The organism is Arthrobacter sp. 2MCAF15 (assembly GCF_052115605.1).
Classification (GTDB): Bacteria; Actinomycetota; Actinomycetes; order Actinomycetales; family Micrococcaceae; genus Arthrobacter.
In genome coordinates, this window is record NZ_JBFRGZ010000009.1 from 1 (window position 1) to 57671 (window position 57671).

Sequence of the window (57671 nt, forward strand, 5' to 3'; positions counted from 1 at the left end):
GAAACAACCCGGTGAAACAACCCGGTGAAACAACCCGGTGAAACAACCCGGTGAAACAACCCGGTGAAACAACCCGGTGAAACAACCCGGTGAACAACGAGATTTACATTACCCCAGTCTGGCACGCTCGTTAAACACGGGGCCGCGGGCGCTGTGTGCCGTGTCCGCCTCCGGCCGCACGGACTTTTGCCGACAGACGGTGCCGGGGACCAAATCCGCGGTCTAACAGGTAGTCACGTCTCAGATCCGCGTACTTCGTGCCGCCGGTGATAGTGGTCAGGAAATCAAGGAGGGGTAGCGCACACTCGTGTGCGGCCTACAGTCATCGATTTTACTTGGGAGATCACAGCCGGCTCAGCCGGTGGAAGGTCTCGGCAAGTTCCCGCACGGTCTCGCGGTCTCGGTCTCAGCGTGGTCTCGCGGTCTCGATCAACAGCATGGTCTCAGCACGGTCTCGATCATCGAAGCAGGTAGCTCGTGGGGGTAAAAGTGAAGAAGGCAGCTCCTGGGTGTGCAGCAGTGTGCATTGTCTTGGCCGGCGCACGGGGCCAGATCCCGGGCGAAAGTGGATCAACCTCGTGAGCGGCGGGCGCGGGCAGCAAACACGGAAGAAGCTGTTTGCCATCGGACTTGTCCTGGTGGCGATTGTGATCGGCGGAGGTGTCTGGGGGTCCGGTCTGGCCGCCTCCGGAACTCCAGCAAGCGTGGTGGACACGACGCGCGGCGGCGTCCCGGCGCCCCCGCCGTCGACTGCGCGTCCGCCGGCGGATGCGACACCCCCGGCCACAGACCCAGCGCCAGCCATTGCCGGGCCGGCACCCGGAGAACCTGCGGTTCCCGGGCCGGCCACATCAGACCTGACGGGCAGGTCCGAGGCGGAGCTTGCCGCCAGCCCGCAGCTCGTTTCCGCACCCGTTGCCCTTGGCGGCGCAGCAGCGCTGCAGCCGGGCGTGACCGCCACAGTCGCCGGCATTGAAGCGGTGACCGGGGAGGCCACAGGACCCGGCGAGATTGCCGGCCCCGCCATTCGCTTTACAGTTTCAGTCCGCAACCAGTCTGGTCAGACCGTGCCGCTCGCGGACGCATTTGTCAACGTCGAGGCCGGAGCGGACAAACTCCCGGCCCTTCAGCTGAGCGGACCTGGCGCAACAAAGTTTCCCGCGTCCGCAGCGGCCGGGGCCACCGTCTCGGCCGTTTACGTCTTCCTGGTGCCGCCGGATCAGCGCGACCAGGTTCACATCTATCTGAACTACCAGGCGACGTCACCCATCTTGGCCTTCGTCGGTGCCGCCACAACGTCGGAGGGGAAGTCATGAGCATCGAGCAGAGGTCCGACAGTTTTCCCGCGCAGCCGCGGCAGGAAGGAAACTGTCCACCCACCAAGCGGGCAAAGGCTCGGACAAGGCCGTCCTTGCTGCGGGCCGCCAAGGGATTGTTTGTGATGATCGTGTCGTCCGCAATGATGGTGGCGATCGCAATACTGCCAGTTCCCGCGGCTACCGCGGATACGGCTCCCGTGGATCCCGCCAGCCCGGCAACCCCGGTGACCGTGTCAGCTGATGCGCTGCCCACCGCCCAGATTGATGGCGTGGCGTGGCAGCAGCTCGTGGTGGGCAACACGGTCTATGTGGTCGGAAAGTTCAGCACCGCGCGACCCGCCGGTTCTGCCCCAGGCACCAACACCGTGCCACGAAACAACATTCTTGCCTACGACATCCGCACGGGCGCACTGATCACTTCTTTCGCTCCCAGCCTGAATGCGCAGGCCCTGTCCGTCGCTGCGTCCCCAGATGGGTCCCGCATCTATGTGGGCGGGGACTTCACCGCGGTCAACGGCACCACCGTGTGGCGTGTGGCCGCCCTCAATGCGGCCACCGGCCAACTCATTACCAGCTTCCTGCCGAAGGTTGCTTCCTCTGTTCGAGCTATCGTCGCCACCTCAAGCGCGGTGTACATGGGCGGGTTGTTCGGTGCGGTCGGGCAGGCGTCGCGGCAGAACCTGGCGGCGGCCAGCCCCACTGACGGCGCGCTGCTCCCGTGGCATCCGGTCGCCGGCGGAAAAGTCAACGCCCTGGTCCTGTCTCCGGACAAGACGCAGGTGGTCATCGGGGGCGCGTTCACAACCCTGAACGGATCATCCAATCCTGGGTATGGGCTCGGATCGGTGGATTCAACAATCGGCGCACTGCTCCCGTTTGGAGCGAACAACCTCATCCGGGACGGAGGCTCGCAGGCGGCAATCCTTAGCCTTTCCTCGGACAGCACCAACGTCTACGGCTCCGGCTATGTCTTCGGCACCGGAGGAAATCTGGAAGGCGTGTTTTCCGCGAACTGGAGCGACGGCGCCATCAAATGGGTGGATGACTGCCATGGGGACACTTATGGGGTCTACGCGGCCGCGTCGGCGGTCTATGCCGTCGGCCACTCGCACTACTGCGGCAACATCGGCGGCTTCCCCCAGACAACCCCCTGGGGGTTCCATCGCGGACTGGCATTTGGCAAGGACGCGACGGGGACCATCACGGATGATCCCTATGGGTACTACAACTTCGCCGGGAACCCGTCACCGTCGCTCCTTAATTGGTTTCCCGACATCGACACGGGAACGGTAACGGGCCAGAACCAGGGTCCGTGGGCCGTGAGCGGAAACTCCCAGTACGTGGTGATGGGAGGCGAGTTCAAGAACGTCAACAGTTCGGCACAGCAGGGGCTGGTGCGGTTCGCCGTGAAGGAAATAGCCCCGAACAAGGAGGGGCCCCGGGTCACGGGAGCCAAGCTCAACCCTTCGGTGATCTCGACAGCAGCAGGGACCGCCCGGCTCTCCTGGCAGGCCGACTGGGACCGGGACAATGAGCACCTGACCTATCAGGTGATTCGCGACAACAAGACCGCAGCCCCGATCTATACGACAACGCAGGAGTCAACCTTCTGGAGCCGTCCGGGCATGGGATACATAGACTCCGGACTGGTGCCCGGATCCACCCACACGTACCGCGTATTCGCCAGCGACCCGTTCGGAAACATCGCCAAGTCTGACAGCGTGACCATCACGGTGGCCGCATCGGGCGCCGTCAGTAACTACGCCACCAAGGTTCTCAACGACGGCTCGCTGGACTTTTGGCGGCTGGACCAGGCCAGCGGCAGCAGCGTGGTCGATTGGGCAGGCTGGAACGACCTCGCCCCGGGAACCGGCATCAGCGGCGGGGCCGGCGGAGCAATCCTTGGTGATTCGGACAAGGCCTCCACCTTCGATGGAACCAGCGCCGGCTTCGCCTCAACCCAGACTCCTGTCCCCGGGCCGGACACGTTCACGGTCGAGTCGTGGATCAACACAACCTCCACAAGTGGCGGCAAGATCGTTGGCTTCGGGTCAAGTGCCACGGGGGATTCGGGCAGCTATGACCGCCACGTCTACATGGACAATGCAGGGCATATCTGGTTTGGCGTCTACCCCGGAGGCGTGCAGACGCTCAACAGCAGCGGCACCTACAACGACGGCCAGTGGCACCAAATCGTGGCAAGCCTCGGAACGACGGGGATGGCCCTCTACGTGGACGGGAAGCGGGTCGGCCACCGGTCCGATGTCACATCGGGACAGGCCTACTCGGGGTACTGGCGTGTTGGTGGGGACAACCTGGGCGGTTGGCCCAATGGTCCGGCCAGCAATTACTTCCAGGGAAGCATCGACGATGTCTCGCTTTACCCCTCGGTCCTCACCCTTCAGCAAGTCCAGGGCCATTTCACCGCCTCGGGGCGGACGTTGGACGTCCCGGTGGCACCCGCGGACGCCTACGGCAAAGCGGTCTTCGACGCAGGTCCCGATCTTTACTGGAGGCTCGGGGAAACCAACGGCTCTATCGCGGCCGACAGCGGCGTCAATGGAAACTCGGGATCCTACGTCAGCGGAGTGACGCTCGGCGCCCCCGGGGCTGTAGCAGGAACCGCCAATACCGCGGCCAGCTTCGACGGGAACTCCGGCCTTCTCTCCAGCAATGCGCAGTTCAGCAATCCCACAACATATTCGGAGGAGCTCTGGTTCAACACCACGACGACCAATGGCGGCAAGCTGATCGGATTCGGGAACGCGGCGACCGGCCTGTCCAGCGGCTACGACCGGCACGTCTACATGGAGAACGACGGCCGGCTCACTTTCGGAGTCTGGACCGGAAACCCAAACACGGTCACTTCGCCGAACGGCTACAACGATGGCCGGTGGCACCACTTGGTGGCGACACAAGCCACGGACGGCATGAAGCTGTACGTTGATGGTGCCCTAGTCGGCACCAACCCCCAGACCCAGGCGCAGGCCTATGACGGCTACTGGAGGGTCGGAAGCGATAATACGTGGGGTCCCCAGCCTTACTTCTCCGGCCTGATCGACGAAGTCGCCATTTACCCGACTGAATTGTCCGCAGACGTTGTGGCAAGCCACCACGCGATCGGCGGCGGCGGGATTGCTCCCAACCAGCCACCGGCGGCTGCGTTCACGACGTCGTCCGCTGACCTGGTGGCGTCGTTCGACGGCTCGGGGTCCTCGGATCCGGACGGCTCAGTTGCTTCGTATAGCTGGGATTTCGGTGACGGGTCAGCGGCGAGTGCCGGGGTGAAGCCGGCCCACAACTACGCGGCGGCCGGGACCTATCAGGTGAAACTGACGGTCACGGACGACAAGGGGGCCACGGCCTCGGTGACGAATCCGGTAATCGTCGTACAAAATCAGCCACCGGCGGCTGCGTTCACGACGTCGTCCGCTGACCTGGTGGCGTCGTTCGACGGCTCGGGGTCCTCGGATCCGGACGGCTCAGTTGCTTCGTATAGCTGGGACTTCGGTGACGGGTCAGCGGCGAGTGCCGGGGTGAAGCCGGCCCACAACTACGCGGCGGCCGGGACCTATCAGGTGAAACTGACGGTCACGGACGACAAGGGGGCCACGGCCTCGGTGACGAACCCCGCCGCGATAGCCGCGGCGGGAACTGTTCCCCGACCCGACCACGTGGTGGTTGTGGTCATGGAGAATGAATCCGCGGCGTCAATAATCGGAAACCCCGACGCCCCGTACATCAATTCGCTGGCTTCGAACGGAGCCTTGATGACACAGTCATTTGGCGTGACGCATCCGAGTGAGCCGAACTATCTCGCGCTTTTCTCGGGTGCCACTCAAGGTCTGACAGACGACAGCTGCCCTAATACATATTCGGCGACCAACCTGGCCGGCCAGCTAAATGCCAAGCAGCTGAGCTTTGTCGGGTATTCCGAGTCCCTGCCAAGCGTCGGTTTCATGGGTTGTACCAGCGGTGCGTATGCCCGCAAGCACAGCCCTTGGACGAACTTCCCGTCGCTGCCAGCGGCAGTCAATCAGCCACTGACGGCCATCCCGACCGACTACACAACTCTGCCCACCGTGTCGTTTGTCATTCCCAACCTGCAGAACGATATGCATGACGGAACGATCGCCCAGGCGGACACCTGGCTGCAGGGCAATTTGGGTGCCTACGCAACGTGGGCCGGGCAGCACAACAGCCTGTTGATCCTGACGTGGGATGAGGGCGATGCCACGAACCAAATTGCGACCATCTTTAGCGGACAGCGCGTTCGGCAGGGACAGTATCCGGACCGGACCGACCACTACAACGTATTGCGTACCCTGCAGGAAGCTTACGGGCTGGGGTCGAACGGAAACACTGTGTCTGCCACTCCCATAACCAGCATCTGGGCATCCTTGAATCAGCCGCCCGCACCGGCTTTTACCTCCTCGGCGGTGAACCTGGCGGCGTCGTTCGACGGCTCGGGGTCCTCGGATCCGGATGGCACGGTGGCTTCGTACGGCTGGGATTTCGGTGACGGGTCGACGGCGGGCACCGGCGTTAAGCCGGCGCACAACTACGCGGCGGCCGGGACCTACCAGGTGAAACTGACCGTCACGGACAACAGAGGCGCAAGTGCCTCGGCAACCCATCCCGTCACAGTCACCGCTGCCGGAAACCAAATTCTGGCCCAGGATGGTTTTGGGCGGTCCGTTGCCGCAGGTTGGGGCAGCGCCGATCGGGGCGGCCCATGGACCTTGAACGGTTCGGCCTCCTACTTCTCGGTGGGCAATGGGCTAGGCAGCGTGACGCTGACAAAGCCGGCCGCTGGTCCGGCTGCCTACCTGAATGGTGTGTCGTCAAGCTCCGCCGAAACTTCCGTCAAGCTATCCCTCACTAAGGTGGCGAACGGCGGAGGAACGTCAATCAGCGTCGTCGGGCGCCACGTAGGAACTGTTGGCGAATATGCCGCCAAGGTCAAGGTCTCGGCAACCGGTAGTGTGACCCTCGAGGCCACCAAACTGATCAACGGGGCAACCTCGTCACTGGTGTCGAAGGCAATAGCGGGCCTGACCTATACGGTGGCCGATCAGTTGCAGGTGAGAGTGCAGGTCACGGGAACCACTCCGACGCAGTTCAGGGCCAAAGTCTGGAAAGTGGGCGCAACCGAGCCGGCCGCATGGCAGATTTCGACCACCGATGCGGAACTGGCGCTGCAGGCAGCTGGCACCACGGGCCTCGTAACGTACGTTTCGAGCACAGCCTTGAACACTCCCGTCATCGTGCGCTTTGACGAGTACGCCGTCACCAAACTCGGTTAGCCGGCATCTGAGGGGGATTCTTCGGCCCCGTAACTCTTCGGTAAAGGCCCTGGGTCGCTGCGGAACTGGCAGGCCGTGCTGTCTATCCTGAAATGGTTAGCCGCAGTTCGGGGGAAGCGGGCTACGCCCATTTTGCCCTCCGCCGAGCAAGGAATTTCGTGGCATTCGCAGAGTACGACGTCATCATCCACCGTGACGCCCTGAGTGTGTACAACTTCCTCCTGGACCCGGGCCATCTGCCCCTGTGGCGCGAAGGCGTGCGGAGCGTGCAGCTGCTCTCCGGCGCCGCCGGTGCCAAAGGTGCCGTGTACCGGCAGACGATTGCCGGGCCCGGCGGGCGCCCCGTGGCGGCGGACTTCGAAATCATCGAGGCCCGGACGGGGGCCGAGATCCAGTACCAGGTCATCGTCGGACCGGCCCGGCCGCACGGAGGCTACTACCTGAGCACCGAGGGTCCCAACACGCGGGTCCGGTTCGCCCTGAACTACGAACCCAAGGGATTCATGGTCCGGGTGACCAACCCGTTCCGCCGGCGGATGAAGGCCGAGGTGGGCCAGCTCGAGCGGCTCAAAACCGTCCTCGAAGATATGCCCGTTGCGGAATAAAAGGGTCGGCGCCGAGTGGCAGGCGCCGGCGCCGGGAAAGTAACACTGGGCGGCCGCGCCCGTCCGTGCAGCGCCCGTGAAGCCGTGCCGGGCGCCGTGCGGTATTTTTGAACTTGTGCTGATCTCCGACCGCGACATTCGAACCGAAATTGACTCCCAGCGGATTGTCCTCGAACCGTTCGAGCCCGCCATGGTCCAGCCGTCCTCGGTGGACGTAAGGATCGACAAATTCTTCCGGCTGTTCGACAACCACAAATACGCCCACATTGACCCCGCCGAGGAGCAGCCCGAGCTGACCCGCCTGGTGGAAGTGGAGTCCGGCGAGCCGTTCATCCTGCACCCGGGGGAGTTCGTTCTTGGCTCCACTTACGAGACCGTGACGCTGCCGGACGACATTGCGGCCCGCCTCGAGGGCAAGTCCTCGCTCGGCCGGCTCGGTCTCCTGACCCACTCCACGGCGGGTTTCATCGACCCCGGATTTTCCGGCCACGTGACGCTGGAGCTGTCCAACATGGCCACCCTGCCCATCAAGCTGTGGCCGGGCATGAAGATCGGCCAGCTGTGCTTCTTCCGGCTTTCCTCTGCGGCGGAGTTCCCCTACGGTTCGGGTGAGTACGGCAACCGCTACCAGGGCCAGCGCGGCCCCACTGCGAGCCGCAGCCACCAGAATTTCCACCTCACGAAAATCTAGGGCGCGGGGCCGCTGATTCGGCGGGCTCGGACCCTCTGAATCAGCCCTATGCCTGCCCGGTGGTCCGGACTTCCGGCCGTCTCACGGGACGGCGCACGAGCCGGACGAGCGGCTCCACGAAGCGGGCGGCCAGCGGCCCCACAATCGCCATGATCAGGACATAGGCGGTGGCGAGGGCTGCCAGCTCCGAGGCCACCACGCCGGAGGCCACGGCCAGGCCGGCGATCACAATCGAGAACTCGCCGCGGGCGATCAGGGCGGCCCCCGCGCGGAAACGGCCCGGAATGCCAATCCCTGCCTTTTTCGCCGCCCAGAACCCGGTGAGCACCTTGGTGGCCGCCGTCACCACGGCCAGCAGCAGTGCCCAGCCCAGGACCGGCGGGATGGACCGGGGGTCCGTGTTGAGGCCAAAGACAACAAAGAAGATCGCGGCGAAGAGGTCCCGGAGCGGCTCCAGGACGCGGGTGGCGCTGTGGGCCGTGGCGCCGGAAATCGCGATGCCGAGCATGAACGCGCCCACTGCGGCGGAGACCTGCATGGCGGCGGCGAGCCCTGCCACGAGCAGCGCCGCTCCCAGCAGGTTGAGCAGGAAGACCTCGGAATTCTCACTGTGCACGGCCTTGGATACGTGGTGGCCGTGCCGCAGGGCCACCACCAGCACCAGGGTGACGACGGCCAGCGAGATGCCGACGGTCTGCAGGCCCATCAGGAAGCTGACGCCGGCCAGCGTGGCGGTCAGAACCGGCAGGTACACGGCCATGGCCAGGTCCTCGAAGACCAGGATGGCCAGAACCACCGGGGTTTCCCGGTTGCCGATCCGGCCGAGATCGGTGATCACCTTGGCCGCGATCCCGGAGGATGAAATGTAGGTCACGCCGCCCATCACCATGGCTCCCACGACGCCCCAGCCCAGCATCACCGCGAGCCCTGCGCCGGGCAGGAAATTGAGCAGCAGGTCCAGGACCCCGGCCTGCCAGGACCTCCGCAGGCCGGTGACAAGCTCGGCTGCCGTATATTCCAGGCCAAGCATAAGCAGGAGGAGGATCACGCCGATCTCGCCGGACAGATGGGCGAACTCGTGCATGCCTTCAAGTTTGACCAGGCCGCCGGCCCCGAAGAAGAGGCCGCCCACCAGATAAAGCGGGATGGGGGACATCCCGATCCGCCCGGCCAGTCTGGCCAGCAGGCCGAGACAGAAGACGACAGCCCCCAGCTCGATCAGGGTCAGGGCGAGCGGATCCATGCCGCTTATCCGTTACGAAGGATGCCGGCCGCCGTGTCCAGGCCTTCTTGCGTTCCCACCGCAACGAGGAGGTCACCGGGGTGAAGGACGACGTCGGGTCCCGGCGAGGGCAGGACCTCCCCTTCGCGCATGATGGCCACGATCGAGACCCCGCTGCGGGTCCGGATGCATGCCTTGCCCATCGGCTGGTTCTGGAAGGGTGACTCGGCGCTGATCGAAAACTGCCGGGTCACGATGCCCGGGATTTCCCGGTGGGCCTCTGAAAGTTGCATGGCAATGCGCTGGCCGCCCAGGAGGTTGCCCAAGGTGGCGGCCTCGTCCGCGGTAAGCGGGATGGAGGCCTGGCATGTGTCCGGATCGTCCCAGGTCGAGACGATGAGTTCGCTCTGGCCCTCCCGGTACTCGACCACGCCGATCCGGCGTCCGGAGGCAGTCATGAAGTCCTTGCGCCGGCCGAGGCCGGGGAGGTCCGTCTCATCCACGTTCATAACATCAGCCTAGTGTGCGAACAGGATTTTCGGCCGCCTCAGGCCGCCGGGACGACGGCGATTTCGGTCTTGTCCGGGGCCTTGACCGGCAGGAGCACCAGCAGGCCCGCGAGCAGCACCACCATGATGCCCATGATGCCCCAGCGCTGGGCCTCCCCGGTGGCCACGAACGGCGTGGCCACGGCGATGCACAGGGTGAACAGGGCCGGGGCCAGGAAGCTCACGGCCCGGCCCGTCGTGGCGTAGAGGCCGAAGAGTTCGCCGGATTCGCCGTGCGGGGCGAGCCGGGCGAGGTAGGCGCGGGAGGAGGACTGGGCCGGCCCCACAAAGAGGCACAGCAACAGGCCGAAAATCCAGAACGTGGTGGTCCCGGTCCAGGTCATGCCCAGGAACTCGTGGGTGTCGTTGCCGAGCACCAGGATTGCGGTGCCCGCGACCAGCAGGCCGGCGAGGGACACGATGATCACGGCCTTGGGCCCGACCCTGTCGTCCAGGAAGCCGCCGAAGATGGCGCCGACGGCGGCCACCACGTTTCCGAAGATCGCGAAGAAGATGACGTCCTTGAGCTCGAAGCCGAAGGTGCCGGCCGCGATCACCCCGCCAAAGGTGAAGACGGCGGCCAGCCCGTCCCGGAAGATCGCGCTGGCGAGAAGGAAGTAGATGGTGTGCGGGCTGGTCCGGTAGATGGCCTTGATCCGCCGGAAAAGCAGGCCATAGGAGGCGAGGAATCCCAGGCCGGCGCCCCGTTCGGCGCGTGGCACTTCCGGCACCGCGAACAGCACGGGCAAGGCAAAGATGAAGAACCACAGGGCCGAGAACACCGCCACGAGCCTGATGTTCAGGCTGTCCGCGGTTGAGGCGCCAAACCAGTCGAAGCTGGGCTGGACAAAGAGCTGGAGCACGATCAGCAGTGCCACGATGCCGCCGAGATATCCCATGCCCCAGCCGAAGCCGCTCACCTTTCCGATGTTCCGCGGTGTGGAGATCTGGGCGAGCATGGCGTTGTAGTTGACGCCCGCGAATTCGAAGAAGACGTTGCCCAGCGCGATCAGGGTGACGCCGAGGATCAGGAAGTCCGGCCGGGGGAAGACGAAGAAGCACAGCCCGGTCAGGAGCGCGACGGCGGCCGTGTTGACTCCCAGCCACAGCTTGCGCCGGCCGCCGGTGTCCGAGCGCTGCCCGGTGACCGGGGCCAGCAGGGCGACGGCTGCGCCGGCGACGGCCAGCGCCGCGCCCAGGACCGCCGAGGCCTGGTCTTCCCCGCCGAAGGCTTTGGAGGTCAGGTAGACGGTGAAAACGAACGTCGTCATGACGGCGTTGAAGGCGGCAGAACCCCAGTCCCAGGCCGCCCACGCCAGGATCCGGCCCTTGCGCGAGACAGGACTTCCCGATTCCAGTTCCGACTCTCGCGTGGCCTCTGGGGCGGCGGCAGTGTTCATAGCCTGAATGGTAGCCGCCCGGGGTGTCCTTCGAGGGGCGGCAGGGCGGGCCAACGGCGGGACTTGCGACGCATTGTTTGGCTGCGGTCTCGTTTTTGCTACGAATTGTCCGGTGAACGGCGTCCGGGCCAAAAGAATTTGTACACGCTTGGTAAACTGTCGGCACCGAACCTAACAAATGAACCGCCTGCTCCAACTTGCTGACAATCGAAATTCTGACGTTGCGGAGACACCAGTGATCACAGTCCTTGCCGTGCTGTTTGCGGTGGCTGCTGTGGCCCCGCTGCTGTTCCGAAAGTTTGGCAGGAACGCGTTCTTCGCCCTCGCCGCGGTCCCCGCGGGCTCCTTTATCTGGCTGGTCCTGCAGCACGACGCAATTTATTCAGACGCGGGCGATTCCACCGGGGCGATCACCGAAGTGGTGCCCTGGATTCCCGGGCTGCAGCTGGATCTCGCCTTCCGGATGGATGCCCTGGCCTGGGTCATGTCCCTGCTGATTCTGGGCGTGGGCGCGCTGGTGCTGGTGTACTGCGCCCGGTATTTCAGTGACAAGGACGACTCCCTCGGCGGGTTCGGCGCCCAGCTCCTGGCCTTCGCCGGTGCCATGTTCGGCCTGGTCACCGCCGATGACCTCCTCCTGATGTTCATCTTCTGGGAACTCACCACGGTGCTGTCCTACCTGCTGATCGGCTATGCCCGCACCCGGCTCTCGGCCCGGCGCTCCGCGCTGCAGGCCCTCGTGGTGACCACCGCCGGCGGGCTGGCCATGCTCGTGGGGCTCATCATTCTCGGTTCAACCGCCGGCACCTACCGGATCCAGGCCATCCTGGACGAGGCCCCCGCCCTGCTCGCCGGCCCGGCCGGGGGAGCCGTGAGCGCCGCCGTCGTCCTTATCCTGATCGGTGCGATCACCAAATCCGCCCTGGTGCCCTTCCACTTCTGGCTCCCCGGCGCGATGGCCGCGCCCACACCCGTAAGCGCCTACCTGCACGCCGCCGCCATGGTGAAGGCCGGGATCTATCTTGTGGCCCGCCTGGCACCCGGATTCGCCGACGCCCCGCCGTGGCTGCCGATCGTGCTCGGCCTGGGCCTGACCACCATGCTGGTGGGCGGCTACCGGGCCCTCCGGCAAACCGACATCAAGCTCATCCTCGCCTACGGCACCGTGAGCCAGCTGGGCTTCCTGACCATGGTGATGGGCCTCGGCACCCCCGAGGCCGCGCTGGCCGGGCTCGCCCTGCTCGTGGCCCACGCACTCTTCAAGGCCACCCTCTTCCTGGTGGTGGGCATCATCGACCACCAGTCCGGGACCCGCGACATCCGCGAGCTCTCCGGCGTTTACGGCTCGGCCCGGGCGCTGGCGATCGTGGCGGCGATCGGCACGGCCTCGATGGCGGGCATCCCCCCGCTGGCCGGCTTCGTTGCCAAGGAGTCCGTGTTCGAGGCCTTTGTGCACTACAGCTCCGAATCCGGAACCGGGCCCTGGCTGCTGGCAGGCCTGGTGGTGGGTTCCGTCCTGACCTTCGCCTACAGCGCCCGGTTCATGTGGGGCGCCTTCGCCCTCAAGCCCGGCGTGGAGCCGACACCCTTCAAGCCGATCACCCCGGCTTTCCTGGCCGCGCCGGCGATCCTGAGCTTCCTGACGATCCTCTACGGACTATGGCCCGTCCCGGTCGACGGCTGGGTCCAGCCCTATGCGGCGCTCTTTGTGGACGGCTCCGCTGCCGGCGGCGCCACGTCCTCGCCCGGGCACCTGGCGCTGTGGCACGGCATTACCCCGGCCCTGGGCCTGACCGCGCTGACGTTCGCCCTGGGCCTGGCCATGTTCTACGGACGCAACGCCGTGTCCAGGGTGCAGTCGAGGGTGCCGGGCTGGATCGACGCCGACCGTGCTTACCAGCAAACGATCGGCGCCCTCGACGACACCGCCGTCTGGATCACCGGACGGACCCAGCGTGGTTCGCTGTTCTTCTACCTCTCCGTGATCCTGACCGTGGCGTTCGTCCTGCCGCTGACTGCGCTGCTGCTGGCCAACAAGCCGCTGCCGCCGAATATGTACTTCATTGATCCCGGCTCGCCGCTGCAGCTGGTGGCCGGAGCCGGTATCGTGATCGGGGCGCTCGCCGCGGTGCGCGCCAACAAACGCTTCCTGGCTGTCCTGATGGTCTCGGTCACCGGCTACGGCATTGCCCTGATGTTCGCGCTGCAGGGCGCACCGGACCTTGCACTGACCCAGATGCTGGTCGAAACCATCATCCTGGTGGCGTTCGTGCTGGCCATGCGGAGCCTTCCCGCGGGCTTGCGCGACCGCACCGGCGGGAAATACCGGGTCATCCGGGTGGTGATCGGCCTGGCCTTCGGCGTCACCATGATTTTCGTGGCCATCCACGCCCTCGGCGCCCGGGTGGTGCCGCCGGTTTCCCTGCAGTTCCCGCAGCTGGCCTACGAGGGCGGCGGCGGCCTCAACGTCGTCAACGTGACCCTGGTGGACATCCGGGCCTGGGACACCTTTGGCGAGATCTCGGTCCTGGCCCTGGCCGCCACCGGCGTGGCCAGCCTCATCTTCGTCCGCGGCCGCGGCGACCGCATCCGGGCGTCCGCGTCCGTCGCGGAAGGCACTGTCGGCCGGCGTGCCGGGGCCAGGGGCAGCACCCGCGATGACGCCGCCCTGGCGATGAACCGGCGGTTCGCCGCCGCCACCCGGGACGCCTGGCTGGTGGCCGGCCGGACCCTCGCGCCGGAACGCCGCTCGATCATCTTCGAGGTGGTCACCCGCCTCATCTTCCACTCGATGATCGTGTTCTCCATCTATCTGCTCCTGGCCGGCCACAACCTGCCCGGTGGCGGCTTCGCCGGTGGCCTCACCGCCGGCCTCGCCCTGACCATCCGCTACCTCGCCGGCGGCCGCTTCGAACTTCGCGAAGCCACTCCCGTCGGCGCCGGCACGCTGCTGGGGATCGGCCTGGCCACGGCCGCGGCCGCCGGGATGACGCCGCTGCTGCTGGGCGGCCAGGTGTTCCAGAGCGCGATCGTGGAGCTGTGGCTGCCCGTCTTTGGCGACATCAAGTTCGTCACCTCCACCATCTTCGACATCGGCGTCTACATCGTGGTGGTGGGTCTTGCCCTGGACGTGCTGCGCAGCCTGGGCGCCGAGATCGATGAACACTTCGAGGAACAGCCCGAACCGTCCGAAGACCGGGAGGCCGCCGGCGGCCTCGCGGATGCGGCACCCGAAGCGGAAAATGCCGAAGCGGAAGATGCTGTCGCGGAAAATACCGACACCGAAACTGCTGCCAAGGGGAGATCATGAGCGTCAATCTGACCTTGCTGACGGTCATGGGGGCGCTCTACGCCTGCGGCATCTACCTGATCCTTGAACGCAGCCTCACAAGGGTGCTGCTGGGCCTGATGCTGCTGGCCAACGCCACCAACCTGCTGATCCTCGCCACCGGCGGCTACTCCGGGCTGGCGCCGATGTTCGAGAAGGGCATCCCGGCCGGGGATTACAACGATCCCCTGCCGCAGGCCCTGATCCTTACCTCGATCGTCATTTCCTTCGCCGTTACCTCGTTCATGCTGGGCATCATCTACCGGACCTGGGTCCTGGCCCGCCAGGACGAAATCCAGGACGACGCCGAGGACCGCCGCGTCGCGGAAACGCCGAGCTTCGATGCCGAGGACGACTCCGTGATCCCGGTCGAGACCTCGGAGTTCCCGCTGGCCATGGTCGGCTCCGACGGCACAGGCACAGGCGCAGGCACGGGCACGGGCCCCGCGGCCACGGCCGCCGGTACACCTGCCGGTGCCGGGGCAGGGAGCAGCGCCGCGGTCATGTCCGGCGACCGCCCCGTGCGGGCCGACAAGGCCGCCTCCGAAGAACAGCCCGGCTCCCTCAACGTTGACCCCAGACCGGGCCACAGACCGGACCCCAGACAGGAAGGAGGCGGAGAGTGAACATCGCCAGCTTTGCCCCGCTCGCCGTCGTACTCCCCATCCTGGGCGCCGCCCTGACGTTCCTGCTGATCCGCTACCCCCGTGCCCAGCGTGCGGTCAGCATCGCCCTCCTGTCGCTGACCCTGCTGCTGGAATGCTGGCTGCTGGCCTCCGTCTGGGACGGCGGGACAACCGCCGTGAACATCGGCGGATGGCTGCCGCCCTGGGGCATCGTGCTCGTGGTGGACCAGTTCTCCTCGCTCATGCTTGTGGTGTCCTCGGCCGTGAGCCTTGCGGTGCTGATCTACGCCACGGGACAGGGCATGGCCGACGGCGACCGTGACGCGCCCGTCTCGATCTTCCACCCGACGTACCTGATCCTGGTGGCCGGGGTGTCCAACGCCTTCCTCTCCGGGGACCTCTTCAACCTCTACGTCGGCTTTGAGATCCTGCTGACGGCCAGCTACGTGCTCATCACCCTCGGCGGAACGGGCCCGCGCATCCGGGCCGGCGTGACCTACGTGGTGGTCTCGGTCGTGTCCTCGGTCCTGTTCCTGATCGCGATCGCCATGGTCTACGGCGCCACCGGAACCATCAACATGGCGGACCTCGCCATCAAGCTCGGGGACCTGGACCAGGGCACCCGGACGCTGCTGCACGTCATGCTGCTGGTGGCCTTCGGCATCAAGGCCGCCGTGTTCCCGCTGTCCTTCTGGCTCCCTGACTCCTACCCCACGGCCCCGGCCCCGGTCACCGCCGTGTTTGCCGGGCTGCTGACCAAGGTGGGCGTCTATGCGATGGTCCGCACGGAGACGCTGCTCTTCCCGGGCGACGCGCTCAACGCCCCGCTCATGGTCGCTGCGCTGCTGACGATGGTGGTGGGCATCCTTGGCGCCCTGGCCCAAAGTGACATCAAGAGGCTCCTGTCCTTCACCCTGGTCAGCCACATTGGCTACATGGTCTTTGGCCTGGCCATGTCCACGGTGGCCGGCCTGGGCGCCGCGGTCTTCTACGTGGCCCACCACATCACCATCCAGACCAGCCTGTTCCTGGTGACCGGCCTGATTGAACGCCGCGGCGGCAGCTCGTCCATGGACCGCGTGGCCGGACTGGCCAAACTCTCCCCGGTTTTGGGAGTCCTGTTCTTCATCCCCGCCATGAACCTGGCCGGCATCCCGCCGTTCTCGGGCTTCCTGGGCAAGCTGGGGCTCCTTCAGGCGGGCGTCGAGCTGGGCACTCCGCTGGCCTACGCCCTGGTGATCGGCGGCGTGCTGACCAGCCTGCTGACCCTGCTGGCGATCGCGAGGGTCTGGAACCGGGCGTTCTGGCGCAAGCCCGAGGACGCCGAACACCCCGATCCGGTGCTCCTGGCGGCCCCGGCGGACTCCGCCACCGGGGACCGGGCCGGCCGGGCGAATGTGACCCTGCTGCCGCGCACCATGGTGGGCTCCACCCTGGGCCTGGTGGTCTTTGGCGTGGCCCTGACGGTCTTTGCCGGACCGCTGTTCAGGGTGGCAGACCAGTCCGCCGCGGAGATGCTGGACAGGTCCCCCTACATCCATGCCGTGCTGGGCCAGGACGCACCGGTGCCGCCGGTGCCGGGCCCGGTCCAGCCGGGGCAGGCCCAGCCCGGCCAGGTCCAGGAGCAGGGCGGCGGGAAATGAGCCGGAAAAGGATCTCGCTGCGCCAGGAACTGCCGCTGCTGGTGTGGCTGGTTTTCGTCTGGGGCGCACTATGGCAGAACTTCAGCCCCGGCAATCTCCTCTTCGGGGCCCTCATCGCCGTGCTCGTGGCACGCATCTTCTACCTGCCCCCGGTGGAGCTCGGCGGCCGCTTCAACGTGCTCCGCGCCGTCCCCTTCGTCCTCATCTTCCTGGCAAAAGTCGTCGCGGCCAGTTTCCAGGTCCTGTACCTCGCCGTGGTCCGTGGCCCCAAAGTCGTCAGCGCAATCGTCGCCGTGCCGCTGCGGAGCCATTCCGACCTCCTGGTCACGGCCACCGGGCACGTGATCTCCCTGATTCCGGGATCCCTTGTGGTGGAGGTGGACAGGTCCACGTCCACGCTCTACATCCACGGCATCAACGTCCGCAACGCCCAGGACGCGGCCAAGCTGCGCAAGGAGGTCCGGGACACCGAGGCCGGGCTGATCAGGATCATGGGCTCCAAAGACGAACTCTCCGCCCTTACCCAGGAGGTCACCGCATGATGCAGATCGTCCTGACGGTGACCGCCGTCGTACTTTCCCTCGCCGCACTGGGGGCGATCATCCGGATCGCGCGGGGCCCCTCACTGCTGGACCGTGTCCTCGCCGCCGACGTGCTGCTGGCCATCTTCGGCGCGGCCCTGTGCATCGACATGGCCGCCAACCGGCACCTGAACAACCTGATGCTGCTCGTGGCGATCTCCCTGATCGGCTTCGTCGGCTCGGTCACCTTCGCCCGGTTCGTGGCCGACCGGAGGGAGAGCGTCCGTGAATCCTGACACAGTGATCGACTCCGTCTCGGCCGTGTTCATGGTGACCGGCGCCCTCATGTCCCTCGGCGCCGCAGTCGGGCTGTTGCGCTTCCCGGACCTCATGAGCAGGATGCATGCCGCCACCAAACCGCAGGTCCTGGGACTGTTCCTGCTGCTGGCGGCCCTTGGCCTGCAGATGCGCACCTGGTGGGTGTGGCCCGTGCTGGTGGTGGCGTGGCTCTTCCAGCTGCTGACCGTCCCCGTATCGGCCCACATGGTGGGCCGGGCCGGTTACCGGACCAAGCACCTGCACCCGGAGCTGCTGACCTCCGACGAGCTCGAGGCAGTGGTTCAGCAGGCGGCCGCCAAGCACGGAGCGGACGACGTCGACGCCGGCTAACCGAAACGGCTAACCGAAGCGCCTAATCCGTAGCGTCCAATCCGGAGGCGGGCCAGCCAGGTCCGTCGCGACGATGTCCGCCCAGCCAGGTCCGTCCAGCCAGGGCCGGCTAGACGATGTCCTGGGTTTTGGAGAAGCGGGTGATCGCCCGCTGCGTGCCGCGGTTGGCGAGCACCTGGATGATGGCGCTGACCGATGCGGAGATCAGGGCGAACGTCAATGCCGTGCGCAGCGTGGTGGGGACGTCGTCGTCGTGGCCCTTGGGCGGCTTGTTGCCCGTGGACTTTTCCCAGATGGTGTCCACCAGCTTGGTGCCGGCAAAGCCGGCCGCGAGGCTGACGCCGGTGCCGAGCAGCTTGATGAGGATGGTCATTCTTCGGTCTCCTTGGGGCGGGAACAGGGGCTACCCCCAGCCTAGCGTTCCGGTGTGAGGACGTTCCGCAGGGCCTCGACAACAAGATCGTGGTCCGCCTTCTGGGGCAGGCCGGAGACGGTGACGACCGCGACGGCGCCCGTGCCGCGGACGTAAATGGGAAACGCTCCGCCGTGCGCGGCGAACTCCATCTGGTCGAACCAGGCGTTGTCCTCGATCCTGCCGCCGGCAGCGCGGGCGCGGAGGCCCACCAGCAGGGACGGGACCTCGTACCGCATGGCCGTGCGCTTCTTGGCGTTGATCCAGCGTTCGTTATCCGGCGTGGCGCCGTCCAGCGCGGCGTGGAAGAGCACCTGCTCGCCTTTGGTGATGTCGACGGCGATGGGCAGCGAGCGTTGCCTGCCCAGCTCGACGAGGAGGAGTCCTAGGTCCAGGGCATCGTCCTTGCTGAACGAGGCGAACTGGAGGGCCTCCATCTCGGCCAGCACGCGGCCGATGAGCGCCGCGAGGGATCCCTGCGGCTGCGGCTCGCTCGAATCGGGGTCGTATTCCCCGGAGGGATCTGGTGTGAGCGTCAAAATAGTCCAGCTTTCCGGTGCGTGACTAGGCCGCCCGCAGGCGGGTCCGGGTGTCCGACACGTCGACTCTACCAAGCGGCAATTCCCGGCCGCGGTGACCGGCTTTGCCCGGCCCCGGATTGTGACGGCACGCCACTGAAAACCCGGCCGTCCGGGTGTAAACTGAGCCAGCCCACAAGGGCAGAATAATTTACGACAGGGGAGCGCCGCCGTCGGGCATCGCCGGAAAAATCCGGGGAAAACCGCTGGTGGGCGCTGAGAGTGCGGACAGCCGCAGACCCTCGAACCTGATCCGGTTAGTACCGGCGCAAGGGAGTCGAGATCTCAGGATGCGCGGAGGGCGGCGGAAGCCGAACCCGGCCGGAGCATCCTCCCCTCCTGTTCCTCAGGAGGACGACATGACAGATATTTCAGCACAGCATGGTTCCACCAGCCGCCCAGCCGCCCGCCGCAACTACACCTGGCGTGTGGTGGACATTGTGGTGGCCGCCTTGATCGCCGTTGCCGGCGGCGTCATCTTCTGGGCCTGGTCCCAGGGTGCGAACCTGATTTCAACCCCGGTCAACGCCATCTACCCGCCGCTCAGCGGACTCTACGCCGGCGGCTGGATGATTCCGGCCGTATTGGGCATGCTCATCATCCGCAAGCCGGGTGCGGCGCTCTTCTGCGAGAGCGTGGCGGCCACGGGCGAGCTCATCATGGGTTCCCAGTACGGCACCACGGTGCTGATCTCCGGTGTGCTGCAGGGCCTTGGCGCGGAGCTGGTCTTCGCGGCCTTCCTCTACACGAAGTTCAACCTGCCTGTATCGCTGCTGGCCGGGGCGGGTGCGGGCCTCTTCTGCGGCCTGAACGATTCCTTCCTGCCGTGGGGCTGGAACATCGCCTACGAAGCCGGCGACAAGCTCGCCTACATCGTCTTCACCACCATCTCCGGTGCTGTGATTGCCGGCGGACTGTCCTGGCTCGCCACCCGAGGCCTGGCCAAGACAGGCGTGCTGGGCTCCTTTGCCTCCCGCAAGGCCGCCACGGAGCCCGTTTTCTCCTGAGCCGACTGCTGAACCTACATCTGAAACCTGCAGACGACTCATGAGACCTTCACCGGAAGTCAGGCCGGCCGCCGTCACGGCCCGCGGCTGGGGCTGGCGGCACGCCGGAAGGCCCCGGCCCGCGGTCAGCGGCCTTGACCTGGACATCCGGCCGGGGGAGCGCGTGCTCCTGCTGGGCCCCTCCGGCGCCGGCAAATCGACGCTGCTCCACGCCCTGGCCGGCGTGCTGGGGGACGGCGCAGCCGGGCCTTCCGGCGACTCCGGCGACGCCGAAGATTCCGACGAGACGGGAAGCCTGCTGATCGACGGGGCCCCGCCGCGGGCGCAGCGCGGCCGCGCCGGGCTGGTGCAGCAGGACCCGGAAACGCAGGTGGTGCTGTCCCGCCTCGGCGACGACGTCGCCTTCGGGGCTGAGAACCTCGCCGTCCCGGCGGAGGAGATCTGGCCGCGGGTGGGCGAGGCGCTCGAGGACGTCGGCCTGGGCAGGCTGCCGCTGGACCATCCCACGTCGGCGCTCTCCGGCGGACAAAAGCAGYGGTTGGCGCTAGCCGGGATCCTCGCGATGCGGCCAGGGCTGCTGCTGCTTGACGAGCCGACGGCCAACCTGGACCCCGCGGGCGTCCTGGAGGTCCGCGACGCCGTGGGCCGCTGCCTGGACAAGACCGGCGCCACCCTGGTGGTCGTGGAGCACCGGGTGGCAGTCTGGAAGGACCTGGTTGACCGGATCGTGGTGCTCCAGCCCGGCTCCGCCACGGACTCCGCGGTCCTGATCGACGGGCCGCCGGACCGGGTCCTGGCCCAGGCGCGGGACATGCTCATCGGTGCCGGCGTGTGGGTCCCGGGCCACGTGCCGGCAACGCGGGCGCGACGGCAGGCGCCCGGCACAGGTCAGCTCCTGCTGGAGGCGGAAGGCCTCGCGGTGTCCCGCGAGCGGCCGCGGCGGGCCGGGCTGCGCGAGCGCTTCCGCACGATTGCGCCGCGTCCGGTCCAGTCCGGGGTATGTGCCCAGGTCCGTGCCGGGGAGGCCCTGACCATCACGGGGCCGAACGGCTCGGGGAAGTCCACCCTGGCGCTGACGCTCGCCGGTCTCCTGCGGCCCGTTGCGGGGACGGTCTCGGCCGCGCCTGCGCTCAGCGGCGGTCTCAGCGCGGGCCCCAGCGGCGGCGCCGGCGCGGGTGCCGCGGGCGGCGCGGGCGGCGCCGGAACTGACCCGTACCGGYGGAAGGCCCAGCAGCTGATCGCCAGGATAGGTACCGTGTTCCAGGAGCCCGAGCACCAATTCGTCACCGGCAGGGTCCTCGATGAGCTCATGTTCGGTCCCCGCCACCTCGGCTACGGCGAAGACCGCGTCGCTGAGCTGCTGGAACGGCTGCGGCTGACGGAACTCGTCGACGCCAACCCCTACACGCTCTCCGGCGGCGAGAAGCGGCGCCTGTCGGTCGCCACCGTGCTCGCGGCGCATCCGCGGGTGCTGGTCCTGGACGAGCCCACTTTCGGCCAGGACGCCAACACCTGGGCCGAGCTCGCCTCATTCCTGTCCGAACTCCTCGACGCCGGCACCGCCGTCGTGTCCGTGACGCACGACGCCGAATTCAGCGCCGTACTTGGCGGCACGGAACTCCGCCTCCGGCCGCGGGAAACTGCCGCCGCAGACGCTCCCGGCCCGGACCTTGAACTCCCGGAGGGGGCCTCGCCATGAGGGACACGCTGAGCATTCGCGGCAACCACGCGATGCTGACCCGAGCCAACCCGCTCGCCAAGTTCGCTGCGGTCTTCCTGATCACCCTTGTCCTGGCGCTGTCCATCGACTGGGTCTCGGCGTCGGTGGCCCTGGCCTTCGAACTGCTGCTCCTGCCGCTGGCCGGCCTCACCCTGGCCTTGCTGTGGCAGCGCGGCTGGCCGCTGATCCTCGCGGCGGCGCTGGGCGGCTGGAGCACCGCCATCCTTGCGCCCGACGCAGGGTCCATCCTCGTCGACGCCGGGATCTGGTCCATCAGCGCCGGCTCCCTGCAGCTGGGGATCGGGTTCATGCTCCGCGGGCTCGCGATCGCACTGCCGGCGGTGCTGCTGATGAGCTGCACCGACCCCACCGACCTCGCCGACGCCCTGGCCCAGAACGCAAAACTGCCGCACCGGTTCGTGCTGGGCACCCTGGCCGCCATGCGGCTGGTCGGGATCATGGCCGAGCAGTGGCAGACGATCGGCATGGCCCGGCGGGCCCGGGGCGTGGGCTCGAGCGGGAACCCCTACCAGCGGTTCCGCGCAGCCCTGGGCCAGAGTTTCGGCCTGCTGGTGCAGGCGATCCGGAGCGCGTCCCGGCTTGCGGTGACCATGGAGGCGCGCGGGTTCGGCGGCGCCGCCCGCACCTGGGCCAGGCCGTCCACGTTCAGCGGGCTCGACGCGTGGGTGCTCCTGGGCGGGCTCGGTATCGCGGCAGCCGCCGTCGCAGCGGCCCTCGGCGCGGGCACTTGGAACCTCGTTTTCCTCGCCCGCCAGTAGCCGGCCCAGCCGGCACGGCCCGCCGCAGATCAGCGGTTTTTGCTGTGCAGGTCGGCGGTTATCGCATGGTTCGGGTATTTGTGTGAGATTGGCGCCATTCCGGCCGCAATTGCGGCAAGGCGTAGCTCATGCGTGATATTTTCGGGAAATGACTCAACCGACTGCTGAACACGTAGGCCTCCTGCTCCGCGAAGCCCGCGGGGCCAAGGGCTGGACCCAGGGACAACTCGCCGCCGAGCTCGGCACGAGCCAGAGCGCCATCGCCCGGATGGAACAGGGCAAGCAGAACCTGAGCCTGAAGATGATCCAGCGCCTGGAGGCGATCGTCGGGCACAGCATCGTCAAGGTGGGCCGGCCCCAGATGACGCACCTGCGTGTCGAGGGCGGCCGCACCCTCTCCGGCGCGGTGGACGTCAACAGCAGCAAGAATGCCGGCGTCGCGCTCTTGTGCGCCAGCCTCATTAACCGCGGCACCACCACGCTGCGGCGGCTCGCCCGGATTGAGGAAGTCAACCGGATCGTGGAGGTGCTGACCAGCATCGGCGTCGAATGCACCTGGCTCAACGCCAACGACCTCCAGATCCGCCGCCCCGCGGTCCTGGACCTGGCATCCATGGACGTGGAGGCCGCCCGCCGGACCCGCAGCGTCATCATGCTCCTGGGCCCGCTGCTGGACGAGGCCGAAACCTACCAGCTGCCCTACGCCGGCGGCTGCGACCTCGGCACCCGCACCGTGCAGCCGCACATGCAGGCGCTGCGCCAGTTCGGCCTGAGCGTGGAGGCGAAGTCCGGGTTCTACGCGGTCCAGGCCCCGCCGTCGGACGGCCATGACCGCTCCTTCGTGCTGAGCGAACGCGGCGACACCGTCACCGAGAACGCCATCATGGCCGCAGCCCACCGCCGCGGCACCACCGTCATCCGCAACGCCAGCCCCAACTACATGGTGCAGGATCTCTGCTTCTACCTGCAGATGCTCGGCGTGGAAATCGCGGGGGTCGGCACCACCACGCTGCAGATCACCGGCCGCCCGTCGATCGACGCCGACATCGAATACTTCCCGTCCGAGGACCCGATCGAGGCGATGAGCCTCATCACCGCCGGCATCGTGACGAACTCGGAAGTCACCATCCGCCGGGTGCCGATCGAGTTCATGGAAATCGAACTCGCGACGCTCGAACAGATGGGCCAGCGGCTCGAGGTCTCCGGGGAATACGTTGCCCGCAACGGCCGCACCCGCCTGGTGGATGTCACCACCAAGCCCTCGGAGCTGCGGGCACCGGAGGACAAGATCCACCCCATGCCGTTCCCCGGCCTGAACATCGACAACCTGCCCTTCTTCGCGGTGATCGCTGCCAACGCCCACGGCCAGACCATGATCCACGACTGGGTCTACGAGAACCGGGCCATCTACCTGACCGAGCTGAACAAGCTGGGCGCCCAGGTGCAGCTGCTCGATCCCCACCGTATCTACGTCAACGGGCCCACCAAGTGGCGTGCCGCCGAGGTGGGCTGCCCGCCGGCCCTCCGCCCCGCCGCCTGCCTGCTGCTGGCCATGCTGGCGGCACGCGGCGTCTCGGAGCTGCGGAACATCTATGTCATTGAGCGCGGCTACGAGGACCTGGCCGAGCGGCTCAACACCATCGGCGCGAAGATCGACTACTTCCAGGACTAGTGACCCCGCGTTGGTCTAGGGGCGTTTCGGCCGATCCTGACGCACAATAGATTCATGCGCACGTTCGGCGTGGAGGAAGAACTGCTGATAGTGGATCCCGAGTCGGGGATGCTGCTCGCACTCGCCGATCTCATGCTGCCCACGCTACTTCCGCAGCTGCCGCATGAGGAGGTCGCCAAGGTTCTCCCGCCACACAGACCGGTATACGAGGGCGGCGCCGACTTCAGCTACGAGCTCAAGCTCGAACAGATCGAGACCCAGACGCATCCGTGCCTGGACTACACCGAACTGCTCCGGCAGCTCAGGCACGGCCGTGCGCTTGCGGACCGCGCCGCGCGGGTCCACGGCGGCCGCGTCGCAGCCCTGGCCACCTCGCCCCAGGGCGCCGCGACCCACCTGACGCCCAAGCCGCGCTACATGACCATGCAGGAACGCTTCGGGCTCACAGTCCGAAACCAGCTGACCTGCGGCCTGCACGTCCACACCTTCGTGGATTCCCCGGAGGAGGGCGTGGCCGTCATGGACCGGATCCGGGACAAGCTGGCCGTGCTGATAGCCCTCAGCGCCAATTCCCCGTACTGGAACGGCGCCGAGACAGGATTCGAAAGCTACCGCACCCAGGCGTGGAACCGCTGGCCCGGGTCCGGCCCCACGATGATTTTCGGGAGCCTGCCGGTCTACCGGCGGGTGGTGACCCGGCTGGTGGAAAGCGGCGTTCTGATGGACGAGGGGATGGTCTATTTCGACGCTCGGCTGGCCCGCCAGCATCCCACCGTGGAGGTCCGGGTCGCCGATGTCTGCCTGCGGGCCGAGGACGCGGCGCTGATCGCCGTGCTGGTGCGCGCCCTCGTGGAGTCGGCGTCGCGGGAATGGAACGACGGCGTCGATCCGGCCCCGGTGCCCACGCTGCTGCTGCGGATGGCCGCCTGGCAGGCCAGCAACTGCGGGCTCCGCGGGGAGCTGCTGGACTTCGGCACCTTCACCCCGGCCCCGGCCACGGACGTGGTCTGGGCCCTCGTGGACTTTGTGGCCCCCGTGCTCCAGGAGCAGGGCGAGCTGGACCTGGTCCGGGACGGGGTCGCCCGGATCCTGGCGGAGGGCACCGGTTCGCAACTGCAGCGCGGGCCGTTCCGGGTAGGCGGGCTGCCCGCCGTCGTCGAACGGGCCGTCGAAATGACCGCGCAGGGCGCCATTCCCGAGCCCCGGGTGGACGAGGGTTCGTCCCTGGGCCCGGTGCGCCGGGGCTGACGGCGCCGGCAACCCGGCGGTGAGATACCCGTATGAGCGCTAGACCTGCTTGAGCGCCTGGCCGAGGTCCCGGATCAGGTCCTCCACGTCCTCCAGGCCCACCGAAAGCCTGACCACGCCGTCGCTGAGCCCGATTGCCGCGCGGCCTTCGGGGCCCATCGCGCGGTGCGTCGTCGTGGCCGGGTGCGTGATCAGGGACTTCGCGTCGCCAAGGTTGTTGGAGATGTCGATGATCCGCAGCGCGTCCAGCAGCGCAAAGGCTGCCTCTTTCGCGGTGCGTCCCTGGGAAGGCGAAAGCTCCAGCGTGAGCACGGTGCCGCCGGCCTTCATCTGCTTCACCGCGAGCTTGTGCTGCGGGTGGGAGCGCAGCAGCGGGTACTTCACCCAACTTACCGCGGGCTGCCCCTCGAGCCATTCGGCCAGCCGCAGTGCCGAGGCCGAGGAATGGTTGACGCGCAGGGCCATGGTCTCCAGGCCCTTGGTGAGCACCCAGGCGTTGAACGCGGAGAGCGCAGGGCCGGTGTGCCGCATGAGCTGCTTGACGGGACCGTCAATAAATTCCTTGGTCCCCAGGATCGCCCCGCCGAGCACGCGTCCCTGGCCGTCGATGTGTTTGGTGCCCGAGTAGACGATCACGTCAGCGCCGAGGTCCCCGCAACGCTGCAGCAGCGGTGTGGCGAAGACGTTGTCGACCACCACCGTGGCGCCCGCCGCGTGCGCCAGCTGGCTCACGGCGGCGATGTCTACGAGTTCCTGCATGGGGTTCGACGGCGACTCGAAGAACACCGCCGTAGTCGGCTCTGACAGAGCAGATTCCCACTGCTCCAGGTCCGGGCCGTCCACGAAGACCGTCTCGACACCCCAGCGCGGCAGGATCTCGTTGAGGATCACAAAGCACGAGCCGAACAGCGAGCGGGCGGCGACCACGCGGTCGCCGGCCGCCAACAGCGCACCGAGAGCGGTGAAGACGGCGGACATGCCGGACGCCGTCGCAAAACATGCCTCCGTTCCCTCGAGCAGCCGGAGCCGCTCCTGGAAGGTGGCGACGGACGGGTTGCCGTAGCGGGAGTAGACGAATCGCTCGTCCTCGCCGGTGAAGGCGCGCTCGGCGGCGGCGGCGGACTCGTAGACGAACCCCGAGTTGAGGAAGATCGGCTCGGTGGTTTCCTGGAATCCGGTGCGGTCAAGGCCGCCGCGGACAGCCTGCGTGTCGGCGGCCCAGCTGGCGGCGTCGGGGTTGAAAGTCACTTAAATCTTTCCAAGGTTGGTGGGCAGGCCGCGGTTCTTCCAGCCGTTGACGGTGCGTTCGCCAAAGCGGTCGGTCTCGCCTTCGAAGCCCTCAAGAACGTTGTACGCGGTGTAGCCGGCGGCCGTCGCGGCCGTCGCGGCGGCGATCGACCGGGCGCCGGAGCGGCACAGGAACACCAGTTCGACGCCGGTGTCCTCCGGTGCCTGCCGCCTCAGCTGCTCCACGAAGAGCGGGTTCGGGGCGCCCCCGGCGACATTCCACTGGATGAAGAGCGGATCGTTCGGCTTTTCGCCTGCGGACGCAGTGTCCGGGATGCCGATGTGGGCCCATTCGTCCTCGGTCCGGACATCCACCAGAATGGCTCCGGCCTCCAGCTTCGCCCACGCCTCCTGCGGGCTGAGGTCTCCGGCGTAGCTCACGCGTGGCCCTCGAATGCTTCATCGGCGCCAAACTCGTCGGCGTCGAGCTCATCGACTGCATTGGCCACGGCGGCGTCCGCGCTCGCAATCGCGGCCGGCAGGACCACCGCCTGCGCCACGATCACGGTGCTGCCGTTGAAGCTGGCGGCCGGGCTTCCGTGCAGCACATAGCCCTCGGCCAGGGCTGCCGACACCCGCTCGCAGAAGGCGCGGTCATCGGCCCCCGTGAAGAGGCGGTAGGCGAGCTTTTCCTCGCCGGCGCTGGGGGCGCTGGGGGCTGCATTGGGGGCAGCGGTAGTACTGGGTATGGCAGGGGTGGACGTGTCGGGCACGACGGATCTCCTCTTCACGCTTGCAGCTCGAATGGTCGATATGCCGAGTATTCACCTGAGGCACCCCGCCGCGAAAGGGAGGGTTGCCGACCGGCCAGTCAGGGCTTGGCGCCGGTTCTCATTACTCCCCAAAAACGTAACACCTGCGACGCCGGCCCGCACCGCCGCCGTCGTCATGTTCCGTAACCGGACCCTGACCACGGGGAAGCGCCGGCCGGCTCCGGCTGGTGGATCAAATGGGGCACTCCGGACCACCCGGACAAGTAGTAGCGGGCTCCAGTTTCGGGTACCGCCCACTCGTGCTGGCCGGGACCATTCGCCGTCTACTAGGAGGACAGGTCTGACGCGTCGGCCGGAGCAGCTGATTCGCCCAGTCCGTGAATCAAGCCGTCCCCCAATCGAACCGTCTTTCTACTCATAAGTTGTCAGCAAATCGGTGGCTGGAACCGCCGGAGCCGCAGCCGCGGCCCTGCCGGGGACGCCGGAATGGAGCGATCGTGGGCCCGCGAATACTGGTTACCGGGATAGCAAGCGCTGCCGGCCGGACCGTCGCGGCCCAGCTCGAAGCCCGCGGCCTTCCGTATCTGGGCTCCGACGCCCGTGCCGACACCCGCCAGGACGGAGACGTTCCCGCCACCGCGGCGGTGAGGCTCCTGCCGGCGACGGACCCGGACATGATCCTGGACCTGCGCCGGCTGGTTGACCGGGAAGCCATCAACCTCATCATTCCGACGCTCACCGTGGAGCTTCCGGTCCTGGCCGCGGCCCGTGGCGGATTCGCCCAGGACGTGCGGATCATCGTGGGCGACCCTGCGGCGGTGGCCCTGGCCAATGATCAACTGTTCACCACCTGGGCGCTGCAGGCAGCCGGCATTCCGGTGCCCCGGTTCGGGGTCCCGGGCGACCTCGCCGCCGCGCCGGCATCGCTCGCCGGCCTCAGCGGCCCCGTGGTCATCAAGCCGAGGGTCTTCAAAGGCTCCCACGGTGTCCACGTGCTGGCCGGAACCGCCACCGTGAGCTGGAGGAACATGCCGGCCGGGCAAATTGTCCAGGAGTTCATCCCGGGCGCCGACTACGTGTGCCTGGTGTTCGGCACTCCGGCGCGCAACGCGATGGCGCCTGTGGCCGTGGTTCTCGAGAAGACGAAAACTCCGTATGGACGAGCCGGCAGCGACGAGGTCAGCCGCAGGGTACCGGCGGGCCAGGCCGGGGACGTGCGGAAGCTGGGGCTGGCCGCCGTCCGAACCCTCGGGCTGACCGGGCCCGCGCAGGTCCAGATCCGGCGCCGCGCGGACGGCACCCCCGTGGTCCTGGGCGTGTGCGCGACCCTCGGGGAGAACAGCACCTGGGCCCCGGAAATGCTCGACGCCGTGTTGGCAACCTTCATGCTCCCGGCGTTCAATCCGGCCTCTTTCCGGCGGTGCCCGGCTGTTCCCGCGGACGCACTGGGCTGAGGCGCCGGCACCGGCCGGCCCGGACGCAGTGTGCGCGCCCCGTCGCCGATTCTCCGGTCAGTGCGTGATGAGGTCGGAACCGTGCCGGGCCCCGTGGGTGCTCCTGCGCAGGCTGCTGCGGGCGCTCTTGAATAACCCGATCAGCCCGACGGTCAGGGCGGTCGCCAGGAAGAGGATGAGCCGCACGGCGCCGGCCAGGAGCATGAGCAGCACCAATCCGGTGGTGAAGGGCAAACACAAGATGAAAACGACGATGAGGGTTGCCAGATAGCCGAATGCGAAGCCAACGAGGGTTGCCTGATCCATTGGACTGCCGTTCGTTGCGAGAGGGCGATTCCCTGAATGCTGCCGATGACTGTCCGCAGCTGTGCGGCACGTGGTCAGGGGCCACTTCCGCAGTACATACACCTCTGGACATACACCTCTGGGCCAGGCCGAACCCCGCGCCGAAGCGCTTTACGGGACCAGCTCAGCCGGGTTAATGACCGTCTGCCCTACGGACAGGACGGTGAGGGCTCGCGCGCCCCAATGTACGGTTCGCGTCTAAGCCGGGTCTCCTGCAGGCGTTGCTCCCGCGCGGACTGTTCCTGGCTCAAGCTCATGGATGGATCGTCCCACTTGCCCCCTGTACCGGACAGGGTCTTCAGGCCTTGCTGCGGCGCCCGTATCTGACCCCGCTCGCTATTCGATCGTGGAGAACAGCTCGCTGAGTTCGGCCGTGAGCTGGCGCCGCAGTTCCGGGGTGCCGATTTCCTGGCCGTCGATGTGGTTCACCGGCGCCAGCAGCCGGATGCTGGAGATCAGCCAGACGGCGTCGGCGTCCAGCAGGTCCTTGGGCTCCAGCGGGCCGTAGCCCAGCTCCCAGCCGGCGGCCTTGGCGGCGGTGAACAGGGCACCTTGTGAGGTGCCCGGCAGGATGCCGCTGTCCAGCTGCGGGGTGATGAGCCGCCGGACCGTGCGGACGCCGCCAGCGCCGTCGTCCTCGGTTTCGAGGTGGGCCAGCAGAACGGTCGACGTCGGCCCCTCCAGGACCCGGCCGTCCGCGGACGTGAAGATGACGTCGTCGGCGCCCTGCTGGTGGGCGTAGCGCAGCGCTGCCATGTTCACGGCGTAGGAGAGGGTCTTGGCGCCAAGCAGGAGCCAGGGGGCGCGCTCGCCGACTTCGCTGTCGTAGCCCCGATCCAGCAGGATGACGTCAACTCCGGTCTCGCGCTGCCGGCGGCCCGAAGCTGCGGGCGCAGAGGCCTGGACCCAGCAGGTGGGGGCCGAAGCGCCCTCCGGGCCGCGGGTGACGATCAGCTTAACCACTACCTCGTCCTTTTCACCTCCGGCAGCCACGGCGGGATCCTGCCGCCGGAACTCAGCGATGGCCGTTTCCACCGCCCGCCGCCAGCGGTCCCCGGCAGGGATATTCAGCTCCAGCAGCCGGGCCGAGCTCGCCAGCCGGGTCAGGTGCGCCTGGATCTTGCGGGGCCTGCCGCCCACGGCCAGCAGCGATTCGAAAACGCCGTCGCCGCGGGTGGCGCCCAGGTCCGTGGCCATCAGTTGCGGTTTCGACGCGTCGGCAACACGGCCGCCGTCGAACGCCGGGTCGAGGAACACCAGCACGGTCGCGGGCGCGGGAACAGAGGCGGGAATGGTCATGGCTCCAGCTTAGTCGCGGTGGTCCCGGGATAGGATTTGCTCGTTGCCCGTTCCGGAACTGTTCCGCGGGCTTTGTACTTTGAGGGGTTCGCCTGTGCTGTGGCCATTTCCGCTGGCGGAAACTTTACCGTCGTGGGCGGTTCTGATCCTGACCCTGATCGACGTCGCCATCCGTGTGCTTGCCCTGGGCATCATCCCCGGAAACCGGCGGCCCACCACTGCGATGGCCTGGCTGCTGGGCATCTTCATTTGGCCCACGCTGGGCCTGATCCTGTTCCTGCTGTTCGGCAATTTCCGGCTCTCCCGCCGCCGCCGCGCCCAGCAGGACGCGGTCAACACCCGGATCCGGGCCGGAACATCGGAACTGCAGGCTGTCGAAAGCCGTTACAGCGGACCGGAATGGGTGGCATCGGCCGCCGAACTGAACAAGACGCTGGGATCCCTGCCCATGGTGGACGGCAACAGCGTGGAGCTGCTGCCCGGCTACCCCGACTCGATCAAGGCCATGGCCGAGGCGGTCCGCGGCGCCAAGTCCTTCGTCAACGCCGAGTTCTACATCATGAGCACGGACCACGTCACCGACGACCTGCTCACCGCACTGGAGGAGGCGGCGGAGCGCGGCGTCGAGGTCCGCGTCCTCTTCGACCACCTCGGCACGCTCCGGATCAAGGGCTACCGCCAGCTGAAGGCCCGGCTCAACGCCAGCAAGATCCGCTGGCGGCCCATGCTGCCGCTGCGCCCGGTGCACGGCCAGTGGCGCCGCCCGGATCTGCGCAATCACCGCAAGATCATGGTGATCGACGGCGAGATCGCCTTCACCGGATCGCAGAACCTGATCGAGCCGTCCTACAACAATCCCAAGCACCGCAAGGTCGGCCGCGAATGGGTGGAGCTCATGGCGTGCCTGCGCGGGCCCATTGTCACCACCTTGAACGTGGTCTTCGCGACCGACTGGCTCAGCGAAACCGACGAATCCCTTGAGGAGCAGCTCGAACACCAGCCGGAGTCCCACCCCGGAAACATCACGGCCCAGGTGGTCCCCAGCGGCCCCGGGTTCATCACCGAGAACAACCTGCGGCTCTTCAACACCCTGATCTACTCGGCTCAGCATAAGGTCTCGCTCTGCAGCCCGTACTTCGTCCCGGACGACTCGCTGCTCTACGCAGTGACGACGGCGGCGCAGCGCGGCGTCGAGGTGGAGCTTTTCGTTTCGGAAAAGGGAGACCAGTTCCTTGTCCACCACGCGCAGCAGTCGTACTACCAGGCCCTGCTCGAGGCAGGCGTGCGGATCTACCTGTACAAGGCGCCCTTCGTGCTGCACGCCAAGCACTTCACCATCGACAACGAGGTGGCCGTGCTCGGCTCCAGCAACATGGACATGCGTTCCTTCTCGCTGAACCTCGAGGTCTCTGTGATGCTCCTCGGCGAGGACATTGTGCAGCGGATCCGCGCCGTGGAGGACACCTACCGCAGCATCTCGCACGAACTTTTGCTGGAGGACTGGATGAAACGTCCCATGAAGGTCAAATATGTGGACAATGTGGCCCGGCTGAGCGCAACCCTGCAGTAGCCAAAGCGTTCGCGTGAGTCTGGTAATCGAGATTCGGTCGGGCAACCGATTCCCGGGAAAATCCGGGGTGCAGGAATTCCAGCCATAACGGCGTCACCGGATATTTAGCTCCAGGTCATCGATGCCGCGTCAGCATGGGGTAGCTTGAGCGTTATGTTGACCGGATTCAAGAATTTCATAATGAAGGGCAACGTCGTAGACCTTGCCGTCGCCGTCGTGATTGGTGCGGCTTTCGGCACCGTCGTCACGGCCCTAGTCCAGAGTGTCCTCATGCCGTTCATTGCTGCCCTGGTCGGCTCGCCTAACTTCGACAGTTTCGCCGTCGTGACCCTGAACGGAAACGACATCAAATTCGGTGTGCTGCTCACCGCGATCGTCAACTTCGTTCTGGTGGCCGCGGCCATCTACTTCGTCATTGTTGTGCCGATGAACCACATGGTGGAACGACGCAACAGGCGCCTGGGAATCAACCCGGAGGTCAAGGAAGAGGCGGCGGAAGATCCGCAGATCGCTTTGCTCACCGAAATCCGCGACTCTCTGCAGCGCGACTCCCTGCAACAGGAGCGGCGCCACTAGCCCCCCGGAACGCGAAGTCCCATTCTGGCCGTTTAGCGCGGTAAATCTGATGATGAATTTAGATGTTTTGTTGGTGGCTCTGCGATAGCGTATCTGGCAGGGGCGCGGGGAGGATTCGGCGTCCGTGCATGCCCATTCCTGCATATGCGGGGGCCGTCTCGGGTGTGCTGTTGTTCCGCATCGATGAAAGGAAATCAACATGGCTGTTTCCATTGAATTGGGCAAGGCACTCGATAAGGCCTACGAGAACGCAACCCTCGATGAAGTTCTCGACGCACCGCCCTCAGCGCTTGCCGGACTCACCGAAAAGCACGACGAAATGCTCGCGAGCATGGGAATCAAGACCGTTCGCGACCTGGGCAGCAACAAACATTTCGCAACCGCCGGTGTGCTGGTGGCCTTGGCCGGCAAGGTCGGATAGTCCTTCCGCACCAGGCGGCATGGGCGCCGCAAAAAGGTCCCACCGGTCCGAACCGGTGGGACCTTTTCCTTGCCCGCGCCGATCCGGACGGGCCCTACAGGGCAAACGCGGCACTCAGCCTTGGGGGAACTCGGCGCCCAGCGCCGAGAGCACGCCGAAGGCCTTGGTCCGGACTTCCTCATACTCCTCCTGCGGGGAGGAGTCGGCGGTGACGGCGCCGCCGACGCCGAGACTCAGCTCCGCCGTGCCGTCGCCGCGCGCGGTGATCACCAGGGTCCGGATCGCCACGGAAAGGTCCGCGGCGCCGCTGAGGGAGAAGTAGCCGATCGCGCCGGAGTACACGCCCCGCGGCGCGGCCTCCAGCCGGTCCAGGATGGCCATGGTGCTGACCTTCGGGGCGCCGGTCATGGAACCGGCGGGGAAGCAGGCGGCGACAGCCTCGGCCCGCGGCAGCCCAGGCCGCAACTGGGCATCGATGGTGCTCACCATCTGGTGCACGGTGGCGTAGCTCTCGATCGCACACAGCCGGCTGACGGACACCGACCCCGGGACGGCGAAGTGGCTGAGGTCGTTGCGCAGCAGGTCCACGATCATGATGTTTTCCGCGCGGTCCTTGGCCGAAGACGCCAGTTCCCGGCGCAGGGCGGCGTCCGTGCCTGGATCGGCATCCCGACGGCGCGTGCCCTTGATCGGTTCGGCCCGCATCCTGCCGTCCGCGGCGATCTGCAGGAAACGCTCCGGCGAGGTGCTCGCCACGGCGAGCCCGCCGAACCGCAGGTAGCTGGCGAAAGGGGCCGGGTTGCGGCTCCGCAGGTCCAGGTAGGTCTGCCACGGCTCCGGGCCCTGCGAGCCTTCGGGCGAGGCCGCGGTGAGCGCCGTGGTCAGGCAGACCTCATACGTGTTGCCTTCGGCAATCTCGCGCTGTGCCTCGGCGACCTTGGCCTTGTAGCCGGTTTCCGTGTCCCGGCCGGTGAAGAGAGGGGCGGCCGGCGGTGCGGCGTGGCGGCCGGTGACGTCCGGCGCCGGGGAGTCCGGTGCGGGGGAGGCCTGCGCCCGAGACGCCGGGGCGGCCGCGGCGACGGCCGCACGGGCCGCCTCGAGCCAGCCGTCGGCGTCGGGGGATTCCAGGGTCAGCAGCCATGCCGTGCCCTCGGCATGGTCAAGGACCACGGCGCGGCCGGCGAAGATCAGGCACGCGTCCGGCGTGCTGGCGGCCACGTCAGTGCCGCCGGTTTCACGCTTGAGCTCATAGCCCAGGTACCCGAGCCAGCCCAGGGCGAATTCGCACGGGTACGCTTCCGGTGCACGGAGCGCACGGCGCCCCCACGCGCCGTCCAGCCACCGGAAGAACGGGCCGTCGGTGGTCACGGTGGCCTGGCCCGTACTGATGAGGGTCTGTCCGGAACTGTGCCGGACGGTCTGGCCGAAGCGGCCGCCGTCGTCGGCCAGGATGCTGAAGCGGCTCCGCTCCGCGGCCTCCGGGGCGAGGCCTGCCGGGTCCAGCGAGGAGTCGAGCCACACGGCGTTGGGCGATCCGCCGAAGAGCGCCGCGAACAGCTGGGCGGCCTCCGGTTCGGCGTCGATCCGTTCTGCGCGCAACTGCAGGCCGCGCCGGGCGGCGAGCTCGGGCAGCAGGGCGGGGGCGACGGCGGGAAGGTACTGCAGGGCCTGCAGGACGTCGTCCGGGGCGGTGCCGTCGGCCCGGTTGAGCACGTGCACATCCGCGCGGGCCGGGACGTCGTCGCCGGCCAGCCACTCGGCTTCCTGGGCGGCCCATTGGTCCCAGTACGGTTCATAGGTGTCGCCGTCCCGGGCCAGCGCCCGGGCCCGGCGTTCGGAGTCGGAGGAATCCGCCCAGATCACGGCGTCCAGCATCGGGTGCGCCGCCGCCGCGGCGGCGCCGACGCCCTCCACCAGGACAATTTCTGCCGGTCGCGTGGTGCGGGCCTCGCCGTCGTAGTGCCGCTCCCAGTCCCAGCTGACCCATTCCGCGTTCTCCCCGCGTCGCAGGGGCGCAAGGACGGTGGTGACGTAGCGTTCGATCCCGGCCGCAAGCCCGTTCCAGCCGGGATAGATGTCCTCCAGGTGGAAGAGCGAGACCTTGTGGTGTTCCCTGAGCCGCGCCGCCAGTTCGATGGCCAGGGTGGTCTTGCCGGAGCCGGACCGCCCGTCGATTGCGATGATGACGGGTGCTGGGCTCATGAAATAGAGCGTACCCGTTGCCCTTCATTGCCGTGATGTTGCCCGTCCCGCCGTTCAAGTTGGGTGCGGACGTGCTGCACAATCCCCGGAACGGAGGCCCGGATGAGGTCCCAGGTGGCCTCGAAGTCGGCGTGGCCGCCGTACCAGGGGTCCTCGATGCCCTGCTCCAGCGGGTCCTTGTCCGCCACGGCGGGGTCGAAGCTGCGGAGCATGCGGATTTTGGCCAGGGCGTCCCGGTCCGGTGCCGCCTGACGGAGCCAGCCGTAGTGGTCGACGTCGAGGGCCAGGATCAGGTCCCGGCTGGCGAACCATTCGCGGCGCCATTCGCGTGCCATGTGGCGGTCCGAAACGATGTTCTGGGCTGTGAGTTTGCGTGCGGCCCGGGGGTCGATGGGCCGGCCGGCCTCATACGCGGTGGTGCCGGCGGAATCGATGACGACCTCGGCAAGGTGCTCGGCCCGGAATGCCTCCGCCAGCATGAGTTCGGCCATCGGAGACCGGCAGATGTTTCCGGTGCAGACCGCGATGATCCGGTACTGGCTCGACATTGAGGTCATAGCTAAGCATGAACGATCCCGGACGTCTTGGCTAGCGGGCGCCCGCCAAGTGTTACAAAACGTGTCAACCGATATTTACTCATTGTCATGGCCGGATTCGTCCTGTGCGGCCGGGCCGGGACCAAGGTACCGGACCAACGCGTCGAGGACCGGCAGTTGTCCCTTGACCAGCCTGGACCGGGCATCTTGCTCCGTGGTCCATTCGGCGCGGTCGATCTCCGGGAAGCTGCTGACGGTGCCGGATCCCCTCGGCCACTCCAGCGTGAAGGTGTTGCTCACTACCTGGTCGGGCTGGAAGTCCGATTCCGCGGTGAAGACCGTGATGACCTTGCCGGAGGGCTGCCTGAAGTCGCCAAGCCGGTGGTAGTCGCCCTCAGGTGCCGGCGTGCCGATTTCCTCCGCAAACTCGCGGTGCGCGGCAATCAGCGGGTCTTCGTCGGACAGGTATTCACCCTTGGGGATGGACCAGGACTGATTTTCCTTGCGGGCCCAGAAGGGTCCGCCCATGTGGGCTATCCAGACTTCCAGTTGGGGTGCGCCGGTCTGTTGGGATGTAGTGCCCAGCCGGTACAGCAGAATGCCGGCGCTCCGAACGGTCATGTCAGTGGATTGAGGCCAGCAGGACGCCGACGCCGACGAAGAGCCCGCCGAACGTCCGGTTCAGGACCTTCTGCCCGGCGGCGTCATGAGTGAAGCGCTGGAACGACCGGGCCGCTGCCGCGAAGAAGAACCACATGACCAGGATGTCGATCACGATCACGGTGGCGGACAGGACCGCGTACTGCGGGAGCAGCGGCTGCTCAGGCCGAATGAACTGGGGCACGAAGGCCAGGAAGAAGACCACGGCCTTGGGATTGAGCAGATTGACCCAGAGTCCGCGGCGGAACATGGACAGGGCCGGCTCGTTGCGCAGGGCGGCGGCCTTCTCCTGGTCCAGGTCCGGTTTGCTCAGGAACTGCCGGATGCCCAGGTACACCAGATAGGCGGCCCCTGCGTAGCGGATCACGTTGAAAGCGATCGGCGAGCTTGCCACCAGCACCCCGACGCCGAGGGCGACGATCAGGATGTGCACCACCAGGGCGGCCTGCTGGCCCAGGATGCCCCACAGGGAACGGCGGAATCCCGAGTTCAGGGAGTTGCTCATGGTGTTGATGGCGCCCGCGCCGGGAGTGAAGCTGATCAGGACGCCGGCGCCGGCCAGGGCCAGCCAAAGGGAGGGTTGCACGAACCAAGTTTACTGTCAGGGCGGTGGCCAACCTGGCGGGACGCCGGGACAGCTGACGGGGGTCAGTTGCCGCGGAGGCCGTAGCTGAGAATCATGTTGCCCTTGCTGGTCTGCTGGGAGGACTGCAGTTCCAGCCGCGTCTGGGGGTCGCCGTCGTTGAAGAGCCGCCGGCCACTGCCGGCAATGACCGGGTGGACAATCAGCATCAGCGAGTCGAGCAGGCCCGCGAACAGCAGTTGGCGGACCAGCGAGATGCTGCTGAAGACGCCGATTTCGCCGCCGTCGCCGTTCTTCAGGTCCGCCACGAAGTCTTCCAGCGGCCCCTCGATCAGGGTCGAGTTCTGCCACTCGAGGCTTCCGGCCAGCGTCCGGGACGCCACGAACTTGGGCAGCGGGTTGATGAACCCGCCGAAGTCAGCGTCGGCTTCGGCATTGGGCCAGTATTCCGCCCACTGCTGGTATCCGACGCGGCCCAGGAGCCCGGTGTCGATCCGGCCCATCATCTCGCCCATCCCGGCGCCCAGCTCATCATCGAAGCTGTCGAACTGCCACAGAAACGGATCTTCAACTACGCCGTCCACGGAGCAGAACAGGCCGGCCGTCACTTTGCGCATGGGGTTCTCCTTACTCAAGGGTGTCCTGCGTGCACCCTATCGGGAGATCGGGAGGCAGGGAATGCCTGATGAAAATTCGGGAGCGACCGCCTCGTTCGCGGGCCTTGGGCACGCCGGGCATGCCCAAGGCCCGCTCGGGGTTAGCCGTTGGAGGTGTAGCCGTCCGCGGCCGCGTCGCCCGGGCCGCCGCCCGGTCCGCCCTGGCCGTCCTGGGTTCCGGTCACGGTGAAGTTCGCATCCAGCAGGACGGTGGCGCGCGTTCCGTCCGCCTTGGTGATGTGGGCTTCGTAGGTGGCGCCGTCGGCGTCGGTCTCCATCCGTTCGATCGTCGCATCCGGCTGGGCGGCCTTCACCGCCGCTTCAACCTTTGTGGCGGTGTCGCCGGTGAGGATCTCCTCGGTCTTCCCGTTGGCCTGGTGCGGGCCGCGCTGGCCGCCCGTGCCATAGCCGTCGGTGGACTGGGTCGAGGATGAGCTGCCGGTGGAATCGGCAGCCATCGCGGGGATGGCCGTCGCGCCGATGGCGCCGCCGCCGATCACCGCGGCGAGCATGATGCCCGCAGTGGCCTTGTTGATCTTTGCCATTGTGAAACTCCTTTGCTGGGGCCCGGATTGGGCCGGCCGAAGATTCGGCCTGGAACCAGCCTCGGACGCGGAGTTATGGCTGGACTTTCGGGCGGCTGTGCCGGCGCTGTGACCGGAGCCCAGACGGAGTGCCTCACGCCCGGGCGATGACCTCGCCGTTGGGAATCAGGAACCAGCCGTCTTCGGTCGAGCCCCACCGGTGCCAGCCGGCGGAGATCCGGGCCAGGTCCGCCTCGCTGGCAAAGCCGTACTCAAGCGCCTGGTCGGCGAAGGATGAATGCACCACCCGCTCGCCCCACACCCGCGCCTGCCACCGCCGCTGCTGTCCGGTCGCGTAGAGCCAGTTGCTGCTGGACGGCGCCACGTCCGTGAACCCGGCGGCCTGCGCCCAGGACACCAGCCGGCGTCCGGCATCCGGCTCGGCACCGTTGCGGCGGCCGATCCGCTGGTACAGCTCCATCCAGTCGTCGAGCTCCGGGATGGCCGGGTACCAGCTCATACCGTGGAAATCGGCGTCGCGCACCGCCACGATCCCGCCGGCCCTGGCCACGCGCCGCATCTCCCGGAGGGCTGCGACGGGATCCGTGAGGTGCTGGAGAACCTGATGGGCGTGGACGACGTCGAACGACTCGTCTTCAAAGTCAAGGTCGTAGACGTTGCCGGCCGCAAAATCGACATTGCCCACGCCGCGCTCAGCGGCAAGGGCCGCGGCCTGGGTGATGATGTCGGGGGAGCGGTCCAGTCCTGTGACCCTGCCCGGCGCCACCAGCTCCGCGAAGTCGCACGTGATGCTGCCGGGCCCGCAGCCGACGTCGAGCACTGATGCCCCGGGCATGAGATGCGGGATCACGAACGCCGCCGAGTTTTCCGCCGTGCGGGAGGCGTGGGCGCGGACCACCGACTCGTGGTGGCCGTGCGTGTACACATCGTCAGGCTGCTGCGCACTCATAATGGAACGCTACCCTCCCGGGATCGGAAATGGGCGGACCCACCCAGTTGGGCAGTATTTAGCGGCTGGCCGTCAGTTTTGCCGCTTCCGGTGCCGGGGGCTCTGCGGCTGAATGGAGAAGTGGAAAACAACAACGGCAACAGCGCCGGTAGCAGTGCCAGCGGCAAGGGACTGGGCCTGTTCCGGGCCACCGGGATCTACGTCGGGGCCATCCTGGGCTCCGGTGTCCTGGTGCTCCCCGCCATCGCGGCCAAGGAGGCCGGCCCGGCGTCGCTGCTGGCCTGGGCGGTCCTGCTCGTGTTCTGCATTCCGGTCGCGTTCAGCTTCGCCGAAATGAGCCGCCAGCAGCCCGACGCCGGCGGGATCGCCCACTTCGTCAAGCGCGCCTTCGGGCGGCGCGCCTCGGCGGTGGCCGGCTACCTCTTCTACTTTTCGATCCCGTTCGGCGCCCCGGCAACGGCCGTGATTGGCGGCAACTACATCGCCCATGCCGTCGGCGGCGGCCGGGAAACCGCCGTCCTCGCGGCGGCTGTGATCCTGCTGGCCGCCTTCGCGAGCAACGCCGTCGGCATCATGGTCTCCAGCCGCGTGCAACTGGCCCTCATGGTGCTGCTGGTGGGACTGCTTGCGCTCGCTGTGGTGCTCGCGGCGCCCCAGGCAAAGGCGGAAAATTTCCAGCCCTTCGCCCCGCACGGCTACTGGGCGGTCGGCGGCGCCGCGAGCCTGTTGTTCTTCTGCTTCGCCGGCTGGGAAGCCGTCTCGCACCTGGCCGGGGAGTTCCGGAACCCCGGGCGCGATCTCCGGCGGGCCACCTGGCTGACCCTGGTTGTGGTGGGCGCGGTCTACATCGGCGTCGTCGCCGCCTCGGTGGCCGTCCTCGGCCCGCAGCTGCCCGATACACCGGTGCCCGTCGCGGCATTGCTGGAGAAGGGCTTGGGTTCGCTGGCGGCCCCGCTCACCGCCGTCGCCGCCGCCGTACTCACGTTCGGCCCCATCAACACCTTCGTGGCCGGCGCCAGCCGGCTCGGGGCCGCGCTGGCGTCCGACGGCGTGCTGCCGCCGGCCCTTGCCCGCGGCGCCGGGCGGGGACAGGTGCCCGCCGGAAGCCTGGCAACCCTGGCCGTCCTGACGCTGCTGTCCTTCGCCGCGGCCATCGCTGGCCTCACCGACATGCAGTTCCAGATCGGGGCCGCCTCGGCGTGCTTCACGGCCGTCACTGCCTTTGGCCTGGCCGCCGGCATCCGGCTGCTGCGGCCGCGGACCGCCGCCTGGTACGGCGTGATCGTTGCCGCCGTCGTCATGGTCGGGGTGCTGCTCTTCAGCGGCTGGGCGCTCGGGGTCCCGCTGGTGCTGGCAGCGGCCGCCGTCGTGGTGGGCACACGCTCCGGGCGCAGCGCCGCGCCGGAAACGGCGCCAGTGACGGTGCCGGATACCATGCTGGGTGCCGTGCCGCCGAATTAGTTGGGACCTGCGGCCGCTTCTTCGCCGGCCCGGACGGTGGCATCGATCATGGATGTCATGAACCGGGTAACAATCTGAAGTTCCTCCGGTGTGAAGCCGTCCATTGCCGTGCCCATGTGGCGGGCCAGCGGGAGGAACATGGCGCCCCCGTCCCGGTAGGCCTTGGGGGTCATGCGCAGCTGCACCTGGCGGCGGTCCGCGCCCTCGCGCTCGCGGACCACGTGGCCGGAACGGTGGAGCCGGTCGATCAGGGCGGTGGTGGCGGGAGAACTGAGGTTCAGTTCTTTCCGGAGGACCCCCGGGGTGACAATCTCATCCCGCGCCGCGTGCCGCATGATGAGGGCCAGGGCATTGAGGTCCGTGCGGTGCATGTCATTGCGGCCGCCGGCGGAATCCACGTAGCGGTTGGCTTCGAGGGTGAATTCCTGAAGGAGCCGGACGAGGGGCGGCGGGCCTGCGTTCTCGGCCGGGCCGGGGGATTCGGCTGACACGGCGGACCTCCTTTATCCCTTGGTTCGGCCGCAACGCAACGACGGCGGCCGGTCGGCGCCGACGTCGACGGCTCCTTGGGGAGTTTACTTCAGTGCCTACTGCGGCGGCCTTGCCGTCGGGTGTCTTTCCATTCTCCTCCGATGGCCCCACAAGAGGCTTATCTCCATGATGGAGATAGTCTACTATGGAGCTGATTCTTGATCCCATCCCGAAGCGCACCCGAGAAGGACACATGAAAACGACTTCGCCAACCTCTGCGCGCGTGCCGTACTGGCTGCGCTGGCTGATTCCCGCTGTACTTGTCGTGGCCTGGCTGACGATCGCCGGCGTCGGCGGTCCGACATTCGGCCGCTTGGGTGAGGTGTCATCCAATGACCAGGCATCGTTCCTTCCCGCCGGGGCGGAGGCCACCAAGGTCCAGGACTGGCAGGCCAAGTTCCGGGACTCCAGGGAGATCCCCGCCGTGATCGTGGTGGAGAGCGGCTCCGCTTTCACTCCGGTCCAGCTCGGCGAGGCCGCGGCTCTCAAGGCCAAGCTGGAGGCCCTGCAGGCCGGGGTCACCGTGATTGGCCCCATCCCCTCACAGGACGAGAAGGCAGTCCAGTTCGTGGTGCCTATTCCTTCCTCGGCGGAGGTGAAGGAGGTAGTCAAGGAACTGCGCAGCGAGGTCCAGGCGTCTGCACCGGAGGGGATGCGGACCTTCGTGACCGGACCGGCCGGGCTGGCGGCGGACCTGGCAGGTGCCTTTGCGGGAATTGATGGCATCCTGCTGCTTGTGGCCCTCGGCGCCGTGTTCCTGATCCTGCTGATTGTCTACCGTTCCCTGCTGCTGCCCGTCATGGTCCTGTTCACCTCCGTGTTCGCGCTGTGCGCCGCGATCCTGCTGGTATTCGGCATGGCCAAGGCCGGCTGGATCCAGCTGAACGGCCAAAGCCAGGGCATCCTGTCCATCCTGGTGATCGGCGCCGCCACCGACTACGCCCTGCTTTACGTGGCCCGGTTCCGCGAAGCCCTGACCCACACCACAGACCGGACGGCCGCCGCGCTCACCGCGTGGAAGGCGGCCTGGGAACCGATCCTGGCCTCCGGCGCCACCGTGATCATCGCACTGCTCTGCCTGCTCTTCTCCGATCTGAACTCCAACAAGGCCCTCGGCCCCGTTGCGGCAGCGGGCATCCTCTGCGCGCTCTTCGCGGCACTGACCCTGCTGCCTGCCCTGATGGCGCTGCTGGGCCGGGCGGCGTTCTGGCCGTTCCGGCCCAGGCTGCTCCCCGAATCCCAGCGGGAACCGGAAATGGTGACCGGGCTGGAAGGCCAGAAGGGACTGTGGCGGGCCACCGGTTCCCTCGTTGCCCGCCGGCCGCGGACCGTCTGGGTCGCCTCGGTCCTGTTGCTCCTTGTAGCCGGTTCCGGCATTCTGCAGCTCAGGGCCAACGGCGTTGCCCAGACGGATGTCATCCTCACCGCCTCCAACGCCGTCGACGGCCAGGATGCCCTGGGCCGGCACTTCGACGCCGGCTCCGGCAGCCCGGCGGTGATCGTGGCCAGCGCGGCAAAGGCCGAAGAGGTGCTGGAGCGGGTCAAGGCGGGCAGCGGCGTCGGGGACGCCTACCTGCTGGCCGACGGCGGCGTCCCGATCAGGGCCGGCGCCGCGGCCAACCCGGCCACCCCGGGCGCCCCTGCCGCTCCGGCGCTCCCGGCGGCCGCCCCCGCCGTCCGGGACGGGAAAGTCCTGATCAACGCGACGCTGGACTACGCCGCGGACTCCGGTGAAGCCGAAAACGTCGTGGTGGCCCTCCGGCAGGACCTGAAGAAGATCGACGACGGCGCACTCGTCGGCGGCGTGACGGCAACGGCGCTGGATACCAACACCACCGCCCAGCGCGACCTGGTCACCATCATCCCGGTGGTCCTGGGTGTGATCCTGGTGATCCTCATGCTGCTGCTGCGCTCGGTCCTCGCGCCGGTCCTGCTGGTCGCCTCGGTGGTCCTGTCCTACGGGGCGGCGATGGGCGTCTCCGCCGTCGTGTTCAACGACGTTTTCGGCTTCCCCGGAGCGGATGCAACCGTGCCGCTGTTCGGCTTCGTCTTCCTTGTTGCCCTGGGCGTTGACTACAACATCTTCCTGATGAGCCGGGTCCGGGAGGAATCCCTCAAACACGGCACGCGGCCCGGCATCCTGCGCGGCCTGAGTGTGACGGGCGGGGTCATTACCTCCGCCGGGGTGGTCCTCGCCGCCACCTTCGCTGCCCTGGGGGTCATTCCGATCATGTTCCTGGTGCAGCTCGCCTTCATCGTCGCGTTCGGTGTCCTGCTGGACACGGTGCTGGTCCGCTCGCTGCTGGTGCCCGCGCTGGCCTACGACATCGGACCGCGGCTCTGGTGGCCCGGCAAGGCCGGCCGGCCAGGCAACGACGCCGCGGCCCGCGTGGCGGCCGCCCGGCCGGCGGAAAACGAGGAGGCCGGCGTCCGCTAGGCGGAACCAAAGGCCGCAGCCGCCGTCACTTATCCCTGGTCCCCCCACCAGGCGACGGTGGCGGCGGCTGCCTCCTGCAGCGGGGTCGGCGTCAGCCCCAGGGCGGCCTGGCTTGCTGCGGACTTCATCACGAACGGACGCTGGAACTGGTACAGCGTCTCGGCGATTTCGCGCATATCGGGGGAAAACACCCCCATCGCCTTCAGTACTCAGCCGGGTACCGCCGTGACACGCGGGGCCCGGGCGCCGGCTGCCTTGGCGAATGCCCCAGCAAGCTCGCGCTGGCTCAGTGCAGGCCCGGTCGGCGCATGCCACACCCGGTTCCACACGTTCGGCTTGTCCGCCGCGGCAATCATGGCGGCCGCGAGGTCGGGAACATAGGTGAAGGAATGCGGCTGGTCCGCCCGCCCGACCACCTGCATTGGCTTGCCGGCCGCGACGGGGCGGACCATGCGCTCGCCCGCGTGCGAATTGCGGACCCGCGGGCCGAAGAAATCGCCGGCCACCATGCTGACTGTAGCGGTGGCAGATGCCGCGCGGGCCTTTAGAAGCGCCGTGCGGACACCTCGTTTGCCGCCCTGGGCCAGCCGGGGGCTATCCTCGGCCATGATCTTCTCCGGTTCGCTGTACGAGTACAGGCTTTCCGGGAAGACGACGACGGCGCCCGCCTCGCCCGCCGCAGCGAGCACGCTGTGCTCGGCTGAAGGGAGTTCCCTTGCCCAGACTTCGGCGTTGTACCGCGAGCCGTGGATGCAGTGGAAGACGGCCGCGGCGCCATGGAAGGCCTCGCCGAGCTGGGCGGGCTCCGAAACGTCAATCGACAGTCTTTCGACCAGCGGGTGGGTCGGCCCGCCTCCGGACCTCGTCAGAATGCGCACGCGGTGGCCCGCCGCGGCCAGCTGTTCAGCGACAGTCCAGCCCACGGGGCCGGCCCCTGTCACGACATAGAGCCCGCGCGATTGCTGCCCGGAGGCTTCTGGCTGGGACATTCCGATCTCCTTAGAATCGCCGTAACAATGCAAGAGCAGTGCTCTCTCAACTCAGGATGTGCCCCTCGGGCGCATTAGTCAAGAGCGGTGCTCACATTTGTTGACAGTGCTCTTGTTTGTGAAATGCTGGACTCATGCCAGAAGACAGGATTGAAGCCGGGACTGAAGCTGACGTTGATACTGACGGTGATGCTCTTCCGGATGCCTCGACTGCCCGGCCCCGCACCCCGCGCGAGCGTGCCCGGGCCCAGACCGTCACCGATATTGTCCGGCTGGGCCGGGAGCACCTGGCGCTGCACGGCGCCGCCGCGCTGTCCCTCCGGGCGGTGGCCCGCGATCTCGGCGTGGTCTCCTCCGCGGTCTACCGCTACGTGGAGAGCCGCGAGGAGCTGCTGACCCTTCTGCTGATCGATGCCTACAACGAGCTTGGCGACGAGGTGGATGCCGCCGTCGGGGCGCTGCCGGAAGCCGACTTCGCTGGCCGCTTCGCGGCGCTGGGCCGCGCGGTGCGGGACTGGGCGCTGCGCGAACCCGCCCGCTACGCCCTGCTGTTCGGCAGCCCGGTGCCCGGCTACCAGGCCCCGGCCGAGCGGACCACCGGCCCCGGGACCAGGGTGATCACCAAGCTGATAGGAATCCTCGACGGCGCCTTCCGGGCGGGCAAGCTTTCCGCGGCCGGCCGGCCGGGTCCCGCCGTCGCCGCCGGCCTGGCCGGGGACCTGGCGAAAATCCGGGCGGAGTTCGGCCTGGCGGTACCGGATGGCCTCTTGGCCCGCGGCACGCTGGCCTGGACCTCGCTGTTCGGAGCCGTCAGTTTCGAAGTGTTCGGCCAGTACGGCGCCGAAACGTTCAGTGCGCGCGAGGAGCTCTTTGCCCACCACCTCGCGGTGCTCGCCGACGTCGCCGGGCTTCCGGCGGCGGGCGCTGCCTCCTGATCCAGGCCCCTCTGTCGCCCCGCCGCGGCGGTCGATAGACTGCCCCTGCGCCCGCACGGGCGTACCCGATGCGTCCAAGGAAGGATCCATCCAATGTCCGAAGAAAACAGGCCTGAAGCGAATATCCCTGCGGAAAACAGGGCCGACCGGGACCAGCCCGGAAACGCGGCGCCCGAGAACGTCGACGCCGTCCCCGCGGAAAGCGAGCCGGAAGCCGGTGAGGCTGAGGGGCAGTACGTCGAGGGCGACTACGGCTCCGCCGGCGAGACGGGCGAGGTCCCGCCCACGGCCGTCGAGGGGGAGTACGCGACCGGGGACTACGGCGAGGCCGGCCTGGCCGGAGCGGCCGCCGTCGGAGAGGTTGAAGGCGACTATCCCGAAGGTGACTACGGCGAGGGAGGAGTTGCCGCCGAGCCGGCCGCCGTCGTCGAGGAGGCCGAGTATCCCGAGGGCGACTACGGGACCGCCGGGACGTCCCGTCCCGAATAACCCCCGCGACGCCGACATGGCGGCGCGGACCCATCTGCACGGGCCTGGTGACAGGTTCGCGCAGGGCGAAACGCTGCCCGCGAGTCGCTGGAGGGGCTGAAATCCGGGGAATTTCCGTGGACTGGGCCGACCGAGGGCTGAACTTGAGGCCAAAGTTGAGTCGAGTGCGCTCAACTTGGATTGACTAATTTCCGGGTCTGGGTAAAGTTGAGTGTAGATCGCTCAATAACGGTCGGCCCGGCGGCTAGAGCCGCTGTGGTCCGCGGCCATCTCCGCAAGATTCCAAGGAAAGTAAGGAAGCAATCCATGTCACGTGCAGTAGGTATTGACCTCGGAACCACCAACTCCGTCGTCTCCGTTCTCGAAGGTGGCGAGCCCACCGTCATTGCCAACGCCGAGGGTGGCCGCACCACGCCGTCGGTTGTTGCCTTCTCCAAGTCCGGCGAGGTCCTCGTCGGCGAGATCGCCAAGCGCCAGGCCGTCAACAACATTGACCGCACCATCGCTTCCGTCAAGCGCCACATGGGCACTGACTGGTCCGTCGCGATCGACGACAAGAAGTACACGGCGCAGGAAATTTCCGCCCGTATCCTCATGAAGCTCAAGAACGACGCCGAGTCCTACCTGGGCGAAAAGGTCACCGACGCCGTCGTCACCGTCCCGGCCTACTTCAATGACGCCCAGCGCCAGGCCACCAAGGAAGCCGGCGAAATCGCCGGCCTGAACGTCCTGCGCATCGTCAACGAGCCCACCGCAGCCGCCCTGGCCTACGGCCTGGACAAGGGCAAGGAAGACGAACTCATCCTGGTCTTCGACCTCGGCGGCGGAACCTTCGACGTCTCGCTCCTGGAAGTCGGCAAGGACGAGGACAACTTCTCCACCATCCAGGTCCGCGCCACCGCTGGTGACAACCACCTCGGCGGCGACGACTGGGACCAGCGCGTCGTGGAGTACCTGCTGAACCAGCTCAAGGTCAAGGGCATCGACCTGACCAAGGACAAGATCGCCCTGCAGCGCCTCCGCGAAGCCGCGGAGCAGGCCAAGAAGGAACTCTCCTCCTCCTCCAGCACCAACGTTTCCCTCCAGTACCTCTCCGTCACCCCCGACGGCCCGGTCCACCTGGACGAGCAGCTGACCCGCGCCAAGTTCCAGGACCTCACCAAGGACCTGCTGGACCGCACCAAGAAGCCGTTCCAGGACGTCATCAAGGAAGCCGGCATCAAGCTCTCCGAGATCGACCACATCGTGCTCGTCGGCGGTTCCACCCGCATGCCGGCCGTCTACGACCTCGTCAAGGAACTGGCCGGCGGCAAGGAGCCCAACAAGGGCGTCAACCCCGATGAGGTCGTCGCCGTCGGCGCCGCCCTGCAGGCCGGCGTCCTCAAGGGCGAACGCAAGGACGTGCTGCTGATCGACGTCACCCCGTTGTCCCTTGGCATCGAAACCAAGGGCGGCATCATGACGCACCTGATCGAACGCAACACCGCCATCCCCACCAAGCGCAGCGAGACCTTCACCACCGCGGATGACAACCAGCCGTCCGTGGCCATCCAGGTCTTCCAGGGCGAGCGTGAGTTCACCCGCGACAACAAGCCGCTGGGCACGTTCGAACTGACCGGCATCGCTCCGGCACCCCGCGGCGTCCCGCAGGTCGAGGTCACCTTCGACATCGACGCCAACGGCATCGTGCACGTCTCGGCGAAGGACAAGGGCACCGGCAAGGAACAGTCCATGACCATCACCGGCGGCACCGCGCTGTCCAAGGAAGACATCGACCGCATGGTCCACGACGCCGAGGAGCACGCAGCCGAGGACAAGGCCCGCCGCGAGGCCGCCGACACCCGCAACACGGCCGAGCAGCTCGCGTACTCCGTGGACAAGCTGATCGCCGACAACGCCGACAAGCTGCCCGAAGAGGTCAAGACCGAGGTCAAGGCCGACGTCGACGCCCTCAAGAAGGCGCTCGAAGGCACCGATGACGCGGCCGTGAAGACCGCGTTCGAGAAGCTGCAGGCGTCCCAGTCCAAGCTTGGCGAGGCCATCTACGCCCACGCAGGATCGCCCGACGGCGCCACCGGCGCGCACGGTGCCCCCGAAGGCGAGCAGGCAGCCGGCTCCGATGAGGACATCGTCGACGCCGAAATCGTTGACGAAGACGAGAAGAAGTAATCATGCCGCACCACGGTAACGAAGAAGAGCACGGTTCTTCCGCGGACCGGAGCCAGGACGACGGGCAGGAGAACGATCCGCAGAAGCCGGTTATCCACGACAACCGCAAGGTTGATCCGAAGACCGGCCAGGCCCGCCACCCGGACCAGGAGCACACCGGGTCCCGGGACTCCGGTTCCGGGGACGCCCTGTCCCAGGCAGAGGACATCCTCAACAGCGTCGAGGTGCCGGCCGAGGAATCAGTGGCGCAGGGCGTCGACGCGGCCGCGGCGGAGGAGCTCAGGAATGACCTCCGCCGGCTGCAGGCCGAGTACGTCAACTACCGCAAGCGGGTCGAACGCGACCGCGCCGTGGCAGGGGAGATGGCCGTCATCGGCGTCCTGAACTCCCTGCTCCCGGTGCTGGACGACGTCGACGCCGCCCGCCAGCACGGCGACCTCGCGGACGGCCCGTTCGCCGCGATCGCCGCCAAGCTGGAGGCCGCACTGAAGACGTACGGACTGGTCCGTATCGATGAGACCGGCGTGGAGTTCGATCCGACCATCCACGAGGCCCTCATCCAGCAGCCCGGCGAAGTCGAGCTCGACACGGTCAGCCAGGTCCTGCGCTCGGGCTACAAGACCGGCGACCGCGTTCTCCGCGCGGCCCAGGTGATTGTGGCTGTTCCGGCGTAGTCACCTTCGGCGCTGCGCCTCCACGCCTTCGCGGATGAGGGGCCCCGCCCCTCCGCCGGGTGGCCAAGGATCTACGATCCTCGGCCACCCGGCTCCGACAGCGGATATTGGCCTTCCCAACACTCGCAAGCTCGTGCCGGGGCCCTCGGCCAGATCCTTAGATGCCACTCTCGGGCCCCCTCATCCGCTACGGCGTTCTGCAGTAATCTCGCCTAAGGTGAGTTGACTACAGGCTCGGAGCGATACATGGGCCCCGGGAGTGGCATCGGGCCTGCCGGAGCGTGGTGGCTTGGTCCGTCAGGACCTAGCCACCACGCGAAGGGGCGGGGGCCCATGTATCGCTTCGAGCCCCGCAAGATCAGAACGAGAGAGGAAACGCCATTGGCTAGCCAGGACTGGGTGGACAAGGACTTCTATAAGATCCTTGGTGTCGCCAAGGACGCTTCCGACGCCGATATCAAGAAGGCTTACCGAAAGCTTGCTCGACAGCACCACCCGGACACGAATGCCGGTGACGCGGCGGCGGAGAGGAAGTTCAAGGACATCTCCGAGGCCTATTCGGTGCTCTCCGATCCGGACGAGCGCCAGCAGTACGACGCCATCCGTGCCATGGGCGGCGGCGCACGCTTTGCCCCCGGCGGTGGCGGCGGGGCTGCCGGCGGCGCCGGATTCGAGGACCTCTTCGGCGGGCTCTTTACCGGCGGCGGAGGCCGCCATTCCGGCGGTTACAGCACATCCGGCGGCATTCCGCCCGAGTTCGCAGACCTCTTCGGAGGCGGCGGCGGATTCGGTGGCGGGGGCCAGACCTTCCAGCGGACTCCGCAGAAGGGCACGGACCGCACCGCGTCCACCTCGATTTCATTTGCCGGGTCAATCCGCGGCACCACGATCGGCCTGCGCGAACCGGACGGCGAGGTGATCGATGTCCGTATCCCGGCCGGAATCAAGGACGGACAAAAAGTCCGCGTCCGGGGCAAGGGCCAGTACGGCCCCGCCGGCAACGGCGACCTCATGGTCACCGTCTCCGTGAAGCCCCACGATTTCTACGTCCGCGACGGCGACAACCTCCGGATCCACGTCCCGGTCTCCTTCCCGGAGGCGGCACTGGGAGCGGATATCGAGGTCCCCACCATCGACGGCGACAAGGTCAAAGTCAGGGTTCCCGCTGGCACGCCCTCGGGCCGGACGCTGCGCGTCAAGGGCCGCGGCGTCAAGCACGCGAAGGCCACCGGCGATCTGCTGGTGACAATCGACGTCGCCGTTCCCCGGAGGCTGAGCAAGGAAGCGGAGGAGGCCGTGAAGGCCTTCGCCACCGCAACTGCGGATGAGGACGTCCGCGCGGGCCTGGCAGCCAAGGCCCGGCTCTAGGAACGGAATCCAGCCATGGCCATCGACTTCGATCAGCCGATCTTCGTCATCTCCGTTGCCGCGGAACTCGCGGACATGCACCCGCAGACCCTACGCCAGTACGACCGGATGGGCATCGTTTCGCCCAGCCGTGCCCCGGGCAAGTCGAGGCGCTATTCGCAGCGGGATGTGAACATGCTCCGCGAAGTCCAGCGGCTCTCCCAGGAGGGGGTCTCGCTGGAGGGCATCAAGCGGATCCTGCAGTTGGAGAACCAGGTGGCCGCCCTGCAGCGCCGGGTCGGCGAACTGACTGAGGAGCTGGGACGGCGCCGCCAAGGCGCCGACTCGCGGATCTTCGCCGCCGGAACGGCCGGCGACGTCGTCAGCCTGGCCCGCGGCAAGCGCCCCCAGGCGAGGTCGCAGGCGCTGGTCATATGGCGGCCGCGGGGCATCGACTAGGACGGGTTCTGGGAAAACACTAGGACAAGCAACAGTGCCCGGGACCAACGGTCCCGGGCACTGTTGTTACGTGCGGTGGGGGTGCTGCCTTTGTGCCTACTTGCCGGCTGCGATGACCTTGTCGACGGCGGTGCGTTCGCGCCGGCCCCAGGTTTCCCGCGTGACGAGGGCCGCGATGAGCCCGATCGCACCGCACGCCATGTACACGATTGCCACGCCATCGGGAAGCCGAACAGGATAATGGCGGCGGTGCCCACGAGGTAGAGCTTGCGGCGTCCGCCAGCCGAAGACCGATGACCCGCAGAATGGTGCGCCAGTCATTCTCGATGACGGTCAGCAGCGGGTTCTTGACGAGTTCGCCTTGGCTTTCGTTTCCTCCGCCGCGGCAAGTAGCCGCCGGAACAAACTGAGTACACCGGAACGCCGGCAGGTAACCGGCCATCCGATAGTCGGGTACCTGATTTGCGTGACTTCAGGCCCGTGCCGCGCGTTGAATTGGAATGTCAGAAAAGGCTGGCAGGACACGCTCACGGCTCCCATAGGAAGCCTGGGCGCGGAGCCAGCGAAGCAGCGTAGACGCCGGGGGGCATCTCATGCATGATCCAGCCAAGTTTGATCCGTCCACTGCCGATTCTTCGCGGCTCGCAATGTTGGCGGGCACGCTGTGAGCCCGGGACTCCAGGCGGCCGTGCTGTTTGCCGGCTCCCTGCCGGGGCACATCCTGATGTCCCTGGGGCAGGCCCTCGTAGTCGTCTGCCTGTGCTTCGACTTCCTCCGGGCGGTGTCCGTCCCGCGGTCCCACCGGCGGTACGTGGCCAACACCATGTTCCGCACACTGGCGCTGCCGTCGATCCTGATCATGGCGTTCAGTGTGCTCATCGATGCCGCTGCCGGTTCGTGGCAGAATGTCGGCGCCGGGGTCTTCATCCTGGTTGCCGTCATCTTCCGCTGGCACCATGGAGCCGACGAAGACAACTGGTGGAAGGGCAAAGGCAAGGCCCTTGGCCGATGGCTCCGGGACCGGGCGGCATCCGGGTCCATGGTTGCTCCGGCCGCGGCGTGAAAAAGCCCTTGCTGTCCGGGCGTCCCAGGGTGTCCAATCCTTACAAAGGGCCCTGCAAGGCTCGAGTGGATGCGACGCCAGGAGGTTTCCATGCCGTCGAAAGACGCCAAGACTCCGTCAAGGGGCCAGTCCAGGGGCCCGGCCCGGGGCACCTCTGACCTCCGGAGGCCAGATGCCAACGGCGCGCCACCGCCGAAGCAGCCGGACAAAATCCGCAACGTGGCGCTGGTGGGGCATTCCGGTTCCGGAAAAACGATGCTCGCCGAAGCCCTGCTGGCCGCCACCGGCGCCATCACGCGCAAAGGTTCGATCGCGGAGGGCACCACGGTGGGCGACTCGGATCCCTCGGCCATCGCGCAGCAGCGTTCCGTGGCGCTGGCGGTGGTGCCGGTGACGGTCGGGGACATCAAGATCAACCTGCTGGACACTCCGGGCTACACGGATTTCATCGGCGAACTGCGTGCCGGGCTGCGTGCCGCGGATGCCGTGCTGTTTGTCGTCTCGGCCACCGACGACATCGACGCCGCGACCACAGCGCTCTGGAGCGAGTGCCAACGGCTCGGCATGCCGCGGGCCGTGGCGATCAGCCGGCTGGACCACCCGCGCGCGGATTTCGACTCCGCCGTCGCCCGTTGCCATCTGGCTTTCGGTGACTCCATCCTGCCGCTCTACCTGCCGGTCCGCACTGGCGGTGCCATCACCGGGTTGCTGGGGCTGCTGACCGGGACGGTGTCCGAGTTCGGCCCGGCCGAATCGGCGCCGTCCACGCGCGCCGCGACCGACGGCGAACTTGCCGCGGCGGAGTCCGCGCGGGGCGCGCTGATCGAAGGGATCATCGCCGAGAGCGAGGACGAGAGCCTGATGGACCGCTACCTCGAGGGTGACGAGATCGCTCCCGAGGTCCTGATCGCCGATCTGGAGACGGCCGTGGCGCGCGGCTCATTCCACCCGGTGCTGCCAACCTCAGCCGAGTCCGGACTCGGCCTCGCGGAACTGCTGGACGTCCTGGTGCGCGCCTTTCCCACGCCCGCGGAGCATGACGTCCCTGCGGCGACGGATCTCGACGGCGTGCCCGCCGGACCGCTGGAGTGCGACCCCGACGGCCCGCTGCTCGGCGAGGTGGTCCGCACGACAATCGACCCGTTCCTCGGCAGGGTCTGCCTGGTCCGCGTCTTCTCCGGCGCAGTGCGTGAGGACGCCGCGATCCATGTGGGTGGCCGCGGAATGGCGGACCGCGGCCACGAGGACCACGACAGTGACGAGCGGGTCACCCACCTCTACTCGCCGCTGGGATCGGGGTTGCGGCCGGTGCCGTTCTGCGTGGCCGGGGATATCTGCGCACTGACCAAACTGGGCACCGCCGAGACCGGCGACACGATTTCTGCCAAGGAGTTCCCGCTGCTGGTGGCCCCCTGGGATATGCCGGATCCGCTCATGCCGGTTGCCATCGAAGCGGCCACGCACGGCGATGAGGACGCGCTGGCCAGGAACCTGGGGAAGGTTACCGCCGGAGACCCGACGTTGCGGGTGGAGCGCAACGGCGAAACCCACCAGCTGATCCTGTGGTGCATGGGCGAGGCCCATGCCGACGTCGTCCTGGGCAGGCTGCGCGACCAGGGCGTGAACCTGCAGACCGTTCCGGTGGTCACACCGCTGCGCGAAACATTTGCCGCGCCGGCGGCCGGACATGGACGGTATGTCAAACAATCCGGCGGCCATGGCCAGTACGCCGTGTGCGACATCGAGGTAGAACCCCTGGACCGCGGCACCGGGTTCGAGTTCGTCGACAAGACAGTGGGCGGAGTGATTCCCGGGCCGTTCATCACCTCGGTCGAGAAGGGCGTGCGGGCCCAGATGCAGAAGGGCGTCTCCGCGGGTTTCCCGGTGGTGGACATCAAGGTCACGCTGATCGGCGGCAAGACCCACAGCGTCGATTCCTCCGACGCTGCGTTCCAGGCTGCCGGCGCACTGGCCCTCCGGGAAGCGGCGGCGGCCACCCGCATTCAGTTCCTGGAACCCGTCTCGGCCGTGACCATCAGCGTCTCGGAGGACCACGTGGGCGCCGTGATGAGCGACCTGTCCTCCCGGCGGGCGCGCCTGACCGGAACCACCTCCGCCGGGGCTGAGGGGACCGAGATCCTTGCCGAGGTTCCGGACCAGGAACTGTTGAGGTACTCGGTGGAGCTGCGGGCCCTGACCGCCGGCAGCGGCCGGTTCCGGCGCAGCTACCTGCGGCACGAACCCGTGCCGCAGGCGCTGCACTGATGACCCCTGATGGTGGGAGGGTCAGCCGTTGATGACTTGCGGGACGCCGAGGGCTTTGAGGCCTTCGGTGCCGAATTCGAGGCCGTAGCCGGATTGCTTGGCTCCGCCGAAGGGGATGCGGGGGTCCACGGCGCCGTGCTTGTTGATCCAGACGGTGCCTGCCTCGAGCCGGGCAGCGACCTTGCGGGCTTCGGCGGGGTCGGCGGACCAGACGGAGGCCCCGAGTCCGACGTCGAGCGCGTTCGCGTACCCGATGGCCTCATCGATGGTGCTGTAGCGGATGATCGGCAGGGCGGGGCCGAACTGTTCCTCGGCGACGAGCGGGTTGTGGTTGTCGATGTCGGCGACGAGGGTGGCGGGGTAGAAGTGGCCGGGCTGGTCCGGGTCCGGGTTGCCGCCGAGCAGGATCTTTGCCCCGGAGTCCTTGGCCGCCTGGACCAGGGAGGCGACGATCTCGTACTGGGCCCGGTTCTGCAGCGGGCCCAGGACGTTGGCCTCGTCCAGGCCGTTGCCCATCGGCATCGCAGCGGCGACCTTGGTGAGTTCTTCGCAGACGGCATCGTAGATGTCCTCGTGGACGTAGAGGCGTTTGAGGGCCGCGCAGGTCTGGCCGGTGTTGATGAACGCGCCCCAGAAGAGACCTTCGGCGATGGCTTTGGGGTCGGCGTCGGGCAGGACGATGCCGGCGTCGTTGCCGCCGAGTTCCAGGGTGAGGCGCTTGATGGTGTCCGCGGAGGATTTGATGATGGCCTTGCCGGTGGCGGTGGAGCCGGTGAACATGACCTTGCCGATTCCGGGGTGTTCGGCCAGCCGGGCACCGACCTCGCGGCCGCCGGAGACCACGGTCAACAGGCCCTCGGGGAGTTCCTGGTTGAGGATTTCGACCAGGGCCAGGACGGAGAGCGGGGTGTATTCGGAGGGTTTGACCACCACGGCGTTGCCCATCCGCAGGGCCGGGGCGAGCTGCCAGACGGTGATCATCATGGGCCAGTTCCACGGGCCGATCGCGCCGACGACGCCGATGGGCTTGTAGTGCAGTTCGGCGTACGTTTCGCCGTCGTCCACCACGGTTTCCGCCTCCAGGGGTGTGGCGGCGGCGGTGCGGAGCCAGGCGGCGCAGGCGCCGACCTCGAAGCGGGCGTTGGGGCCGTTCAGGGGCTTGCCCTGCTCGCGGGAGAGCAGCCGGGCGAGTTCCTCGGCGGAGCGTTCGACGGCGTCGGCGGCCTTCAGCAGCGCGGCGGACCGGGCGTCGTGGCCCAGCGCGGCCCAGGCCGGCTGCGCGGCGGCAGCGGCGGCGATGGCGTGCTCGAGGTCCTCGATCCCGTGGACCGGGGCTTCACCGACCGCCTCGCCGGTGGCCGGGTCCAGGATGGTCCGGGTCGGGCCCGAGGCCGGGGTGATCGAGGCCAGAAGGGCGTCGTAGGTTTCCATGGTTACTCCACATCGAGTAGTTGAGGCACTAAGAGGCGTGTGCACGGGCAGCTCTGTCATGTCCGAGTCTCCTCCGGCGCCGGACGTGCAGTCTTGTCTTTGCGCGAACTGCACTTGACCCAGTGCGAATGATCACCGCAGTCCCGGATGCCGCTGCGCTGGATGCCACTGCGCTGGATGCCGCTGTCCCAAATGCCGCTGCGCCGGATGCCGCGGTTCTGGATGCCACTGCGCTGTGGAACAACAACCGGTCACTGATCGACAAAAGAGTGACGGGCATCACCTGCCATGCTGGGTTTGCACGGTGCCAGGCACCTCCCATTTCACGGGCGCTTTTCCAAGACTGTTTTCCCCAGACTGTTTTCCCAGACCGCAGGTCCCAGATCGACATTTCCCAGCACTCATGACCGTTAAGAAGGATCCGATGAGTATTTCAAATTCCGAGTCCCGGACCGCGGAGGCCCGTCCCCGCGCGGAGCACTCCACTGCGCTGCGCGCCGGCAGCGTCGGCGTCATGGGCATTCTCTTCTTTGTCTTGTCCGCCCAGGCGCCATTGACCGGCATCGTCGGAGCGTCACCGCTGGCCGCGGCCCTCGGGAACGGGGCCGGGGCGCCCGGGGCATATCTGGTGGTGGGAATCGTCATCGTGATCTTCGCCGTCGGATTCGTCGCCATGAGCCGCAAGATCCAGGCCAATGGCGCCTTCTACGCCTACGTCACCGCCGCATTTGGGCGGAAGATTGGGGCAGGAGCTGCGTGGCTGGCTCTCCTCGCGTACAGCACGGTCCAGGCCGCGATGTACGGCCTGTACGGCGCCGCGTTCTCGGGCGTCCTGGGAACCGCCGGCATTGAGGTCCCCTGGTGGCTGCTGGCCGTGATCACCATGGCGGGCGTGCAGGTGCTGGGATCCCTCAACATCGAACTCGGGGCGCGGGTCCTGGCGGTGCTCGTGGGCTTCGAGGTCGCCATCCTGCTCATGTTCGGGTTGACAGTGCTGTTGCGCGGCGGTGGGCCGGAAGGAATCAGTGTGGCGGCATCCTTCTCTCCCGCGGCGATCGGCGCCGGGGCCCCGGGGGTGGCCATCATGTTCGCTGTCGCCTCGATGTTCGGCTTTGAATCCACGGCCATCTACTCGGCCGAAGCCAAGGATGCGCACCGCACGGTGGCCCGCGCCACGTATCTGTCGGTGGGGGTGATCTCGGTGTTCTTCTCCTTCATTTCCTGGATGCTGGTCAGCTACTACGGCCCCTCGCACGTCATTGATGCCGCGGGCGCGGCTCTCGAATCGGGCGATTCCACCGCCTTTGTGCTGACACCGATGGTGGAACTGTTCGGGCCATGGGCCGGAACCGTCACCGGCATCCTGCTGGTGACGTCCCTGCTCGCCGGCATCATCGCCTTCCACAACGGCATCAACCGCTACCTCCACTCGCTGGCGCTGCGTGGATCGATGCCCGCCGCCTTGGCCCGGACCAACCGGCACAAGGCCCCCGCCGTCGCTGCCCGGATCCAGACCGTGGTTGCTTTACTGCTCGTTGCGCCGTTCGCGGTGCTGTCCCTGGATCCTGTCCTGACACTCTTTTCCTGGTTCAGCGGGCTGGCCGTGGCGGCGCTGCTGGTGCTGTACATGCTCTGCTCCCTGGCCGTCGTCGCGTACTTTCGGCGCGAACGGGAAGCCGGCCAGCTCTGGCAGACTGCGGTGGCGCCCGTGCTCGCCACCCTGCTGCTTGGCTGGGTCCTGTTCCTCGTGATCAGCAACTTCACCGCGCTGATCGGCGGCAGTGCTGAAACGGCCGTGGGCCTGCTGATGACAGTCCCCGTTGTGTTTGCGGCCGGCGTGCTGGTGGAAATCGGCGTGGAACGCCGGGCAGCGCGGGCCGGGATAGCGGCGTAGCGAGGGGCCCTGCCCTAGGGCAGGGCCCCTCGGCCCGCTCTGGATGTCTTATTTCGACACGTTTATCCTCGTAGCTGGAACTCGTTCCGTAACATTGGAGCAAATACAGGCCTCGGCTTGCCAAGCTAGCGCTAAAGGACTAATGCATTGTCACTCGAATCACTGCCCGTCCTGGACTTCTCCCGATTGACTGCAGGACCGGAGGAGGCCTCCCAGTTTCGGGACGACCTGCGTAACGCCATGCATGAAGTCGGGTTCCTCTATCTGGCCGGCCATGGCATTCCGCAGGAGCTCACTGACGCCATGCTCGAGGTCTCACGCCGCTTCTTCGAACTGCCCGAGGAACAGAAACTCGCCATCGAGAACGTCCACAGCCCGCAGTTCCGCGGCTATACCCGCGTCGGCGGCGAACTCACGGACGGAGCTGTTGACTGGCG

At 67.3% G+C, this 57671-nt stretch carries 51 protein-coding genes, 1 pseudogene and 2 riboswitches (1 of these 54 running past the window's edge); of the genes and pseudogenes, 32 read left to right on the plus strand and 20 right to left on the minus strand.

The genetic code is table 11. The annotated features are described in order from the left end of the window. Positions 1 to 578 precede the first annotated feature (578 nt). The 4 genes from AB4089_RS11990 to dcd all read left to right on the plus strand — a co-directional run bounded on the left by AB4089_RS11990 (position 579) and on the right by dcd (position 7921). A complete protein-coding gene (locus tag AB4089_RS11990; RefSeq protein WP_441409508.1) occupies positions 579 to 1316 on the plus strand; it encodes a hypothetical protein in 738 nt (245 codons plus the stop codon). 125 nt (positions 1317 to 1441) lie between these two features. After that, positions 1442 to 6625 carry a PKD domain-containing protein gene (locus AB4089_RS11995; protein ID WP_441409654.1) on the plus strand — a complete coding sequence of 1728 codons (5184 nt, stop codon included), beginning with the start codon at positions 1442 to 1444 and terminating at the stop codon, positions 6623 to 6625. 158 nt (positions 6626 to 6783) lie between these two features. Beyond that, positions 6784 to 7230 carry an SRPBCC family protein gene (locus tag AB4089_RS12000; RefSeq protein WP_441409509.1) on the plus strand — a complete coding sequence of 149 codons (447 nt, stop codon included), beginning with the start codon at positions 6784 to 6786 and terminating at the stop codon, positions 7228 to 7230. A 115-nt stretch (positions 7231 to 7345) separates the two neighbouring features. Beyond that, positions 7346 to 7921 carry a dCTP deaminase gene (gene dcd / locus AB4089_RS12005; protein WP_441409510.1) on the plus strand — a complete coding sequence of 192 codons (576 nt, stop codon included), beginning with the start codon at positions 7346 to 7348 and terminating at the stop codon, positions 7919 to 7921. A 46-nt stretch (positions 7922 to 7967) separates the two neighbouring features. Here the strand turns inward: dcd and AB4089_RS12010 are convergent, their stop codons facing one another. The 3 genes from AB4089_RS12010 to AB4089_RS12020 are packed head-to-tail and all read right to left on the minus strand — an operon-like array spanning position 7968 to position 11091. Continuing rightward, on the minus strand, positions 7968 to 9164 hold the full coding sequence (locus AB4089_RS12010) for a cation:proton antiporter (protein WP_441409511.1): 1197 nt from the start codon (positions 9162 to 9164) through the stop codon (positions 7968 to 7970). Positions 9165 to 9169: 5 nt separating this feature from the next. Continuing rightward, positions 9170 to 9652 carry a cation:proton antiporter regulatory subunit gene (locus tag AB4089_RS12015; protein ID WP_441409512.1) on the minus strand — a complete coding sequence of 161 codons (483 nt, stop codon included), beginning with the start codon at positions 9650 to 9652 and terminating at the stop codon, positions 9170 to 9172. A gap of 38 nt (positions 9653 to 9690) precedes the next feature. Further along, positions 9691 to 11091, minus strand: coding sequence for an MFS transporter (locus AB4089_RS12020; RefSeq protein ID WP_441409513.1), 1401 nt, complete (start codon positions 11089 to 11091; stop codon positions 9691 to 9693). A 235-nt stretch (positions 11092 to 11326) separates the two neighbouring features. Here AB4089_RS12020 and AB4089_RS12025 point away from each other — a divergent pair, with 235 nt between their 5' ends. Genes AB4089_RS12025 through mnhG form a run of 6 tightly spaced genes read left to right on the plus strand, consistent with a single transcriptional unit; the run spans position 11327 to position 17878 of the window. Then, entirely contained in the window at positions 11327 to 14401 is a 3075-nt protein-coding gene (locus AB4089_RS12025; protein WP_441409514.1) for a Na+/H+ antiporter subunit A, read from the plus strand. Continuing rightward, entirely contained in the window at positions 14398 to 15045 is a 648-nt protein-coding gene (locus AB4089_RS12030) for a Na(+)/H(+) antiporter subunit C (protein ID WP_441409515.1), read from the plus strand. The genes AB4089_RS12025 and AB4089_RS12030 overlap by 4 nt, the downstream gene beginning before the upstream one ends. Further along, positions 15042 to 16688, plus strand: coding sequence for a Na+/H+ antiporter subunit D (locus AB4089_RS12035; RefSeq protein WP_441409516.1), 1647 nt, complete (start codon positions 15042 to 15044; stop codon positions 16686 to 16688). Before AB4089_RS12030 ends, AB4089_RS12035 begins: the two co-directional genes overlap by 4 nt. After that, the gene (locus tag AB4089_RS12040; RefSeq protein WP_441409517.1) at positions 16685 to 17230 is read left to right on the plus strand and encodes a Na+/H+ antiporter subunit E; all 546 of its coding nucleotides are present in this window, start codon (positions 16685 to 16687) and stop codon (positions 17228 to 17230) included. The genes AB4089_RS12035 and AB4089_RS12040 overlap by 4 nt, the downstream gene beginning before the upstream one ends. Beyond that, complete coding sequence (locus AB4089_RS12045; RefSeq protein ID WP_441409518.1) at positions 17227 to 17505, plus strand: monovalent cation/H+ antiporter complex subunit F; 279 nt, start codon at positions 17227 to 17229, stop codon at positions 17503 to 17505. Before AB4089_RS12040 ends, AB4089_RS12045 begins: the two co-directional genes overlap by 4 nt. Continuing rightward, positions 17495 to 17878: a monovalent cation/H(+) antiporter subunit G gene (mnhG, locus tag AB4089_RS12050; RefSeq protein ID WP_441409519.1), complete on the plus strand. Its 384-nt coding sequence runs from the start codon at positions 17495 to 17497 to the stop codon at positions 17876 to 17878. Before AB4089_RS12045 ends, mnhG begins: the two co-directional genes overlap by 11 nt. Before the next feature lie 109 nt (positions 17879 to 17987). Here the strand turns inward: mnhG and AB4089_RS12055 are convergent, their stop codons facing one another. Further along, on the minus strand, positions 17988 to 18251 hold the full coding sequence (locus tag AB4089_RS12055; RefSeq protein ID WP_441409520.1) for a DUF4235 domain-containing protein: 264 nt from the start codon (positions 18249 to 18251) through the stop codon (positions 17988 to 17990). A gap of 41 nt (positions 18252 to 18292) precedes the next feature. Further along, positions 18293 to 18829: a heme-degrading domain-containing protein gene (locus tag AB4089_RS12060; protein WP_441409521.1), complete on the minus strand. Its 537-nt coding sequence runs from the start codon at positions 18827 to 18829 to the stop codon at positions 18293 to 18295. Between the two features lie 187 nt (positions 18830 to 19016). Beyond that, a riboswitch (TPP riboswitch) is annotated at positions 19017 to 19161 on the plus strand. Between the two features lie 66 nt (positions 19162 to 19227). On the opposite strand from AB4089_RS12060, the gene AB4089_RS12065 reads away from it, so the two are divergent. The 5 genes from AB4089_RS12065 to AB4089_RS12085 all read left to right on the plus strand — a co-directional run bounded on the left by AB4089_RS12065 (position 19228) and on the right by AB4089_RS12085 (position 25294). Then, a complete protein-coding gene (locus AB4089_RS12065; protein ID WP_441409522.1) occupies positions 19228 to 19875 on the plus strand; it encodes an ECF transporter S component in 648 nt (215 codons plus the stop codon). Positions 19876 to 19915: 40 nt separating this feature from the next. Next, entirely contained in the window at positions 19916 to 21574 is a 1659-nt protein-coding gene (locus AB4089_RS12070) for an ABC transporter ATP-binding protein (RefSeq protein ID WP_441409523.1), read from the plus strand. Further along, positions 21571 to 22374, plus strand: coding sequence for an energy-coupling factor transporter transmembrane component T family protein (locus AB4089_RS12075; RefSeq protein ID WP_441409524.1), 804 nt, complete (start codon positions 21571 to 21573; stop codon positions 22372 to 22374). The genes AB4089_RS12070 and AB4089_RS12075 overlap by 4 nt, the downstream gene beginning before the upstream one ends. Positions 22375 to 22522: 148 nt before the next feature. Beyond that, entirely contained in the window at positions 22523 to 24046 is a 1524-nt protein-coding gene (locus AB4089_RS12080; RefSeq protein ID WP_441409525.1) for a UDP-N-acetylglucosamine 1-carboxyvinyltransferase, read from the plus strand. 54 nt (positions 24047 to 24100) lie between these two features. Further along, on the plus strand, positions 24101 to 25294 hold the full coding sequence (locus tag AB4089_RS12085; protein WP_441409526.1) for a glutamate--cysteine ligase 2: 1194 nt from the start codon (positions 24101 to 24103) through the stop codon (positions 25292 to 25294). 39 nt (positions 25295 to 25333) lie between these two features. Here the strand turns inward: AB4089_RS12085 and AB4089_RS12090 are convergent, their stop codons facing one another. The 3 genes from AB4089_RS12090 to AB4089_RS12100 are packed head-to-tail and all read right to left on the minus strand — an operon-like array spanning position 25334 to position 27270. Further along, positions 25334 to 26542 (minus strand): O-succinylhomoserine sulfhydrylase, encoded by a 1209-nt coding sequence (locus AB4089_RS12090; RefSeq protein WP_441409527.1) that lies wholly within the window; start codon positions 26540 to 26542, stop codon positions 25334 to 25336. Beyond that, the gene (locus AB4089_RS12095; RefSeq protein WP_441409528.1) at positions 26543 to 26962 is read right to left on the minus strand and encodes a rhodanese-like domain-containing protein; all 420 of its coding nucleotides are present in this window, start codon (positions 26960 to 26962) and stop codon (positions 26543 to 26545) included. Continuing rightward, positions 26959 to 27270 carry a DUF1737 domain-containing protein gene (locus tag AB4089_RS12100; RefSeq protein WP_441409655.1) on the minus strand — a complete coding sequence of 104 codons (312 nt, stop codon included), beginning with the start codon at positions 27268 to 27270 and terminating at the stop codon, positions 26959 to 26961. Before AB4089_RS12100 ends, AB4089_RS12095 begins: the two co-directional genes overlap by 4 nt. Before the next feature lie 35 nt (positions 27271 to 27305). Then, positions 27306 to 27420, minus strand: a riboswitch (SAM riboswitch). A gap of 371 nt (positions 27421 to 27791) precedes the next feature. On the opposite strand from AB4089_RS12100, the gene AB4089_RS12105 reads away from it, so the two are divergent. Next, the gene (locus tag AB4089_RS12105) at positions 27792 to 28748 is read left to right on the plus strand and encodes a hypothetical protein (RefSeq protein WP_441409529.1); all 957 of its coding nucleotides are present in this window, start codon (positions 27792 to 27794) and stop codon (positions 28746 to 28748) included. 57 nt (positions 28749 to 28805) lie between these two features. Here AB4089_RS12105 and AB4089_RS12110 read toward each other — a convergent pair whose 3' ends face one another. Both AB4089_RS12110 and AB4089_RS12115 read right to left on the minus strand, forming a co-directional pair. Next, a complete protein-coding gene (locus tag AB4089_RS12110; RefSeq protein ID WP_441409530.1) occupies positions 28806 to 29054 on the minus strand; it encodes a hypothetical protein in 249 nt (82 codons plus the stop codon). 375 nt (positions 29055 to 29429) lie between these two features. Continuing rightward, the gene (locus AB4089_RS12115; protein WP_441409531.1) at positions 29430 to 30392 is read right to left on the minus strand and encodes an aminodeoxychorismate lyase; all 963 of its coding nucleotides are present in this window, start codon (positions 30390 to 30392) and stop codon (positions 29430 to 29432) included. Between the two features lie 94 nt (positions 30393 to 30486). On the opposite strand from AB4089_RS12115, the gene cls reads away from it, so the two are divergent. The 3 genes from cls (at position 30487) to AB4089_RS12130 (ending at position 32959) form a co-directional block, all read left to right on the plus strand. Further along, a complete protein-coding gene (gene cls / locus AB4089_RS12120; protein ID WP_441409532.1) occupies positions 30487 to 31962 on the plus strand; it encodes a cardiolipin synthase in 1476 nt (491 codons plus the stop codon). Between the two features lie 153 nt (positions 31963 to 32115). Further along, positions 32116 to 32538 carry a large conductance mechanosensitive channel protein MscL gene (gene mscL, locus AB4089_RS12125; protein ID WP_441409533.1) on the plus strand — a complete coding sequence of 141 codons (423 nt, stop codon included), beginning with the start codon at positions 32116 to 32118 and terminating at the stop codon, positions 32536 to 32538. 199 nt (positions 32539 to 32737) lie between these two features. Continuing rightward, complete coding sequence (locus AB4089_RS12130; protein ID WP_441409534.1) at positions 32738 to 32959, plus strand: hypothetical protein; 222 nt, start codon at positions 32738 to 32740, stop codon at positions 32957 to 32959. Positions 32960 to 33073: 114 nt separating this feature from the next. Here the strand turns inward: AB4089_RS12130 and pabB are convergent, their stop codons facing one another. The 7 genes from pabB to AB4089_RS12165 all read right to left on the minus strand — a co-directional run bounded on the left by pabB (position 33074) and on the right by AB4089_RS12165 (position 39090). Beyond that, entirely contained in the window at positions 33074 to 35161 is a 2088-nt protein-coding gene (gene pabB, locus AB4089_RS12135) for an aminodeoxychorismate synthase component I (protein ID WP_441409535.1), read from the minus strand. Further along, positions 35158 to 35718, minus strand: coding sequence for a low molecular weight protein-tyrosine-phosphatase (locus AB4089_RS12140; RefSeq protein WP_441409536.1), 561 nt, complete (start codon positions 35716 to 35718; stop codon positions 35158 to 35160). The genes pabB and AB4089_RS12140 overlap by 4 nt, the downstream gene beginning before the upstream one ends. 75 nt (positions 35719 to 35793) lie before the next feature. Then, positions 35794 to 36318, minus strand: coding sequence for an NUDIX domain-containing protein (locus AB4089_RS12145; RefSeq protein ID WP_441409537.1), 525 nt, complete (start codon positions 36316 to 36318; stop codon positions 35794 to 35796). Between the two features lies 1 nt (position 36319). Then, positions 36320 to 36943 (minus strand): LysE family transporter, encoded by a 624-nt coding sequence (locus AB4089_RS12150; protein ID WP_441409538.1) that lies wholly within the window; start codon positions 36941 to 36943, stop codon positions 36320 to 36322. A gap of 62 nt (positions 36944 to 37005) precedes the next feature. Then, positions 37006 to 37557, minus strand: a complete 552-nt coding sequence (locus AB4089_RS12155; protein ID WP_441409539.1) for a dihydrofolate reductase family protein — start codon at positions 37555 to 37557, stop codon at positions 37006 to 37008. A gap of 140 nt (positions 37558 to 37697) precedes the next feature. Further along, positions 37698 to 38141, minus strand: a complete 444-nt coding sequence (locus tag AB4089_RS12160) for a hypothetical protein (protein ID WP_441409540.1) — start codon at positions 38139 to 38141, stop codon at positions 37698 to 37700. Between the two features lie 133 nt (positions 38142 to 38274). Continuing rightward, positions 38275 to 39090 (minus strand): methyltransferase domain-containing protein, encoded by an 816-nt coding sequence (locus AB4089_RS12165; RefSeq protein ID WP_441409541.1) that lies wholly within the window; start codon positions 39088 to 39090, stop codon positions 38275 to 38277. 120 nt (positions 39091 to 39210) lie between these two features. Between AB4089_RS12165 and AB4089_RS12170 the strand changes: the two genes are divergently transcribed. Further along, on the plus strand, positions 39211 to 40551 hold the full coding sequence (locus AB4089_RS12170; protein WP_441409542.1) for an APC family permease: 1341 nt from the start codon (positions 39211 to 39213) through the stop codon (positions 40549 to 40551). On the opposite strand, the gene AB4089_RS12175 is transcribed toward AB4089_RS12170, so the two are convergent. Next, entirely contained in the window at positions 40548 to 41042 is a 495-nt protein-coding gene (locus AB4089_RS12175; protein ID WP_441409543.1) for a MarR family winged helix-turn-helix transcriptional regulator, read from the minus strand. The two genes, AB4089_RS12170 and AB4089_RS12175, sit on opposite strands and share 4 nt — an antisense overlap. 233 nt (positions 41043 to 41275) lie before the next feature. Here AB4089_RS12175 and AB4089_RS12180 point away from each other — a divergent pair, with 233 nt between their 5' ends. Beyond that, positions 41276 to 43519: an MMPL family transporter gene (locus AB4089_RS12180; RefSeq protein WP_441409544.1), complete on the plus strand. Its 2244-nt coding sequence runs from the start codon at positions 41276 to 41278 to the stop codon at positions 43517 to 43519. Between the two features lie 29 nt (positions 43520 to 43548). Here AB4089_RS12180 and AB4089_RS12185 read toward each other — a convergent pair. Next, a pseudogene (locus tag AB4089_RS12185) lies at positions 43549 to 44508 on the minus strand (NAD-dependent epimerase/dehydratase family protein). A 134-nt stretch (positions 44509 to 44642) separates the two neighbouring features. Between AB4089_RS12185 and AB4089_RS12190 the strand changes: the two are divergent. The 8 genes from AB4089_RS12190 to AB4089_RS12225 all read left to right on the plus strand — a co-directional run bounded on the left by AB4089_RS12190 (position 44643) and on the right by AB4089_RS12225 (position 53909). Continuing rightward, a complete protein-coding gene (locus tag AB4089_RS12190) occupies positions 44643 to 45443 on the plus strand; it encodes a TetR/AcrR family transcriptional regulator (protein WP_441409545.1) in 801 nt (266 codons plus the stop codon). Between the two features lie 93 nt (positions 45444 to 45536). Then, positions 45537 to 45932: a hypothetical protein gene (locus AB4089_RS12195; RefSeq protein ID WP_441409546.1), complete on the plus strand. Its 396-nt coding sequence runs from the start codon at positions 45537 to 45539 to the stop codon at positions 45930 to 45932. A gap of 306 nt (positions 45933 to 46238) precedes the next feature. Beyond that, positions 46239 to 48101, plus strand: coding sequence for a molecular chaperone DnaK (gene dnaK, locus AB4089_RS12200; protein ID WP_441409547.1), 1863 nt, complete (start codon positions 46239 to 46241; stop codon positions 48099 to 48101). Between the two features lie 2 nt (positions 48102 to 48103). Continuing rightward, a complete protein-coding gene (locus AB4089_RS12205; RefSeq protein WP_441409548.1) occupies positions 48104 to 48775 on the plus strand; it encodes a nucleotide exchange factor GrpE in 672 nt (223 codons plus the stop codon). Positions 48776 to 49156: 381 nt separating this feature from the next. Continuing rightward, a complete protein-coding gene (locus tag AB4089_RS12210) occupies positions 49157 to 50143 on the plus strand; it encodes a DnaJ C-terminal domain-containing protein (protein ID WP_441409549.1) in 987 nt (328 codons plus the stop codon). A gap of 15 nt (positions 50144 to 50158) precedes the next feature. Beyond that, entirely contained in the window at positions 50159 to 50581 is a 423-nt protein-coding gene (locus AB4089_RS12215; RefSeq protein ID WP_441409550.1) for a heat shock protein transcriptional repressor HspR, read from the plus strand. Positions 50582 to 51245: 664 nt separating this feature from the next. Continuing rightward, entirely contained in the window at positions 51246 to 51644 is a 399-nt protein-coding gene (locus AB4089_RS12220; protein ID WP_441409551.1) for a hypothetical protein, read from the plus strand. A 90-nt stretch (positions 51645 to 51734) separates the two neighbouring features. After that, on the plus strand, positions 51735 to 53909 hold the full coding sequence (locus AB4089_RS12225; protein WP_441409552.1) for an elongation factor G-like protein EF-G2: 2175 nt from the start codon (positions 51735 to 51737) through the stop codon (positions 53907 to 53909). A 21-nt stretch (positions 53910 to 53930) separates the two neighbouring features. Here the strand turns inward: AB4089_RS12225 and AB4089_RS12230 are convergent, their stop codons facing one another. Further along, on the minus strand, positions 53931 to 55340 hold the full coding sequence (locus AB4089_RS12230) for an aldehyde dehydrogenase family protein (protein WP_441409553.1): 1410 nt from the start codon (positions 55338 to 55340) through the stop codon (positions 53931 to 53933). 128 nt (positions 55341 to 55468) lie between these two features. Between AB4089_RS12230 and AB4089_RS12235 the strand changes: the two genes are divergently transcribed. The 3 genes from AB4089_RS12235 to AB4089_RS12245 form a co-directional block, all read left to right on the plus strand. Further along, positions 55469 to 55747 (plus strand): hypothetical protein, encoded by a 279-nt coding sequence (locus tag AB4089_RS12235; RefSeq protein WP_441409554.1) that lies wholly within the window; start codon positions 55469 to 55471, stop codon positions 55745 to 55747. Positions 55748 to 55764: 17 nt separating this feature from the next. Further along, on the plus strand, positions 55765 to 57234 hold the full coding sequence (locus tag AB4089_RS12240) for an APC family permease (protein WP_441409555.1): 1470 nt from the start codon (positions 55765 to 55767) through the stop codon (positions 57232 to 57234). Positions 57235 to 57381: 147 nt separating this feature from the next. Next, positions 57382 to 57671, plus strand: partial view of an isopenicillin N synthase family dioxygenase gene (locus AB4089_RS12245; protein WP_441409556.1) — the beginning only. Its footprint extends 724 nt past the window's final position; the window shows 290 of its 1014 coding nt (coding positions 1-290); it begins with the start codon at positions 57382 to 57384; the stop codon falls past the right edge of the window.

Bases quoted from the DNA above. Each gene is read 5' to 3' on its own strand.
- AB4089_RS12055 (WP_441409520.1), bottom strand. From the start codon at position 18,251: ATGACCATCCTCATCAAGCTGCTCGGCACCGGCGTCAGCCTCGCGGCC.
- AB4089_RS12215 (WP_441409550.1), top strand. From the start codon at position 50,159: ATGGCCATCGACTTCGATCAGCCGATCTTCGTCATCTCCGTTGCCGCG.
- AB4089_RS12155 (WP_441409539.1), bottom strand. From the start codon at position 37,557: ATGCGCAAAGTGACGGCCGGCCTGTTCTGCTCCGTGGACGGCGTAGTT.
- AB4089_RS12115 (WP_441409531.1), bottom strand. From the start codon at position 30,392: ATGACCATTCCCGCCTCTGTTCCCGCGCCCGCGACCGTGCTGGTGTTC.
- AB4089_RS12160 (WP_441409540.1), bottom strand. From the start codon at position 38,141: ATGGCAAAGATCAACAAGGCCACTGCGGGCATCATGCTCGCCGCGGTG.
- dnaK (WP_441409547.1), top strand. From the start codon at position 46,239: ATGTCACGTGCAGTAGGTATTGACCTCGGAACCACCAACTCCGTCGTC.
- AB4089_RS12230 (WP_441409553.1), bottom strand. From the start codon at position 55,340: ATGGAAACCTACGACGCCCTTCTGGCCTCGATCACCCCGGCCTCGGGC.
- mscL (WP_441409533.1), top strand. From the start codon at position 32,116: ATGTTGACCGGATTCAAGAATTTCATAATGAAGGGCAACGTCGTAGAC.
- AB4089_RS12085 (WP_441409526.1), top strand. From the start codon at position 24,101: ATGCGCACGTTCGGCGTGGAGGAAGAACTGCTGATAGTGGATCCCGAG.
- AB4089_RS12180 (WP_441409544.1), top strand. From the start codon at position 41,276: ATGAAAACGACTTCGCCAACCTCTGCGCGCGTGCCGTACTGGCTGCGC.
- AB4089_RS12130 (WP_441409534.1), top strand. From the start codon at position 32,738: ATGGCTGTTTCCATTGAATTGGGCAAGGCACTCGATAAGGCCTACGAG.
- AB4089_RS12165 (WP_441409541.1), bottom strand. From the start codon at position 39,090: ATGAGTGCGCAGCAGCCTGACGATGTGTACACGCACGGCCACCACGAG.
- AB4089_RS12240 (WP_441409555.1), top strand. From the start codon at position 55,765: ATGAGTATTTCAAATTCCGAGTCCCGGACCGCGGAGGCCCGTCCCCGC.
- AB4089_RS12205 (WP_441409548.1), top strand. From the start codon at position 48,104: ATGCCGCACCACGGTAACGAAGAAGAGCACGGTTCTTCCGCGGACCGG.
- AB4089_RS12145 (WP_441409537.1), bottom strand. From the start codon at position 36,318: ATGACCGTTCGGAGCGCCGGCATTCTGCTGTACCGGCTGGGCACTACA.
- pabB (WP_441409535.1), bottom strand. From the start codon at position 35,161: ATGAGCCCAGCACCCGTCATCATCGCAATCGACGGGCGGTCCGGCTCC.
- AB4089_RS12030 (WP_441409515.1), top strand. From the start codon at position 14,398: ATGAGCGTCAATCTGACCTTGCTGACGGTCATGGGGGCGCTCTACGCC.
- AB4089_RS12110 (WP_441409530.1), bottom strand. From the start codon at position 29,054: ATGGATCAGGCAACCCTCGTTGGCTTCGCATTCGGCTATCTGGCAACC.
- AB4089_RS12195 (WP_441409546.1), top strand. From the start codon at position 45,537: ATGTCCGAAGAAAACAGGCCTGAAGCGAATATCCCTGCGGAAAACAGG.
- AB4089_RS11995 (WP_441409654.1), top strand. From the start codon at position 1,442: ATGATCGTGTCGTCCGCAATGATGGTGGCGATCGCAATACTGCCAGTT.
- AB4089_RS12075 (WP_441409524.1), top strand. From the start codon at position 21,571: ATGAGGGACACGCTGAGCATTCGCGGCAACCACGCGATGCTGACCCGA.
- AB4089_RS12080 (WP_441409525.1), top strand. From the start codon at position 22,523: ATGACTCAACCGACTGCTGAACACGTAGGCCTCCTGCTCCGCGAAGCC.
- AB4089_RS12065 (WP_441409522.1), top strand. From the start codon at position 19,228: ATGACAGATATTTCAGCACAGCATGGTTCCACCAGCCGCCCAGCCGCC.
- AB4089_RS12140 (WP_441409536.1), bottom strand. From the start codon at position 35,718: ATGACCTCAATGTCGAGCCAGTACCGGATCATCGCGGTCTGCACCGGA.
- AB4089_RS12045 (WP_441409518.1), top strand. From the start codon at position 17,227: ATGATGCAGATCGTCCTGACGGTGACCGCCGTCGTACTTTCCCTCGCC.
- AB4089_RS12020 (WP_441409513.1), bottom strand. From the start codon at position 11,091: ATGAACACTGCCGCCGCCCCAGAGGCCACGCGAGAGTCGGAACTGGAA.
- AB4089_RS12225 (WP_441409552.1), top strand. From the start codon at position 51,735: ATGCCGTCGAAAGACGCCAAGACTCCGTCAAGGGGCCAGTCCAGGGGC.
- AB4089_RS12190 (WP_441409545.1), top strand. From the start codon at position 44,643: ATGCCAGAAGACAGGATTGAAGCCGGGACTGAAGCTGACGTTGATACT.
- AB4089_RS12040 (WP_441409517.1), top strand. From the start codon at position 16,685: ATGAGCCGGAAAAGGATCTCGCTGCGCCAGGAACTGCCGCTGCTGGTG.
- AB4089_RS12015 (WP_441409512.1), bottom strand. From the start codon at position 9,652: ATGAACGTGGATGAGACGGACCTCCCCGGCCTCGGCCGGCGCAAGGAC.
- AB4089_RS12010 (WP_441409511.1), bottom strand. From the start codon at position 9,164: ATGGATCCGCTCGCCCTGACCCTGATCGAGCTGGGGGCTGTCGTCTTC.
- AB4089_RS12235 (WP_441409554.1), top strand. From the start codon at position 55,469: ATGATCACCGCAGTCCCGGATGCCGCTGCGCTGGATGCCACTGCGCTG.